A 51808-nucleotide genomic window follows, 5' to 3' on the forward strand; every position below is an offset into this window, starting at 1 on the left:
CTATCATTTTTTGCGAAAAAGTCATGGGATTTATTTGTCATTACTTCCTTTAACGGTCAAGCGGTTTTGGCTTGAGGGTTAAAGGAAATAATGACATACTCACCAATGACATTTTCACAAAAAATTCTACTAAAATGTGTCCAAGATATTGACTCAAATCCAAATAATAATTGCGCCAACCACATGAATTTCCTTTTTCAACATACTCGCCTCACTTTTGATTATCTCTTAAATAGGATCCCATAAAACAGATATGAGAGCAAGTGATGAGAAGACATTTTAAATTGAACATGATGAATTGTTTGATGAAAGCAATCTAAATTACTATAAAATTATATCATTTCACTTCATCTCTCCCCATAATACCCCATTAATCTCCCAGCTATATCTCTCGATATCAATCGTAAGGAAACCGCATCTTTCCCCTGACTTGGCAACAGCCAAACAACAGAATGATTGATAATGATACAGTTTTGATTGATTTGCTCTCTGATTATTACTTGATATCCTCTTCCGATTAGGTACTCGACTTGTTCTTTATATGTTTTCTGACTTTTCGAGTTAATTGATGTTAAGCTAGGTAAAATTAATTTAATTCTTGATGGTGATGGTAAATTACTTAACCGATTAAAGTAATCTAAATGAAGACGCGCTAAACAAATCAAGCCTTCCTGCGCTGATTCTAAATCGCTAAAAATAATCTCCTCACAGTTTTCTGTAAATAAATTGCTTTTAGATAAAGCCGTTTGCTGATCATCATGTACAATATAATTTAATTTCTTATAATTTCTTAATCGTTTTTGATAAATACGATAAACTAACGGAACTGCATAATCTACATAATCATAAATACGAAGTTCATCCTTTTCGTCAAGGTTTCTAAGCAATCGGCCTAAGTATTGTTGGACCGCTGTCTTACCCGAAGTTGGCATCACCAACATCAATGTATCAAGTTTTGCTAAATCGAATCCTTCGCCTGCATAACTTCCCGTTGTCAGCAAAACAAATGGTTCGCCCTCATTTCTCAAAGCCTGTAACTCTTCCCGTAGTTCTTTTGGCTTCATTTTACTATTCAATAAATTAAATTTTAAATTTCTTGAAAAAGGATGATTATGGATATAAATTGACAAAAACAAGACCAATTATGACCAAGATGATACTGACTATTATTTGATTACACCTTTTACTAAATCAGTTCATTCTACTGGTTTTTATTTTTTCCAATTAATTACCTAACATTTGAATATCTATTGTATACGTATTCTTACCATAATTTGGTGCGTCATAAACACTGTATGCATAAATATCTCCATTAATTGTAACAGGAGCTGTGTACTGCTGATTATTTTGATTAACTAGATTATTCATATTCGTCATTGGATTACCAAAAATATTATTAAACACTTGTAATTGTTCGGAAGATAAATTTTTAATAGTTATTGTATTATCGTTATTTGATTTGATTTCTACTGTCATATCATATCCATCCTATACATTTTAAATTATATTAATTTTTAATTTGAACAATCTCTTTCAATTGTTCCATCATTTGTTGCCCATCACCTTTAGTATAGAATTTTAATCCACTAATACGAATATTTTCTTCATCCGCTTCGAATTCTATTTCTGCTTGATGGTCTGTTATATATAAAAATAAATCTTGCTTCCACAATTCACTAATAAACCTATCCCCACTCATTCCTTTTGGTTCGATAAAGATTTGGAAATAAAATTCACTATCTTCAAGGAATAAAATAAAGTCAGGTTGAAAACCTTGTAAGCGTATTTCCGTTATTTCACCTTGTCGATTAAGACGTGAACCATATTGATATAGTTTTAGCTTTTCACTTTTTGCAGATTCACGATGCATATTCTCATCCATACGAAGAAGATAGACAGCTTTCTGATACTTCTCTTTTAATTCTTTCACATGAGCTTTTACACGTTCTATCAACTCATATTCTAACTTATTCACAATAGCTTTTTCGTATACATAGAAATCATCTTCTATTTCATAAACCGCAATTTTTTGCATGGCTTCATTAAATAGATTCACTGTATCATATTCTGGCACACGTTTATTATAATTCGTCAAATACTCATTAATTGGATAACCAATAAATTTATTCGTTCCTCTTCGTTTAACATAACCCGATTTAAATTTCACTTCATATTCTTTTAATAACTCGATGATAACATTTAATATATCATCTGGCGTCACATCAGTTGAGCGATATTCTTTTGGCACGGTTAAAAATAAATGCAGTTCATCCACATTCAACCAATTCTTTCCATAAATAAAATCTTTCATTGATGGCAGTAATGGAACATATTTCTTTAAGTTATCAAATTGGTAAAAGTCTAAACGTTGAATTGCTTTTTTTACATACTTTGCATCAATTTTTCCTACACTAATTGTTTTTGTTTCATTCATACCTACATTCGCTTGATATGAAACCTCCCGACTACCATAATTCAGACTCCTTGATATATCTGTTTGATGATTGATACCATACTTATCAATCGAATCAAACCATTCGTCTTCTACATCTACCACTTCATTGTAATAAATCTTTCCTTTTTTATAGGCTTCTGTTTTCTTGAAAGAGGACTTCACCTTGATTTCAATAGGTGGATTTTTTTTATCTTCTCCTGTAGGTAAATCCATTTGTTTTAAAGAACCCACTAATTGTTTTAAATATTGTGGTTCATTCATCGTATGATAATGAAGCGTTTCAAGAAAGAGTTGTTTATTAGATGGTTCGTTATCATACCTTCTTTGGTAGCTTTTCTGTCCTTCTAATTCAAATGGATAATATCTAGCACCACGACCAATTAGTTGAGCTTCAGCCATAGTTGCTCTTTTATTCGTCCCTGCTTCTTTTTCTATACGAACAATATCATACAGATTAAGAACATCCCATCCTTCTGTTAACTTGGCTACCGCAAAAACAACACGATAGAGATTATTCGGATTCTCTAATGTATTCAATGCTTGATACTGTCCTTTTTCAAGCATATTTCCACTTGTATCATTTGCATTTAAAACATTTCTACTATCAAAGTCATGTCTGATTTCTCTGACAATTTTCCCTAAATTATCTTCATTCTTCAAATAAAAATCATAGACTAAACTTAATGCTGAACTCTTATTACTATCCATCAGCTGTTGGCGCTTGATAAAAGTAATCAAATCTCTTACATTAAGATTTTCAATCATTTGATTGAATAATTTATTGGCTTCTAATGAGACAGCCACTTTGGGAGATTTAAACATTATCACTGGTTTGAATGTGCTCGTTACTCCTTCTGAATACGCTCGATACTTTCTAAACTGCGATAGGAGTACGACATTTAACATTTTATCTTCATCACTTGCAGATGTTTCAATTCGTTTGACCTGCTTAGAATAGCCATCAAACATAAATTTACTTAGTGGATAGCGATAAACAACTTTATCACGATATTTATCGTAAATAACTTCTTTATCAAAATCAACAGTTGCCGTAAATTCTAAAAGAAGATTTTTTTGTTCCTGTTCGTTTCTTACATTCAAAATTTTATTAATTGCAGATTCCCATGTGTTTTCGGCTTCTTTTTCAGACTTGGTACTTGCGGAATAATGATGAGCTTCATCTGCCAAAATTACAACGGGCTGACGTTCATAATCAGACAGTCCCATTGTGTTTTCTTTTAATACAAATAAGTCATCTGACACCTTTTGAACAGAAGATAATTTGATATAAATGGTATTTTCTTGTTGAATTCTAGGAAAGCGTTCTACTTCTACAATAGAGATCTGTTTTCCGTCAATTTCTATCTTGTTCTGATAAAGGTACTTATCGCTATTCTTATTAACCAAGTTATCTTTCGTTTTCATCAAAACAGAGTTCGTATTTACTATAAATAAGAAGTTATGATAATTATATTCTTGATAGAGGTATAAGATTAGTCCTGCCATCAAGTCTGTTTTTCCTGAACCTGTTGCCATATTAAACAAAACATGTTGTGGGCTTGGTTTAATTTGTGTCTGAGTATAATGATAATTTCGTACGGCTTCATCTTGATAATGTCGTAGTGTGTGAATTAGATTGGCATTAATATATTCAGGTATTGTATAACCTTGATGAGCATTAAATAAATCTTTTTCTGCTAACTCCGCTTGTTCTATCAGAGGGAAATGACGGATATTAGATGCATTCTTTTTCACCATTCTATTCACCGCCTTTATAAAATTGTTTGTTAAAGCGATAGTCATCATCCGAAATTAACTCTCGTACATTTGCATCGTCAATTTCTGAATAGTTATAATACAGTCCATTTTTATCTAATAACTTAATCAACAAGCGTTTATTTTTATTAAACCCTTCCAGCCAATCGATTTTATCTAGGTCAGCACGGAAAGAAATGTCAGCAGGTTCCCTAGTGTCTGTTCCTTCTAACATACGATTGTAGACCACTTTCAAGTCGTCTAACGTTTTAGCCTGAATGACATCTTGTAAATAACCCATATTTTTAGGAAACATCTCTGCATAGATAAATCCATCATTTCTCTTTTTATCATCATCTGCTAATAACCTTGGAACTAAAACGGTATCGATATAATCCATTTGCTCTGTCGTAATAAAAATTCTATTCCCGTTGTCATCTTTATTGAGCATTTGAACTGCATGCGCGGTAGTACCTGATCCTCCAAAGAAATCTAGAATCTTTGCATTCTTTCTATTTTTAACAACTGCATACAGGGCTTCTTTCACAGCATATACAGACTTTGGAAAAGAAAATGGAGCATTAGGAACCAACTTATTCAACAATTGTTTACCATGGACACTCGAATCATAGAGATTAGACTGCCATACAGTTTTGTACTGTCCAAAATTTTTCCCAAGCATAATTTCATAACTGCCATCACTTTTCCGTTTCGGAACCAACATATCTTTTATTTCTTCAATCGTATGTCTAGCATATCTCCACTTTCGTTCGATACCTTTAGGATCAATAAGATAAACATATGCAATGCCGTCAAGGATCTCTGTTTGTTTTGGATGGAAATCAAATTTGCTAACTTCACCAAAGCCAATAATTTCATCATCCTTAACTAAGATTGGGTAGAATGTGTTTTTCCCATCACCACGCAACGATTCTCCTCCCCAATTTCGTAAATTAGATAGTGTTATTTCATCCTCAGAAAGTCTACGATTTTCAATTATTTTTTTTCCTTTTGGAAAAACAAAATATAGAAATTCATTGTTATACGAAAAATTAGTTCCTTGGATTCCTCTAGGATTATGAATTACTGTAATTAAATGCTTTTCATATTCATCAAAAACTTCATCCAAAAGCACCCCTAGATAATTAACCTCATTTTCATCAATTGCAATAATAAGTACTCCATCATCTTTTTTCAAGAGCGTTTTAGAAACTTCCAAACGATTTTTCATGAAAGTCAGCCATGTTGAATGATTAAATTTATTATTATAAGTAAATGAATTATTTGAAGATGGTACATTATATGGAGGATCAATATAAATACAATCTAGAGATTCAAGATAAATTTCTTGAATCGTGTGCAAGGCTAACAAATTATTTCCTTTGATAACTATATTGTCTATATCTGCATTGAAATCTGTTACAGCTGATTCACCAGATTCATCAAAGCGCTTACTGTTTACAAATATTTTCTTATCAAATAATCGGTCAATCTCATCTTTTTCAATCACTTCATTTAAAAATGCATCGTCATAGCCAGCTTCATTATCTTCTTTTGTCATCGAAGCTGTTAAAACCCCATCTTTAAATGGAAAATCTAATACCACATCCTGACTATCTTCTAAGAATTTCCCATTAGAAGCTAAACCAATACGATTTTCGTATTTCGTATAACTTGTATCCCAATAATCATTATAAAGAATAACCTCTTCCAGTTGTTCAATCTGAAATAATTTTTGTCCTGCAACTTCTTTAATAAAATGCTGTTTAATAAAATCTGTTTGAAATAATTTCTCAAGCAAGGTTTCATCAAAATTTCTTAAATCTTCACTCAATTTGGATCGGTTTAACTCCTCGCCTACAAAATACCTCTCTCCAAAATCTGCTAAAACTTTTTTTAATTCATCAAATAGTCTTGGTTCAATTTTCACTATGTATTCTCCTCTATTACATTTAATTTCCATAACTTTCATTTTACACTAAGTCTTAATAAAAGCGGACAAAAAATCAAAATAAGAAAAATTGGCTATATACCACTTTTTCTTATTCTCTCTCTTCTACATAGCTCTCCCATTTATGGAAACGCTCGAAAGTCCGCATATCCTCTCTATCAAATGCTCCTTGTTTATTGCGAGTCGCATAAGACACTTTATTCGCATCTTCCACAAATTCTTCGACATTCAATAAAAAATACCTCGAAAATAGTGCTTCTAACATAATCTCCATTTTTTTCTCACGAATAAATATATCATTCTCACGAATTTTTTCTGTCTTTCCTTGATTTTCTAACAGGGCCTCTTGTTCTGGACGAGTCATATTTAAAATCGTGAGCGTTTCATCCTCCCACGCGCCATTATTATCTTCAGCGTGCTCATCATAATACTTTGGAGATTTCATTCTTTTGACCCGTTCATCATAGGTTCGTTGAATCATATAGTCAAAAAGAAAATTTTGAACAATTTCATTCTTAATTTCTTCCGAATATGCTCGTCCAGACTTCTTTGTCTGTGGTGTTGATTTTTTCATACCGATTGCTTCAAATTGTTGCACATTAATGATTTTTCTTATTTTTTTCACTACTGTATCCAACATGGTGTCTGTTTCTGTAATTCTATATCTAGCTAACGCTTCTTTTGCAATCTCTAATACTGTGTATTTTTGTCCCATTCTTTAATATCTCCTTTTTTTCCTTTTATAACTTCCATTACAACCTTTATAACACTATTATAACAAGGGTTTATACATAATTATATCAACTAATATTCTTTTTTATTCCTTTTATATGATGGTATTCTAATTATATCAAGAGAACAGCAATTCTCCTGATAGTTGTCAAATCAACGAGCGATATCACTCGTTGGTTCACTTGCCGATTATTTGCTGGTAGTCGGTTGTCAAAGAAAGGAATCATTATTATGACCAAAGAAATTTTTAACCAAACAAGAGTAAAAGATTTAATTGCAAGCCCAAAAATTCAAGAAGCAATCAAAGAACAGATTAGTGTTCCTAAAAACATTATAGTAAAACAAGTCCGCAACCCGTTTACCAACCAAGAAACAAACGAAACAACTCAAAAAATCCATGCTGTTGCAGGGACATCCTTAATGGATATGGTAGAGCTAGACCTGACATTAGTTGGCGGACAAACCATCGATGCAGTCGAAGCCATCAATAAAACCTATCAAATCGAATCATTCAATGTGTCTTTAGATGCAAATATGCGTGGCGGTACGTTCAATGGCTATTCACCAACAGGATTGAAACTTCTAGTTACAAAACTCACTGAAACAAAAGTTGAAGGTAAGTAATTATGAAAAAATTACAGGTCAAACTTAACAGGCAGTTAGTGGCACCGTTCAAATTATTTGGAACGGTGCTAGCACTCACTGTATTACCCATGTTTATCTATATCATTACATTTGATACATTTCTTCTTAATGGACACCTATTGTTATCAATTTCAATGATAGGAGCAATCCTATTCAGTATTGAGATGATTAGCTTGTTTTTATATTCACGATTCAGCCCTATCGATACATTGCAACTTCACAAGAAACTCATCTTATCCACTGAACAACTTACAAAACAAACCAAAGATGGTCAACTCATGCATTCTGTTAGATGGCACTATATTTGTACTGATGGAAAAATAATCATTGACTTATATGCACGAGGATTAGTTACAGACACGGAACGATTGGGCATACAATTGTCCGAATATTTAGAAGAAAACTTGTTGGCTTACAAAGAATTAAATCACTGCGTACGCGATATATTTGGAGAATTCCCAAAACGATTAAATGGAATGGAGATTTTAAAAAATGACAAATTATAACCCTATCCCTATATATGATGACATCTATTGGGATCTAACAACGGAATCATGTCATACGTTACTTATTGCCCCTTCTGGTGCTGGAAAAACCATGTTTCTTAGCTACTTAGCGGGAATGATATTAAAGCGTGGACACAATTTATTCATCATAGATGCTAAGAACACTAGTTTTAGGGCAACTTTTCAAAGTTCAGGCGTGCGAACAGCCTCAACTCCCGATGAGATTCTCTGTCTACTCACTGACTTGGTTGAGAGTATGACTCACGATTACGATACTATCTTTTCTTCCAATAGTGTCCAATTAGATGATAATTTTGCCACACATCAACTTCCAGCTCAAGTACTCATCTTTGATGAAGTCCTCTCTGCGCTTGATAGTGGAGATAAAAAACAAAAAGTTGAGATGGAACGATTACTCAAATTACTAGCCTTAAAAGGGCGGATGGCAGGCTATATCATTGTACTAACCTCTCAACGATTATTAGCCACAGACTTGCCTAAGACAGTGACTGAACAATGCCAAACACGTTATGTTATGGGTGCCAATGTATCGGAAGAATTATTCCACTTAGCTACTGGTAGTTATAAGAAAAATCTTGGTACTTCCTATAAAGGAGCAGTTGGAAAAGGCTACGTGGTTACACCAAAGAACGGATTAACCTATTTCTAGTCCCCATTCATGAATTTTAAAGTCAATGATTTTCGGGCGCTTATTCATGCCTTCTGTTATAGGAGGAATACGTAAATGGCACAAGTAGTTAAAACATTACAAGTGGTAGAATTTGATGACGGGCTGACACGAATCATCAGTACGGATAAAAAGCAAATGGCTCGCTCGTATGCACTGGATTATTTACAAGATAAAGCGCAAAAAACGAGTCAAGGCGCCTATGTAGCACTCTTATCTTCTGCATTTTACTTTAGTGCTGGCTTTAGAAAGCGAGACAAGTAGCTCCTGATGAACTTGTTAATTGACTATGTGAGAGTGTGAAAATCATCTTGTCACGCATCGAGTCGTGTGCTGTGTGGGCGACTATCCGATGGATTTTGCTTGCGAAAGCCATCGGATGGTAAACGGCTGATGCGCATCGCTCGAAGCGTGAGAAAGTGATGGTCGCTTCTCACAAAATTGATTATATGCGTTCATTTAGTTATTCGTCGCCTTACTTGACAAAAGGCGACGTTACGACGAAAAAAGTCAGTATGAGCAAGAATAAATAGAAAAAATGAGGGATTTTATGGAATTTAATAAAGATGATTACAAGGAACAGATATTAGAAGAATACAATCAGAAAATCGTCGATTTTGGTAATGGTATGGTTGAAATCACTGTCTATCACGATTATCAAATACGACAATTAGTTAGTATGAAACACAAGGGTGGTGCAACTGATAACTCAGAGATAAGTGATGAAGCACAAGAAGAACGCACAAAAAAGCAAAGCTACGCAATCAAACGGAAAATACGAGACTATGCACTGGCGAATGATTTCAAATGGTTCACAACCCTAACAATAGACCCTAAACTACACGACAGTCTCGATTACGACAGTTCAAAAGATCTGTTATTAAAATGGTATCGAAAAATACGTGATAGATATGGCAATTTTGATTACTTAATTGTTCCCGAGCTACACAAAAGTGGTGCTGTCCATTTCCATTTTTTACTGGGAAATATTCCAGCAAATTTTATAGAAGCAAAAAACCTAAAACAGGTGCGCCACTTTTACGAAACGAACGAAAAATATACAACTTAACTGACTGGACATATGGATTCACTGATTGTGAAGAAATTGAAGATAAAGAACGGACTTCTAGTTATTTAACAAAATACATTACAAAAGAGTTAATGACAAACAAAGAAATGTTTCGAAAAAAGAGATATTTCAATAACAAAGGCTTAAAGAAACCACAAATTGATTATATCAATTCAGAAACAGATAACTTAAAAGATTTTATACCAAATTTTAGAATAGTTGAAACAGATGAGAACGGAAATAATGTTCTCGAAAAAGTTATCTATAAATTGGAAAAAGATGCAACTGGTCAGTTAGTGCAAAAACAAATGATTATTTAATTAAAGCAAAAAAACATCAGCTCCCGACTCCTACACCTAAGACTGATGACAATCCTTAAATTGAAGCACTTTGTTTCAATTTAGCACAGGCTTCATTGTTGTTATAGCATATCAATTGAACCCTTTGTACCAATTATAAAATGATTGGAGGCACTATTATGAAAAATAATAAGAATATGCCTTATCTCTTAACAAGAGAAACCGCTTCTCAATACCTTGGTATTGATCCAAAATCATTTGATAAATACTTCCGTCAAAGAGATGACTTAAAGCGATTTATGATAGGAAAGTAAGAACGATATACCATTTCAGATTTAAAAGAATTCATTACTAAGAATTCTGTAAATTAATTACAAGTTAATAGTTTTCTGAAAAAATCTTATCATAAAGATGTAATCAAAATAGTCAGCTATCAACTTTGTTTATACAGAAAGGAAAGTTGATATATGCCAACAATAGAAAAAACGAGGAAAAAACTCCTTCCGTGCTCGTGTATCAGTCATGGAACATGGCAAACAAAAACAAATAACAAAAACTTTCGCTACCAAATCGGAAGCAAAAGTATGGGCGCACCAACAAGAAGTGTTAAAAGGAAAAAATATTGCGAAACGTGAAGATACGTTTGCTGATTTTTTTGAAACATGGGTCTATACCGTCAAACGCAATGATGTGCGCCCTTCAACATTTATCAATTATGAACGCACGGTTACCATTGTCCGTTCTCTCTTCAAAGATATCAAAATCAGTAATCTTGATGATTTAGTAGTACAGATGAAAATTGATGAGTACGGAGAAACTCATTCTCGAAAAACTACAACTGAAGTTCTGTTGAAAATAAGAACTGCTATACACTATGCCTATGCACGTGGATTATTAGATAATGATTTTGGTTCTCTTGTAAAGACTCGTGGAAAAGAATTAGAAAAACGAAACAAGGCGTTATCAATAAACGAGATGAAAACTCTTCGTAACTATCTTCTCTCTCATACAGAAGATGAATTTAATATCATTGCGTTGATTGCACTTGAAACTGGTGCTAGACGAGGAGAAATTCTTGGGTTAAAATCCGAAGATATTTCTTCAAATGGAATTCATATCCAGCGCTCTATAAGCCCTACGAACGATGATACTCGTTTAAAAACAACTAAATCAAAACGTACTGTTGCAATTACTGATGAAGTCTATACTATCGTTCGTTCAGTACAACCAAAATCAAACGGCTATTCGTTTGACCCTGATGGATTTAAACAATCTCAGCGATTGAAAAAGTTATTGGTAAAATTAGAACTACCCAGCACTACCTTTCATGGACTACGTGATACTATCGCATCCTTTCTATTTTCAAACGATATCCGACTGGACTATGTTTCAAAGATGTTAGGTCATTCAAATCTGCAAACAACAATGAATTACTATCTAGAATTAATGCCAGAAAAAAAGCACCAGCAAGAAGCCGATGCTTTAAATCTATTAATTTCTTTGTCTGATTGACCCTTAACAAGACCAGCCAAGACCAAAAAATATCTGCAAACGTTGATATAGAGATGTTTCTCTTAACGTTTTGAGAATTGTGATGCTTTACGAGCTTTTTTAAGACCTGGTTCTAACAACTTTTATTTTCATAAGTTTCAAAAAGCTTTAACATCAAGCTTTTCAAGCAAAGAAAACACTCATGATTTCATCTAATTTCAATCAATTTCATCTGAATGGTGTGAACTTTAGACTAAAAACTATAATTTTGAGCTAGAAATTATCAAAGTTCACACCATTATTTTCTTAGAAATTGAGTAAAAAACTATGTCTCAATTAAATTTAAGATCCAATTAATCCAACCTCTAATACTTGAAGCTCTTCTGTTCATTGTACTTTCATTGATATAGTCTTTTTTTATATATTTTTTTATAGCTTGTTTGGCTTCGTTATTAGAAATTACTTCACCTTCTTTTAAAGTAACTTGCATAGAGTAGTTAAATATTGGATCTGATAGAATATCTGAAACAATTTCTAATTTACCTACTTTTTTTTCTTTATTCTGTAAAATATATTTTCCTTTTTCAGTAATCGTTATCGGTGATCCTCTTTTTATTTTTTCTGCATACCCAAGATATCTTAAAGAGTTAAAATAATAATCTGATTGTCTTTCATCAAATCCATAGTTTAATGCTACTTCTTCTTTAGTTTTAGGCTCATTCTCTATAAATTTTAATAAATTAAGAACTCTTAAAAAATTATCTGCTTGAGGAAAAGGAACTATATTGTCATCAGATAAAGTCTTTTTCTGTACTGTTCTATTAATTTTTTGAATATCTTCTAAGTCTATATCAATATCATCTTCTAGTACAAAATCCATTTGTTTTACTCTTTTTATTGAAGAATAATTGTTAGGTTCTTCAAAATTATATATATGAAAACTAAAAACATTTTCGGCATAAGTAAAAAATATAGGCATTATTTTTTTATTTGTATTTAAATTATAGACAAATAAATACGGATAAAATAATTGTCTTATTAAAAAATCATCTGGAGTACCTAGCTTTGCTTCAAATATTCCAATATTATATAGATTTTCATATGTAGAATCTATTTCTATTTGACTATTTTTCACAATAATATTATGGCTATCTTGTTTTGAAATATTGGAATCAATTGAAAATCTAAGCTCCTTAGATCCTAATCTGTTTGTTAATGTCAGAAAAGAATATGTTTCGCTTAAAGTCTCAATTACTTCATCTATCATCCCTGATGCATAAGCTACATTCAATGCAATTGCTTCACTAGTTATACTTTTAGGATCAATTGTCAGAATTTCATTTGGAAACCTCTTTTTTATAGGTTTTAGAACTTTATCATATTCAACTTTCCCATGAGTTTTAAAGTTACCTATTAAATACGTTCCTCTTGAGTTAGGTAAAATTGACAAATTGTTTTCTCTAAATAATGACGGTAAGTTATTTTTATGATCAAATTTGGTCATCAAACGAGCTTCTCTTTGCCCAATTTGATTTATTTGTTTTGAACTTATTTGGAATACGCCCTTATTTTTAACTTCATTAACAATTCTTAATTTTTCAAATAAAACGCCCCACGCTTCATCATTTTTAGTTAAAAACTCTTTCTTCATTTACCCACCTCACAAATTCTATTCACTTTTATAATTCATTATCAAAACTTCATCAACTTTTCCTCTTTTATTAGCTACATTATTTATCATTCTATTTGCCCCTAATATTAAAGTGGTTGACTTATACTCTTTGTATAGTTCATGAATTAAAGGTACAGAAGAGTTTGAGAGCATTACAAAACATCCTTTTTTATCTAATTCTACAAAAGTATTTCTCAGCTCTTCTTGTTCTCTAACCCCAAAACCATTCAATGTGTATCCAACAAACGATTGGCTATCATCAGATAATGGTGCATAGGGAGGATCTAAGTAGATAAAATCTCCTTTTTTAGCAGATTTTACTGCTTCTTTATAGTCACCATTCAAAATAATAACTTTATTCTTATTTAAATATTTGGAAACTGCTTTTAAAGTTGTTTCATCTAAAATTTTGGGATTTTTATAATTTCCAAACGGAACATTAAATTGTCCACTTGAATTAACCCTGAATAACCCGTTATAACAAGTTTTATTTAAATATATAAGTCTAGCAGCTTTTTCAGTGCTACTCATTTTATCTAAAGTACCGTCTCTATCATATTCTCTAACAATATAATAATCTTCTTTATTATTTTTTTCTTGATAGCTCTTCAATTCATCAATCAATAATTCTAATTCATTTTGTATTACCTTATATGCATTTATCAACTCACTATTAAAATCATTAATAACGATATCGCTGTGTTGGATATCCATAAACACAGAGCCAGCTCCTACAAATGGTTCATAATACCTTTTAAACTCTTTTGGATAGTATTTTTTCATTTCAGGAATTAACTGCCTTTTTCCCCCAGCCCATTTTAAAAATGGCTTTACCATTGGATTTTTAAATTTACTCATTTTTACACTCTCCCACGTATAAACTATAATATCAAATTATTACTTATTTTACCACAAAACGAACGTAAGTTCTTGTGTGCATAAAAAAAGACTTGCTACTATTACAAGTCTACTTTTGAATTTAAATTATTTTCTATTTATCAAATTCTTCTCCCCAAGTCGAACTTCCTGCCCAAACCTTTTCATACTTCTTACCTTCTTTTGTACCACTTTCATAGAATTTTACTTCTCCTATTTCAATAACACCTTTTTTAAAAGAAAATTTCTCTTTCTCTAGTTCACTAATATCGATCCCATCAAGTACGTCACTTGGATTTAACTCATTAGAACTTTTGGACATCTTCATATCTAAGTAATTTTTATCAACGATTTCAAGTACGCCTTCACTTGCAGGAGGATTATACTGTGCTGATTCTGCTACTTTATATTTTTTCTTATCGTCACTAGATGAAACTATTTCCAACTTATGTACTTGTACATCTTCACTAGAATTTTTTGATGTTGTCATAGATTTAGTTTGCTCATAATAGTAAACTCCTGATAAATCTTTCTTTCCACAACCTGATAAAACTATCAAACTAACAATGGCTAATAAAATACTTACTTTTACTTTTTTCATAATCCCTACACCCCTTAATTTTCTATACATATATAAAAGACTGGGTTAAAACTAATCTAGTTTTTCCAGTCTCTATGTTTAACTTATTTTTTTGATGTGTTAAATGCTGATATCGTCGAAGATACAGCTGTGACTCTAGCACTTCTTTCTGTTGCTTGTACAGATACTAAATTTTGTTCAGCTAGATTGATTTGATATTCTGCATTTAGTTGATTCTCTAATAAATTAAATGCTTCTTGTAACGTTGTCGCTCTTTCCTCATTTATAAGTTGATACAATCTATTTATAGAATAAGAATCATAAAATTTAATAGGGAAATTTTGAATCTCAGCTTGATATTCTGGTTTACTCATTTCTAGTTCTAATTGTTTTTCCAAAATTTCAACTTTTTTAGAACTTTCTTTCATTTTTCTATATTTTAAAATGCCTAAAATTATAGCTATCCCTAAAAGAATCATGCCTACATCATACCCCTGTAATCCACCTGCATATATTCCAACTAGAGATAAAACTATAATTGGAACATTCCATGACTTCTTAGCTTGTTGCTTTACAGCTAATGATTTACTTAAACTTTTCTCTAGCTGAGTTGCTTCTTTTGTTACTTTATGTTTTCGTGCCAAACTATTCAATAGTTCTTCTTTATTCATAGTACTTCTCCCTACTATCACAATTAAAAAAACTAATTATTTTCCCATAAAGCAGTTCCATAGCTTTGAGCTGCGTAGCCTTCTAACAATAAGTTATCTGCATAATTATCAATAAACTGACGAGCTTCTTCTTTGGTTTCAAAGAGATTAGCACCTAAAGCAATATCAAACTCATTTGTATCTCTTCCTTCATACCAAACCGTATAATTTTTTTGAACTGGTGGTTTTGGGTCAACTGGATCAGTTGGTGTCGTTGGATCTACTGGTTTAACAGGATCAACAGGCTTCACAGGGTCTACTGGATTAGTTGGCTCGATTGGTTTAACTGGAGTAGTCGGCTCAACTGGTTTGACTTCTACTTCATTACCACCTTGTATTTGATCATCTGGAATATTATTTTCTATCACATCTCCAGTAACATCTGATCCAATTGGTTTACTTGGAATAATCTTGTTAGAGTCTTCAACTTTTACCCCTTGATTAACTTGGTTACCATTTGGTGTTTGAGCGATTAAATTGCCCGATTTATCCCATTTAATGATTGTTCCTACTGCTAAATGATATTCTTCACCATTTGATAAATTAATGTTGTTAATAGCTGATAATGTTTCAACATTCACATTAATTTTCATACCAATAGCCCACAGAGTATCTCCCTCTACCATAGTATAGCTATTTTGACCTTCAACTATTTTGATACTTTCAGGAGTATTTGCCTTCCATGTTGTAGATGCAAGTACTGTCGTTCCTGTTCCAATTGTTATAACTCCAAGTGCAATTAAAGCTAAACTTCTAACATTATTTTTGAATTTCAAATCCTTTTTTTTCATAAAATAATTCTCCACCTTTCATATAAAAGTACACGTATTAAATATACTTAATACAAATAATACTAGCATATTTACTAAAAAGTATCAATATTACATGTATAAAGTATATGCAAAAGCTATACAACTGTTTGATATTGTTATTCGAGAGGGTGATTAATAATGTCTTTAGAATTTTTTGGGGAAAGATTAAAAGCAGTTCGAAAAGCAAAGCGCTTAACACAACTAGACTTATCTAAAAGATTAGATGTAAGTAAAGGTACTATTTCATCTTACGAACAAGGTGTTTCTTTTCCTTCAATTGAAACATTAATAAAGATTTGTCATATATTAGATACATCATCAGATTATCTAATAGGAATTTCTGATAACTTACCTTTTAAAATGGGTGGTTTGACAGATGAGCAGATGGAGAGTGTTCTTCAATTTGTTTCCTTAATAGAAAAGGCAAATAGTATTATTGAAAATGAATAATAACAATCTAATAAAAAATAGCTAATGAAATCAAAGTTCTAAGACTTAGATTTCATTAGCTATTTTTTGATTTTAAACTCCATTTTTAATAAACTACCTTGCCACAATAGAATTAATACACAAAAGATATCCTGCAAAATCACCTAATCTCTTTCTACTTTCATTACCTGAAATTAGTTTTTCATGCCAAGAAACATCTTTCCCAACTTTTTGCATGTATCTAGAAAGAGGAGCTAAATTAGACATATAGGCATTATGTAGACTAGTTCTCGTTGAATCAATCACTTCTTTTTCCTCTTTAGATAGATATAACCATCTATTTCTTATCTCAACATATTTCACAGCAGACTTTATAAGACTTGAGTATAGCTCAATTGATGTCTCATCATTTAAATCTATTCCTTTTGACAAATCATTATAAATTTCTATCGCTTCCTCAAATGACATTGAATCTGTCTTTGATAGGTACTCCTCATGATTAAACATAAATTTATTCTCCTTTAAATTCAAACAAATTTTTCTAACAAAAAAGAACACAAAAATTAAATAGTTTGTGCCCTTCTCGCTTTATATGAAAACGTTTTCTCGTAAAAACAAAACCGTTGCCGTTGCATACGCAACGCCAACCTTCGGGTTTGTTACCCCGTACCCCACTTTAATTACGAATAATTTTTTTATTTTTTATTATTCACAAATAACAAATCTCTCTAAGTGCATTTTAAACAAAAAGTTCAATCTTGTCAAGAACTTTTTTAGAGAGATTGGGAAAGGAGATAAATAGCCAAATGAACAAAAAAAATACAATAAAACTAACTAGGAGAAATGAACATGAGAAAAAAATACAAAAAATCAGGATACTCAACAAAATTAGCTGAGGAATATATTGAAAAAAGTAACGCTATTCATAGCATTAGCACGGAATTAGAAGAACAATACAAATACGAAGACAATAAACGAACAGATGAAATCTCAGGATATAAAGCATGGTTTAGCCAAAAAGACCTTCCACCATTTGCTGTCAAATTTGAAAAAAAAATTGATTTACCTGAGTATTTATCAATTGTGACTATCGAAAATCTTCAAGCTATTGAAGTAAACTATAATGTCTACTTCAAAGCCGATGATATCAAGGTGATTAAATGATGACCAAAAAAGAGCTAGAAAAATACATATTACAAAGTCTTAATATGGCTCTGGGGTCAATCATGCAAGGTGAAACTAGTTATACAAATAGTTTCACCTGTGAAGTGACGGAAGAAGGATTAATCTTTCTTCCTCGGCTTCCAGCTGGATACATTATTGACGATAACCTATATCAAAAAATTTTTTTAATCGTCAATGCTTCATTGTATCCACGATTCACTTTATTAAAGCAAAGTTCAGCTTATTTTATCCCTATAAAATCTAAAGATATACACACGGAAAGAGCTTTATTCTTTCCGTGGAAATTGGGGATTTCTGAGAGATTAGTTATTCCTGATTTAGGGAAATTCAGTGCTACTCATAAGGGGAAAATTCCTCTTATGAAAAATCTTGAGATAGATTACAACAAAGTCACTTCTATTGCTATAGCAGGAAATAGTGGCTCTGGTAAATCATATGCTTTAACTTACTTTTTAACTATGTTGAAACAAATCTCAGACTTAATCATAGTCGATCCTAAATTTGACACACCAAGTAGATGGGCGAAAGTTAACAATATTGATGTAATTCATCCTCAGAAAAATCGTTCTAAATCAGATTTTGTATCTGAAGTTAATGAAAATTTGAGTCAAATATTAAATCTTATTTATCAAAGGCAAGAAGAACTCTATAATGATTCAAAAAAAATATTTAAGCACCAAACTATTGTTATAGATGAAGTTCTTGCCTTGACTGAGGGGATTAATAAAAATATAAAAGACTCATTTTTTTCATTACTATCACAGATAGCATTACTTGGAAGAGCAACTAAAGTTCATCTTCTGTTGGTTAGCCAAAGGTTCGACCACAATACTATTCCAGTATCGGTCAGAGAACAGATGAACGTTTTAATTCAAGTTGGAAATATAAATAAAAAAACAACACAATTTTTGTTTCCAGATCTTGACCCTGAAGGAATTGTAATTCCATCTGGAAAAGGAACAGGGCTAATCCAAATTATTGATAATGAGCAACCTTATCAAGTACTACCGTTGCTTTGCCCAACTTATTACTATGAAAGAGGTGTTTTAGTATGACAAAAACACATTTTATAAAGACGTTTAATACCCCATTAATAGCATTAGGAACAACCTTATGTACAACTACACTCTTTAATATAGCAAAACGATTTGTTGTAGAAATTTCAAGTAGTGATAACTTAATGTCGCAACTACCTTTCTCATTAATATTTGATTTATCTATGAAAGTTGCCGGCATATCTCTGTTTACATCATTAATAGCTATAATGATAGCAGTCATTGTTGTTATTTGCGAACTAGCTGACAGAAAATGGAACGATTCTTTAGATAACCTATACCCATCAATAATTGAAACTATAAAAACTAGAAAGTACTTATATCAACGAGTTCTTTTTGGGCAGAATCGCACTATAAATCAAAAGCTATTTAATAAATCATTAAAGTATCTTTATGTGGATATTAGAAATGATAGGTATATTCTATTTATGAAGTACCCTTCAACTGACCAAGCTAACGAATTATTGGAACAGAAGATTGAGTCCTTAACAAAACATATAAAAACCAAAAATACTAATTTATTTTCTTTCTCCGAAGCGTCTTATGAAAAAGATGGCGTTTGGTTAATTGGAAGTAGAAAAAATAGTTAATAGTTTATTGTCGCTTTTTTATCACAACGTGATAAAAAAAAGCGACAATTCTATCTCATCTTAGAAAACAACTTGTTCAAACAAATTCGGCAATTAACTAAGTTGAATTAACGAAGTCTATTCTACTTAGTTAGTTGTCTTTCATTTGATTTATCAATCAAATGAGTAATTTTTTAACTCTAACTATTCTCTACGGGTGTATCCGACAGGGCTTGTCAACATGTCGGATACTTAAAAACCAATAAAACCGATATTTATAAAGCTACTTCAACAATAAGCTACACAGAATAATTAAAAGAATGGATTTTAACTATGACTAATTATAAGAAATTATCCACTTTAACTTGTGTAATGGTTGTACAACAGTTAGAACCTGAACACTGGCAAGGTTGGAACAGTAAAATCATTGATGATGCTCGCAATAATTCAATCGAACCCTTAATAAAAGAAATCATCAAAAAAATTGAAGAAGAAGATTGCATCGTCTCAGAAGCCTATGGTATTAAGCATGATAAAGATGAAATAAGCGTTTGGGATACTCAAACAAAAACATATATTTCAAATACTAAAACAACACATATACATCTATTAATCAAATTTGAAAAAGGAGCTACATTAGAAAATTTAGCTAGTTACATAGGTTTAGAATCTCAATACTTAGAAAAAGCTAAATCTGGACGATATGGCTATGATAACTTACTCGCTTATCTTATCCATGCGAAAGACAGAGATAAGTATCCTTACTCCCCTGAAGAAGTAATAACCGTTCGAGGAGAAAACTACCTCACTATCTATAATCAAAAAAAAGAGTCATGGACTAAAGGACGTGCAACTAAAGAAGCTTCCGAAGCTAATTTAAGTGTAGATTACTTAATATCTGAAATTCTTGAGGGAAATATTTCTAAAAACGAAATCCTTCTTACTGATGATTACTATAAAACATATGCTCTTAATCAAAGAAAAATAGATGATGCTTTTTCTGTTTATACTGAAAAAAAAGGACTTAAAACAATTAATGCTCTGGAGAATGGGGAATTTAAAAAAACTATTCTTTTTATAACTGGTGATAGTGGAGCTGGAAAAACAGTCTTTTCAAAATTACTAATATCAAAAATTAAGCAATTGGCAAAAGAAAAAAATGAACGATGGGAACATTGTATGACTGCTTCAACTAACCCTTTTGATGAATACAATGGGCAAGAGATTCTTTTTATGGACGATGTCCGAGGAGATAGTTTGACTGCATCGGATTGGTTGAAATTACTTGATCCATATACCGTTAGTCCAATTTCTGCTCGTTATCGAAATAAAGTTGGATCAGCAAAAATTATTATTATTTCAAGCATTAAGGATTCTAACAGTTTTTTCTATGATTCAAAAAATAATGTAAATGAAGATATAAATCAATTTATTAGAAGGTTAGACATATTAGTAAATATTAATGATGTTTATCACCTGTCCTTCCCTGTAAAAGAGAAAAAAACAACTCAACCTTTTTCTGATTCAGTTGAAAAAGAAAAATATATCTATACATTTTCAAATGAATTAATGATTGATAAGAATAATGCTGTGAGAACAATACTTGAAACATTTATTAATAATATGAAATGGAGGTAAAAAATATGAACGTCATATTACTAGATGAACAAGTGAAAGAAATTCAACAGCTAATATCTAATTTAATAGAGCAAGAAATAAAGTTTCATCTCACCAATCTAAATTTATCTAGTCCCTACCTAAATAAAAAACAAACTTGTGAGTACCTAAATATTTCTAATAACACTCTAGATAATTGGATAACTAAAGGTTTACCAACTATAAGAATTGGAAAAACAATTAGATTTGATAAAAATGAAATTCATAAATGGATAAATGGGCTAGAAAAATAATCATAATTGATTTATGATTTTACTATGATAATTTTCTAGCTCAAACTAAAAGGAGAAATTTATCATGGCAATAACAAAAACAGAAAATGGAACATATAGACTTAGAATGTATATCCCTGAAGAAGTAAAATCATCTTTAGGGATTTCCTCTAAGGTAGTTGAAAAAAGATTCAAAAAAAGAAGTGATGCCAGAAAATTTGAAATAGAGTTATTAACTAAAATTTCAAATATATTTGATGGAGGTATAGACATACCTTTAGAGAGTGACGGTAACATTCTTTTTTCAGATTTTTATACAAACATATGGTGGGAAGCATACAAATCAGGACAAACAACTTCTACTGCTAAGCCACCAACCATTGTCACTATTGAAAATACTGAAATTATATTTAGAAAGCATATTTTACCACTCTTAGGTAATTATTCAATTGATTTTCTAAATAATAATAAACAAGTTATTCTCAATTTAATGACTCAAAAATCTAGAGAATATGCTAATTTCAAAACAATAAAAAGTTATGTTATTTCAATTTTTGATTGGGCAGAAGAACTGGATTATATTGAATATAATCGAATTGCAAAAACGATTAGAAGAATAAAAGCTATTAAGAAAATTCAACTACAAGAAGAAAAAAATGATTCTGATCTATACTTATCAAAAGAAGAATTACAAGCATGGTTTTCAGCATTTCAACAAGACTTAGAACAAGACAAACTGTCTTTAAAAGACTACGTTTTATTCTTTACTACATTCTTTCTTGGAAACAGAAAATCAGAATCTTATGCTCTACAATGGAAGCATATCAACTTAGAAAATAAAGAAATTAGTTTAGTACAAGCTTTAGACAGAAAAAAAGGTGTGAAAAATACTAAAGGAAATAAAAAAACTATTTTCTCAATACCTGCTGAGCTAACAGCTTTACTCCACTCTTGGAAAATTCAACAAAAACAAGAATTGGCTAAATTTAATATTCTTCAAGTTGATGAACAGTATGTATTTACTTATATTGATTCTAAAGGCAATGTAAATAGTCGCTTACACGCTGATTACTTAAATAATAAAATGAAAACAGTTAAACGTAGACACCCTGAACTTACACACGCTACACCACACAAATTACGCCATACAGGAGCAACTTTAGCTCGCTTGAGTGGTGTATCTATAGAAACTATCTCTGAGGCTCTAACACATAGTGATACAAATACAACAAAATACTATGTTAATACGTCAAATATAGTTCCTATGGCTGTCGGGGAAATCGCTTATCGAAATTTGAAAAATTGAATGGTGTGAAAATGGTGTGAATTTTGGTGTGAACTTTTTAAAAAAGCGTAAAAAAAACACCCTTTGGTGTGAACCAAAAGGTGTTTGAAACGTTGATATATAAGTAATATTAACGTTTTGAGAATTGTGATGCTTTACGAGCTTTTTTAAGACCTGGTTTTTTACGTTCAACCATACGAGCGTCACGTGTTAACAAGCCAGCACGTTTAAGAACTGGACGGAAGTCTGGGTCTACTGTTAGTAACGCGCGAGCGATACCGTGACGAGTTGCGCCAGATTGTCCTGCGTATCCACCACCGTTAACGTTAACTAATACATCATAAGATCCTTTAGTTTCAGTTGCTACTAGTGGTTGCATGATTACTTCACGTAAGTCAGCATGTGGAATATATTCTTCAATATCTTTGTTGTTCATAACTACTTTACCTGTACCTGGTACTAAGCGTACACGTGCTACAGATTTTTTACGACGGCCTGTGCCGATATATTGTACTTTAGCCAATGAAATTCCCTCCTTAAATTAGGTTAGTAATGTCTAATACTTCTGGTTTTTGTGCTTGTTGTTCATGTTCGCTTCCACCATAAACGAATAATTTAGAACCTTGTTTACGTCCTAAAGTATTTTTTGGTAACATACCTTTGATAGAAGTTTCGATTAAACGACGAGAATTTTTAGCACGTAATTCACCAGCAGTGACAGATTTTAATCCACCTGGGTGTTGGCTATGACGATAATAAACTTTATCAGTCGCTTTGTGTCCTGTTAATTTAATCTTGTCTGCATTAATTACAATTACATAATCACCAGTATCTACATGTGGTGTAAATGTTGGTTTATTTTTTCCGCGTAAGATTGACGCTACGACAGTAGATAGACGACCTAAAGGAACATCTGTTGCATCTACTACATACCATTTACGCTCTACTTCGCCTGGTTTGGCCATATATGTTGTACGCATGGGTTTCTTTCCTCCAATTTTCTTCTGTTGTTTGACAATACACAATAAGATTCCGGGGCTCATCGTGGGGCAAACAATACCATTTACCATATTAAAGGTAATTCGTTCATCTGTCAATCGTTTTCCGAAGTTTTTTTCAATCTTTTTTCTAATCTAAAGGCTTGTCATACTTGACTTCCATCAAATATAAACCTTGCGGATGAGCAGTCGGTCCTGTCATTTTCTTGTCTTGACTCTCTAGGGCGCGTTGTATGGCGTCCTGAGGTAAACGACCGCCACCAATCTTAAGTAAGGTCCCAACGAGCATACGCACCATTTTATAGAGGAATCCGTTGCCTCTAAAAATAAACAGTAACTCATGATCTGGTTGTTCTTCAATACGCACTTCATAAACAGTGCGCGTTTTATCCTCAACTGAACTACCTGTTGCACAAAAAATGCTAAAATCATGTGTCCCAACAATATCTTTTGCTGCTTCACGCATCACATCAAGATCTAAATCGTATTGGTAGTGTGACGTGTACAGACGTTTGAATGGACTTTTTGTTGGACTACGATCGACACGGTAGTGATACGTCTTCTCTGTCGACATATAGCGCGCGTGGAACATCTCATCAACTTCTTCGACACTGGTAATATTAATATCATGTGGCGTTTGCGTATCGAGCGCATAACGCAGCTTCTCAGCGTCTCGTGGATGCAGCATGTCAAAATGAATGACTTGACCTACAGCATGAACTCCTGCATCCGTACGTCCTGACGGATGAATCGTGACTCTTGTGCCACTGTTTAATTTTTTTAATGTTTTTTCAAGCTCTTCTTGAATCGTTCGTCCATTTTTTTGAATTTGGAACCCCGCATAATTGGTTCCATCATATTGAATAATCGCTTTAAAACGAGGCATTCTTTCACTTCCCTTTAAAATAATTAAGCAGTTATAACAGAAGCATTCGGCTGTTTTCTACCCAAATGCCTTCTATCACAACCTTTACTCGTAATTAAAGGAGTATGACTATTTTTGTCACACTCCCTTATTTATTTCATCTTTAATTTCTAACCCACATTAACAAGGCTGTTAAAACAACCATGCTCACAATGATCAGTGTATCTTTAAGTGTCCAACGTAAAACACGATACTTACTCCGCCCTTCACCGCCACGATAACCTCTTGCTTCCATTGCAAGTGCCAAGTCTTCAGCACGGTCAAATGCACTAACAAAAAGTGGAATTAACAGCGGTACAATAGCTTTCATCTTTTGCATTAAATTGCCTTCATTAAAATCAACACCACGCGCACGTTGCGCATTCATAATTTTTTCTGTTTCATCCATTAATGTTGGTACGAATCTAAGTGCAATCGAAAGCATCATTGATGTTTCATGAGCTGGGAACTTAACCGCCTTTAATGGTCTTAACAGATACTCAATCGCATCTGATAAAGATAATGGCGCTGTGGTTAGTGTTAATAGCGTCGACATCAGAATAATTAAGACAAAGCGGAAAAAGATATATGCACCGTTAACTAAACCAAATTCACTAACTGTTAAAAAGCCTAGTTTAAAATAGACTTCGCCACCTGTTGTAAAAAGTATTTGTAGAGAAACAGTAAACAGGATTAACCAAATTAATGGTTTCACCCCTTTGATGAAAAAGCCTAAATTTATTTTAGATGCTAGAATCGCTGCTAAAACAAATAAAAACATGACACCAAAAGAGACAAAGTTATTACAAAAGAAGATAATAATAATAAAGTAAAAACTCGTAAGTAATTTTGCACGTGGATCCAAACGATGAACGAATGAATCTCCCGGGATAAAACGACCTAATAAAAGTTTATTCATGCTTTTTTAGATCCCCCTTTATGTTTGCCGTCAACTCATCAGCAAGCTCTGCCACCGTCAAAGGCAATTGCGAAAACTGAACACCTTCGTCCATCAAGCGGAAGGCAAATTCAGTTGCACTCGGTACACCCAACTGTTTTTCTTTTAGCCACGCATAATCACTAAAAATCTCACGCGGATGGCCATCTTTTTGAATCTTACCTTTTTCTAAAACAATCATATAATCAGCATACTCTGCCACATCATCCATTAGATGCGTCACAAGAATAATACTCAAGCCCTTATCTTTATGCAGACGATAAAACATATCCATCATTTCTTTACGACCTTTAGGATCTAGACCTGCTGTTGGCTCGTCCAAGATAATAACTTCTGGTTCCATCGCTAAAACACCAGCAATTGCCACTCGACGCATTTGTCCTCCAGATAAATCAAAAGGTGAACGGTCTAAATAAGACGCATCTAAGCCTACTAATTCGATCATTTCAGCTGCTAAACGAGTTGCCTCTTCTTCTGAAACGCCGAAATTTTTTGGTCCAAAAGCAATATCCTTGGCAACTGTCTCTTCAAACAATTGTGACTCAGGAAATTGAAAAACAATCCCAACTTTTTTACGCAATGGTTTTAAATTTTTATTCGTTGTTTCAGGTGTAATTTCACGATTCCCCAATATCACACGACCACTCGTTGGTTTCAACAACGCATTTAAATGTTGTAAGAGCGTTGATTTCCCACTACCAGTATGCCCAACAATTGCTGTATAACTATGACTAGGAATTTCTAAATTAATATCAAATAAAACCCGTTGCTCAAATGGTGTTTTAGGTTGGTAAGTGAAATTTACTTCTTCAAACCGGATGTCCATAGCCATTCCACCAACCTTTCTTCCGTCAGATATTCTTGCGGTACTTCAATCTCACGATCTTCTAACGCCGCTTTTAATTTTTCTGGAAACGGAATATCTAAACCTTGCTCAACAAGCTCACGGTTACCCGAAAAAATTTCTTCTGGTGTCCCTTGAGCAACTAATTGTCCTGAATTCATCACTAAGACACGATTAGCAAAAGCCGCTTCATCGATGTCGTGCGTAATTGAAATCACCGTTAGATTCGATTCATCTTTAATTTTCTTAATCGTTTGAATCACTTCTGCTCGTCCTTCTGGATCAAGCATTGAAGTCGCTTCATCTAGGATAATGACATCAGGACGTAATGCTACCACGCCTGCTATCGCAACCCGTTGTTTTTGGCCTCCTGACAACATTGAAGGCTCTCTTAAAGTAAATTCTGACATGCGTACGCGTTCAAGAGCATCTTTCACACGCACTAACATTTCCTCGCGTGGAATACCTTGATTTTCTAAGCCAAAAGCCACGTCATCTTCAACAGTTGATCCCACAAATTGATTATCTGGATTCTGAAAGACCATGCCAATCATTTTTCGCATATCCCACAGATTCTCTTCTGTTAATTTTTCGCCATTAATCAAAATTTCGCCTGCTGTTGGACGAATTAGACCATTAATTGTTTTGGCTAACGTTGACTTCCCCGAACCATTATGACCAATTAAAGCGACCCATTCCCCAGGGTTGATCGATAATGATACATTGTCTAATGCTTTTTTATCATCTTCATGATAGTTAAATGTAATCTCTTTTAATTCAATTTGAGGATGACTCATCAGATATCTCCCTTTTCTATATAAATTAAAAAGCTTCTTTCTACCTTTTACTAACAGTACAGTAAAAAGCACAAAAAAACGAATAATTGTGTTTATGATCGTCAAAATACGTGAAACGGTTCCAATTTTGGGTAAAAAAAAGCACTTTATATGATGAGAGCGTACCCCCCGAAACGAATTTCGGAGGGCAAGCACCGAGCTAGACTCGGAGTAAGAATACTCCAACATCATAACACTCTAAAAGAATCATCTATAAAGTGATGCATAACAAATATATTATACTAATTCAATGATAACCATTGGTGCAGCGTCTCCACGGCGTTGTCCTTTTTTAAGGATGCGTGTATAACCACCTTGACGGTCTGCATAACGAGGTCCTAAATCATTAAATAATTTTTGTAAAGCTGTTTCTTGAACGATAGTTTCTTGGTCATCAGCTAAGTGTGCTTCTAAAACTTCGTCACGAACGAATGATGCCGCTTGACGACGAGCATGAAGATCTCCGCGTTTACCTAAAGTAATCATTTTTTCAGTTGTTGAACGAATTTCTTTAGCACGAGCTTCTGTAGTCTCAATGCGTTCATTAATAATTAAGTCAGTCGTTAAATCACGAAGTAAAGCTTTTCTTTGGCTACTTGTGCGACCTAATTTACGATAACTCACGTCGTATTTCCTCCTTTAATCGATGTTAATGACTAGTCGTCTTGGCGTAATCCTAAGCCTAAATCACCTAGTTTAGCTTTCACTTCTTCTAGAGATTTACGTCCTAAGTTACGGACTTTAATCATTTCCGCTTCAGATTTATTTGTTAATTCTTGTAACGTGTTGATACCAGCACGTTTCAAGCAGTTGTATGAACGTACAGATAAATCTAATTCTTCGATAGTTGTTTCCAACATTTTTTCTTTTTGTGTTTCTTCTTTTTCGATCATAATTTCAGCATTCTTAGCTTCGTCCGTAAGGTTAACGAAAATATCTAAGTGCTCAGTCAAGATTTTTGCTGCTAAACTAATAGCTTCTTGTGGAGCGATAGATCCATCTGTCCAAACATCTAAAGTTAATTTGTCAAAATCATCACGACGACCCACACGTGTGTTTTCTACTTGATAGTTCACACGACTCACTGGAGTGTAGATAGAATCTACCGGTAACACACCAATTGGCATATCTTCCGATTTGTTTTCGTCTGCTTGAACATACCCACGGCCAGGTTTAACCATAAGGCTTGCACGGAATGTTGCTCCTTCAGCTACACTACAAATGAATAAATCTTTATTCATAATTTCAACATCACTATCAGTCAATATGTCGCCTGCTGTTACTTCAGCTGGGCCAGTGATATCGATTTCTAATGTTTTCTCTTCTTCCGCGAAAAGTTTTAATGCTAAGCCTTTAATATTTAAAATGACTTGCGTTACATCTTCACGTACTCCAGGAATTGTTGAAAATTCATGTAAAACACCTTCAATTTGTAGATTAGTGATTGCAGCACCTGGAAGAGATGACAATAAGATACGGCGTAAAGAATTTCCTAAAGTTGTTCCGTAACCTCTTTCTAGAGGCTCGATTACGAACTTACCATAGTCTCTATCTTCATCAATTTTTGTGATTCTTGGTTTCTCAAATTCAATCATTCTTATCTATACCCCTTTCAAAACGAAAAGTGTCCTGTTCAATGTCGCTAAAAGTCCTAACAAAGGAATGATTCTCTCATTAAACACGACGGCGTTTTGGAGGGCGGCATCCATTGTGAGGAACTGGAGTAACGTCACGAATTGCTGTCACTTCTAATCCTGTTGCTTGTAATGAACGAATAGCTGCTTCACGACCTGAACCAGGTCCTTTAACAGTTACGTCAACAGTTTTTAAACCGTGTTCCATTGCTGCTTTAGCTGCAGTTTCTGCTGCCATTTGAGCCGCAAATGGTGTTGATTTTTTACTACCTCTGAATCCCAATGCACCTGCTGATGACCAAGAAATAGCATTTCCATGTACATCTGTTAGCATCACAATTGTATTATTGAATGTAGAGTGGATATGTGCCACACCTGCTTCAATATTTTTTTTCACTCGACGTTTTCTAGTAACTTTTTTTGCTACCATGAAGCTTTAAACCTCCTTCACTCTAATCTTATTTTTTCTTGCCAGCGATAGAACGAGCTGGTCCTTTTCTAGTACGTGCATTATTTTTCGTGTTTTGTCCACGAGTTGGTAATCCACGACGGTGACGCATACCTCTGTATGAACCAATTTCCATCAAACGTTTGATGTTTAAGTTCACTTCACGACGTAAGTCACCTTCAATTTTTAATGAGTCAACTGCTGCACGGATCGCGTCAGTTTGCTCATTTGTTAAATCGCGCACGCGAATTTCTTCAGAAACGCCTGCTTCTTTTAAAACTTTTTGTGCTGTGTTTTTTCCGATACCATAAATGTATGTAAGAGAAATTACAACACGTTTATCACGAGGGATATCTACACCTGCAATACGAGCCATTATTCGTTAACCTCCTTTTATCCTTGACGTTGTTTATGTTTTGGGTTTTCACAGATAACCATAACTCGACCTTTACGACGAATTATTTTACATTTTTCACAAATTGGTTTAACTGATGGTCTTACTTTCATGATTATACCTCCTTGATTTTACGGAGTACAATTATTTAAAGCGATAAGTAATACGGCCACGTGTTAAGTCATACGGAGATAACTCAACCGTTACCTTGTCGCCAGGTAAAATACGAATGTAATGCATTCTGATCTTTCCTGAAACGTGTGCCAAGATAACATGCCCATTTTCTAATTCAACTTTAAACATTGCATTCGGCAAAGTTTCGACGACTGTACCTTCGATTTCAATCATTTCTTCTTTCGCCACAACTAGTACCTCCTTAATAACATTGTTTTAAATTTGACATGCTGACAAACTGAACAATAGAATTCACACTTCTTTTTTTCAACTTGACTATTATACCATAATAAATCAAGAATCAAAAGTTGACTCATGGGATTTTAACATATATTAAAATTATAAGTCAAGCAAAAAGGTGACTCGCTGAATGTTAGATAGCTAAAATGTGGCTTATTTCGATTCATCCAATATTTTTTTAATATCTTCAAAAACGAGATTAATATCACGATTTCCATCAACTGCAGAAATCAGTTTTTGGTTTTCATAATAAGCTAAGATTGGTTCTGTGTTTTTGATGTTCACTGCTAAACGATTTTTAACCGTTTCTGGTTTGTCGTCTTCTCTTTGATAAAACTCATGACCACCACAACGATCACATGTACCTTCCACTTTTGGTGGGTTATACATTTTGTGATAAGTAGCGCCACATGTCTTACAAATGAAACGACCTGCTAATCGTTCGACAAGAACTTCAGGTTCCACATGAATGTTTAGGACAACGTCTATCTTTTTGCCTAATTCCTCTATAATTTTATCTAATTCTTCTGCTTGAGCTAACGTACGAGGAAATCCATCTAACAAAAATCCTTTTTCCGTATCAGCTTGTGCCAAGCGATCTTTAACAATCCCGTTTGTCACATCGTCCGGAACTAACTCTCCCTTTTCAATAAAAGCTTTTGCTTCTAATCCAAGTTTAGTTTCATTCTTCATTGCATCACGGAACATATCTCCAGTTGAGATATGTGGAATTCCATAAGTATCGATAATTTTTTCTGCTTGTGTTCCTTTTCCTGCTCCTGGCAACCCCATAATGATGAGATTCATTTGTCTTCCTCCTTAAGTTCGAGAAAAGTGCTGAGGCATAACCTCAACACGCACTCTTACTCTCTGATAAAACCAGTGTACTGACGTTTTAATAGTAGTCCTTCAAGCTGCTTGTTAGTTTCAAGAGCCACACTAATGACAATCAGCAAACTTGTACCACCTAAACCGATTGATTGTGGTAAATTCCACAAGTTTTGAGCTAAGATTGGTAAAATTGCCACTAATCCTAAGAAGACTGATCCAACTGTACTTAATCTCATTAATAATTTAGAGATGTAAGTTTCAGTCGGTTTACCAGGTCGTACACTTGGGATATAGCTTCCTTGCTTCTGCAAATTCTCAGCTACTTTTTCAGGGTTAACCTGAACAAATGCATAGAAGAATGTAAAAGCAACAATCAGAATCGTATAGACAATCCCACCTGGAATCGTTTGATAACTAAAAATAGTCATCAGAACTTCGTACCAGCCTTTACCACCTTGAGTAGCGGATAAAGCGCTTAGTATCATTTGAGGTGTTGCAATCAGTGAACTTGCAAAGATTACTGGGATAACCCCAGCAGCATTTACTTTTAATGGTAAATAACTACTTTGCGGTGCACCTGCAACACGTTTTGTATATTGAATTGGGATTTTTCTTTCTGCTTGTTGCACGTAAGTAACGAGTGTTACTACGGCAATAACTGCTACGACTAAGAGTAATAACAATGCGACAGATTTAAAAATATGTCCTGCTTCAACATTGACGAATAATTTTTCATAGATTTCTCTAACGCTTGTAGGGAAACGAGCAACGATACCTGCAAAGATAATCATTGAAACACCGTTACCAATTCCACGTTCCGAAATTTGTTCACCCATCCAGGTAACAAGCATCGTACCAGCTGTTAGTATTAATCCGATAGTAAAGTAAGTATATGCACTTGGCGATTTAACGAACCCTGCTTGGGTATATTGGTTAAATCCGGCTGTAATCCCTATAGATTGTGCAAACCCAATTACTAGTGCTAAATAGCGAGTCGCTTGGTTCAACTTACGTCGACCAACTTCTCCTTGTTTCGACCATTCTACAAATTTTGGAACGATGTCCATTTGTAATAACTGTATGATGATTGATGCGGTAATGTATGGAGAAACACCCATTGCGAACAGTGAGAAGTTTTCCATGGCGTTCCCACTAACTGTATTAAACATCGTTACAAGTGCAAGATCATTTAATCCAATTAATGCTTTTGCATCTACACCCGGTACAGTGATATGAGCCCCAACCCTAAACGCGAAGAGAATGAAAAGAGTAAAGAAGATCTTACTACGGATTTCCTTTACTTTAAACGAATCCTTCAACAGTTTAAACATTAGATCACCTCTATTGTACCACCAGCTGCTTCAATGGCAGATTGAGCGGATTTAGAGAATTTTGCTGCTTTAACAGTAAGTTTTTTAGATAATTCCCCGTTACCTAATACCTTGATTCCTGATTTAGCATCTTTAACGATTCCTGCTTCCATCAAGATTGTCGGTGTTACTTCTGCTCCGTCTTCGAAACGGTTTAATACGTCAAGATTAACAACAGCATAATCTTTACGGTTGATATTAGTAAATCCACGTTTTGGTAAACGTCGGAATAAAGGTGTTTGACCCCCTTCAAATCCTAAACGTACGCCACCACCTGAACGTGATTTTTGACCTTTTTGACCACGACCTGATGTTTTACCATTTCCAGATGATGATCCACGACCCACACGGTTACGTACTTGTCTTGATCCTTCTGCCGGCTTTAACTCATGAAGTTTCATTAACTCGGCACCTCCTTAAAGTAGTTTGTTGAAATTTAATTAAATTTCTTCTACGTCCACTAAATGTGACACAGTGTTAACCATACCTTTGATTGCTTCATTGTTTGGTTTAACAACAGTTGAATTAGTTTTTTTCAAACCTAATGCTTTGACTGTATCACGTTGGTTTTGGGGACGTCCAATGATACTACGTTTTAACGTAATTTTTAATTCGCTCATTTTTAGTCCTCCTATCCGATTAATTCTTCAACAGAAAGGCCTCTTAACGCGGCAACTTCTTCTGCTCTCTTCAATCTGCTTAATCCTTCAATCGTTGCGCGAACAACGTTTACAGGTGTATTTGAACCTAAAGATTTACTTGTGATATCTGAAATACCAGCTAACTCAAGGACGGCACGAACTGGTCCACCAGCTGCAACCCCAGAACCGGCAAGTGCAGGTTTCATTAAAATACGTCCACCACAGAATGAACCAATCACTTCGTGAGGAATAGTTGAACCTACCATTGGTACTTCAATTAAGTTTTTCTTAGCATCTTCTACTGCTTTACGAATAGCTTCTGGTACTTCTTGTGCTTTACCTGTACCAAATCCAACATGACCATTTCTGTCACCAACTACTACTAAAGCTGCGAAACGTAAACGACGTCCACCTTTAACAACTTTAGATACGCGGTTGATAGCAACGACGCGGTCTTCTAAGTCGAATTGTCTAGCATCAATATTAACCATGAATGGTGTTCCTCCTTCTATTAAAATTCTAGTCCATTTTCGCGTGCTGCTTGTGCTAATGCTTCAACACGGCCATGGTAAAGGTATCCACCACGGTCAAAGACTACTGCTTTAATACCTTTTTCGTTTGCTCTTTTTGCAACTGCTGCGCCTACGGCTTTAGCTGCTGCTGTTTTATCTTCTGCTGTAAATTCTTTCTCTACAGTAGAGGCACTTGCTAGCGTCACACCCGCTACGTCATCAATAATTTGAGCGTAGATGTTTTTGTTAGAACGAAAAACGTTCAAGCGTGGGCACTCAGCAGTACCAGAGATTTTGTTACGTACGCGACGATGTCTCTTTTGACGCGTTTTGTTTTTATCTGGTTTTGTAATCACAACGGTCACCTCTTATTTATTATTTACCTGTTTTACCTTCTTTACGTCTTACATATTCACCAACATAGCGAATACCTTTACCTTTATAAGGTTCTGGAGGACGTACGCCACGAATGTTAGCTGCTAATTCACCAACAACTTCTTTGTTAGCACCTTTAACAATAACAGATGTGTTAGAAGGAACTTCAACTGTAATACCTTCTGGAGCTTCGAATTCAACTGGATGAGAGTATCCAACGTTCAATACAAGTTTTTTGCCTTGTAATTGAGCACGGTATCCAACCCCGATTAATTCTAGAGCTTTTTCAAAACCTTCACTAACACCAACAACCATGTTGTTTAAGTTAGCACGCATTGTTCCATGCAAAGTTTTGTTTTCTTTACTATCGTCTGGACGAGTTAATGTCACTACGCCTTCTTCGATGTTTAATGTAATATTAGATGAAAACTCACGAGTTAATTCATCTTTAGGTCCTTTAACTGTAACTGTTGTTCCGTTTTGTGTTACTGTAACACCTGCAGGAATAACAACTGGTTTATTACCAATACGACTCACTCTAGGACACCTCCTTGATCTTTAATTTTTACCAAACGTATGCTAATACTTCTCCACCGATGTTACGTTCTCTAGCTTCTTTGTCAGTTAAGACACCTTCTGAAGTTGAGATAATAGCGATACCTAAACCGTTAAGTACTTTTGGTACTTCGTCAGCTTTAACATATGCACGTAAACCTGGTTTTGAGATACGTTTTAAGTTAGTAATAACACGTTCGTTATCTTTACCGTATTTTAAGAATACACGAATGATGCCTTGTTTGTCATCTTCGATGGTTTCTACTTCACGCACAAAACCTTCACGTTCTAAGATTTTAGCGATTTCTAGTTTAATTTTAGATGCAGGTACTTCTAATGAATCATGTCTCACGATATTCGCGTTACGGATACGAGTTAGAAAGTCTGCAATTGGATCTGTCATAACCATTGAAACATTTACCTCCTTTAGCGGTTTACTTTTTTACCAACTTGCTTTCTTCACGCCGGGAATTTGTCCTTTATAGGCAAGTTCACGGAAGCAAATACGACAAAGTTTAAATTTACGATAAACTGAATGTGGACGTCCACAGCGTTCACAACGTGTGTACTCTTGTACTGCAAATTTTGCAGGACGTTTGTTTTTAGCAATCATTGATTTTTTAGCCACGTAGTTCGCCTCCTTTAATTATTTTTGGAATGGCATTCCAAGTTGAGCTAATAATTCACGAGATTCTTCGTCAGTATTAGCAGTTGTTACGATTACAATATCCATACCTCGGACTTTATCAACTAAATCATAGTCAACTTCAGGGAAAATTAATTGTTCTTTAACACCTAAAGTATAATTTCCACGTCCGTCAAATGATTTTTTACTAATACCATGGAAGTCACGTACACGTGGTAATGAAACTGTTACTAATTTATCTAAAAATTCGTACATTCTTTCTCCACGTAGAGTAACTTTACATCCGATTGGCATACCTTCACGCAAACGGAAACCAGCGATTGATTTCTTAGCTTTAGTAATGATTGGTTTTTGACCAGTGATTAATGCTAATTCTTCAACAGCTTTGTCTAAGTTTTTAGTATTTGAAACTGCATCGCCCACACCCATGTTGACAACGATCTTTTCAACTTTTGGTGTTTGCATTACAGATGTGTAATTAAATTTTTCCATCATTGATGGTGTTACTTCTTTAAGATACTTTTCTTTTAGGCGGTTCATCTAAAAAGGGCCTCCTTCCTAATTTGCTTATTTATCTAAAACTTCTCCAGTTTTTTTGGAAATACGTACTTTCTTGCCATCTACTTCTTTGTATCCAACGCGTGTTGGTTCTCCATTAGATGGATCAATCACCATTACATTAGAAACGTGAATCGATGCTTCAGTTTCGATAATTCCTCCTTGAGGAGCTGTTGCGCTAGGTTTTTGGTGTTTTTTCATCATGTTAACACCTTCAACGATTACGCGGTCATTTTTCGGAAATACTTGTAAAATGATTCCCTCTTTGTTTTTATCTTTACCTGTGATAACTTTTACCTTATCGCCTGTTTTAACGAACATCTTGTTTCGCACCTCCTTTAAGCATGAGTATGTATTATAACACTTCTGGTGCTAGTGAGACTATCTTCATGAAGTTGCTATCACGTAATTCACGAGCAACTGGTCCAAAGATACGAGTTCCACGTGGACTCTTATCATCACGAATAATCACACATGCATTTTCATCAAATTTAATATATGAACCGTCGGCACGACGAGCGCCTGATTTAGTACGCACGATAACAGCTTTAACGATTTCACCTTTTTTGACAACACCACCTGGTGTTGCTTGTTTAACCGTACAAACTACGATGTCACCGATATTAGCAGTCTTTCTTCCAGAACCACCAAGTACTTTAATTGTTAATACTTCACGAGCACCTGAGTTGTCCGCAACTTTCATACGAGATTCTTGTTGGATCACTTGAGGTATCCTCCTTTCAAACTTTCAGCTTATTAACTTTATTGGAAAATTCGAATTAAATAATTACTGCTTCTTCAACAACTTCTAATAGACGGAAGCGTTTTGTCGCAGATAATGGACGAGTTTCCATGATTTTTACGATGTCTCCCGTTTTAGCAACGTTGTTTTCATCATGAGCTTTATATTTCTTAGAATATTTTACTCTTTTACCATAAATCTTGTGAGTTTTTTTAGTTTCTACAACAACTGTGATAGTTTTATCCATTTTGTCTGAAACCACACGTCCAGTGTACACTTTACGTTCATTTCTCTCTTGAGTCATCTATATATGGCCTCCTTCCACTATTACTTAGCAGTCTCTTGTTCACGCAAAACAGTTTTGATGCGTGCAATCGATTTGCGAACTTTTGAAACTCGAGCTGTGTTTTCTAATTGACCTGTAGCTAATTGGAAACGTAAGTTGAATAATTCTTCTCGATACTCTTTCTCTTTAGCGATCATTTCAGCAGTGGTTAACTCTCTGATGTCTTTAACCTTCATTCGATTCACCACCCATTTCTTCACGTTTTACAATTTTAGTTTTGATTGGTAATTTGTGAGAAGCAAGTCTTAATGCTTCACGAGCTACTTCTTCTGGCACGCCAGCGATTTCAAATAAAATTTTACCGCGTTTAACTGGTGCTACCCAACCTTCAGGTGCCCCTTTACCAGAACCCATACGAACACCAATAGCTTTTGATGTATATGATTTGTGAGGGAAGATTTTAATCCATACTTTCCCACCACGTTTCATGTAACGAGTCATAGCAATACGAGATGCTTCAATTTGGCGGTTAGTGATCCAGTGAGATTCAACAGCTTGTAAGCCGTATTCACCAAATGCTACTTCTTTACCACCTTTAGCTTCACCGCGCATTTTACCTCTAAATTCACGACGGTGTTTTACACGTTTAGGTACTAACATGATTAATTTCCTCCTTTCTCAGTGTTTTTCTTTTCAGGAAGAATTTCTCCACGACAAATCCACACTTTAACTCCTAGTTTTCCGTATGTTGTATCTGCTTCTTCCCATGCATAGTCGATGTCTGCTCTTAAAGTATGTAAAGGAACAGTTCCTTCAGAATAACCTTCAGAACGAGCCATATCTGCACCGTTTAAACGACCTGAAACTAAAGTTTTAATACCTTGAGCTCCAGCTCTCATTGTACGTTGGATTGCTTGTTTTTGAGCACGACGGAATGCTACACGGTTTTCTAATTGACGTGCAATTCCTTCACCAACTAATTTTGCATCTAAATCTGGTTTTTTGATTTCTACGATGTTGATGTGTACTCTCTTACCAGTAATATTGTTTAATTCTTTTCTTAATGCTTCAACTTCAGAACCACCTTTACCGATTACCATTCCTGGTTTAGCAGTGTGGATTGAAATATTAACGCGATTTGCTGCACGTTCGATTTCAACTGTAGAAACAGAAGCATCAGCTAGTCTAGTTGCGATAAACTTACGGATTCTTAAATCTTCGTGTAAGTAATCAGCATATTCTTTTTCAGCGTACCATTTCGCGTTCCAGTCACGGATAACGCCAACACGCATTCCAATTGGATTTACTTTTTGACCCACTGATTAATCCCTCCTTATTTTTCTGATACTACTACTGTAATATGACTTGTACGTTTGTTGATTGGTGATGCAGAACCTTTTGCACGTGGACGGTAACGTTTCATTGTTGGTCCTTCGTTTACAAATACTTCTGAAACTACTAAATCTTCAACATCTAAGTCAAAGTTGTTTTCTGCATTTGCAATTGCTGACATAAGCACTTTTTCAACAATACCTGCTGCTTTGTTAGGTGAGAATTTCAAGATTGAAACTGCTTCGCCTACTTGTTTACCTCTGATTAGGTCAACAACAAGTCTTGTTTTACGAGGTGAAGTGCGAACTGTTTTAGCAGTTGCCTTAGCTGAAGTAATTCTTTCTGACATGTTCGTTTCCTCCCCTCAATTAGCGTTTAGTTTTTTTGTCATCTGCTGCATGTCCGCGGTAAGTTCTAGTTGGTGCAAATTCACCTAATTTATGACCTACCATGTCTTCTTGAATATAAACAGGAACATGTTTTCTCCCGTCATATACTGCGATTGTGTATCCTACAAAGTTTGGAAAGATTGTAGAACGTCGTGACCATGTCTTGATAACTTGTTTTTTAGTTTGATCTTTTTGAGCTTCCACTTTATTCATTAAGTGTTCATCTACAAAAGGTCCTTTTTTTAAGCTGCGACCCATGGTGAACCTCCTCTCGATATTTCACCTTGGTTAATTAAATTAACCAGGTGATTATTTAGATTTACGACGACGTACGATAAATTTATCTGATTTAGCTTTCTTGCTACGAGTTTTGTATCCAAGTGTTGGTTTACCCCAAGGACTCATTGGAGATGGACGTCCGATTGGTGCTTTACCTTCACCACCACCGTGTGGGTGATCGTTAGGGTTCATTACGCTACCACGTACAGTTGGGCGTTTACCTAACCAGCGGCTACGGCCTGCTTTACCAATATTAACTAATTCATGTTGTTCATTACCTACAGTACCGATAGTAGCACGGCAAGTACCTAAGATCATACGAACTTCGCCTGAGTTCAAACGAACTAATACGTATTTTCCTTCTTTACCTAATACTTGTGCACTTGTACCAGCAGAACGGTTTAGTTGACCGCCTTTACCTGGTTTTAATTCGATATTGTGAATAACAGTACCTACTGGAATGTTATTTAATGGTAACGCGTTACCAACTTTAATATCTGCATTTTCACCAGAACTAATTTGAGTACCAACTGTTAGACCTTTTGGTGCTAAGATATAAGCTTTTACTCCATCAGTATAATGAACTAAAGCGATATTTGCTGATCTATTTGGATCGTATTCGATTGTTTTAACAACTGCAACAACATTGTCTTTGTTACGTTTGAAATCGATCACACGATATTGGCGTTTGTGTCCACCAGCTTGGTGACGGACAGTGATTTTACCTTGGTTATTACGGCCAGCATTTTTGCTCAACGGGCGTAACAATGTTTTTTCTGGTGTTGCTGTAGTAATCTCAGCAAAATCTAAACCAGTCATGTTACGACGGCCATTTGTGGTAGGTTTATACTTTTTAATCGCCACGAAATTTCCCTCCTACTTTAAATGATGTCTTTATTATTCTGCATCAAAAATTTGAATTTCTTTTGAATCTGCTGTTAACTTAACAATCGCTTTACGACGTTTTTTTGTATATCCAGCATATTTACCCATTCTTTTGAATTTAGGTTTAACGTTCATGATGTTTACTTTTTCAACTTTAACATCGAAAATTGCTTCTACAGCTTGCTTAACTAATGTTTTGTTGGCTCTAGTGTCCACTTCAAACGTGTATTTTTTATCGTCCATAGCTTCTACAGACATTTCTGTAATGACAGGGCGTTTGATTACATCGATTAATTCCATTATGCAAGCACCTCCTCTACCTGAGTAAGAGCAGTTTTAGTAACTAATAATTTATCAGCTGCAACCACATCAAGTACGCTTACGTTGTCAGCTTCTACAATAGAAACGTTTGGTAAGTTACGTCCTGATAATGCCGCAAAATCATTTCCACCTTCTAAAACAACTAGTACTTTAGAATCGATAGAAAGGTTAGCTAAAACTTGTTTAAATTCTTTTGTTTTTGGTGCGTCGAATGCTAAGCCTTCAACAACAACCATTTTATTTTCTGCAACTTTTTCTGATAATACAGATTTAATTGCTAAGCGACGTACTTTTTTAGGAAGTTTGTAGCTGTATGAACGTGGTGTTGGTCCGAAGACGATACCACCTCCACGCCATTGTGGTGAGCGGATTGAGCCTTGACGAGCACGGCCAGTTCCTTTTTGACGCCATGGTTTGCGTCCACCACCGCGAACTGCGCTACGGTTTTTAACAGCATGTGTTCCTTGTCTTAAAGAAGCACGTTGCATAATGATTGCGTCAAATACGACACTTTCATTTGGTTCAATGCCGAAAATCCCTTCGTTTAAAGTAATTTCGCCATTTTGAGTTCCATCTTGTTTAAATAATGCTACAGATGTCATTCTTTAGTTCCTCCTCTCCCACAATTATTTAGCAGCCTTAACTGCTGTTTTAATTTCAATTAATGATTTTTTAGCTCCAGGTACATTACCTTTAACTAAAATAACATTTTTATCTGCATCTACTTTAACGATCTCAAGGTTTTGAATTGTAACACGATCTCCACCCATACGACCAGCAAGTTTTTTACCTTTGAATACTCTAGAAGGATCTGATGCTGCACCCATTGATCCAGGTCCACGGTGATAACGAGAACCGTGTGTCATAGGTCCACGAGATTGTCCGTGACGTTTAATAGCGCCTTGGAAGCCGTGTCCTTTAGTTGTACCTGTAACATCAACAATGTCTCCAGCTTGGAATACATCTACCTTGATTTCTTGTCCTACTTCGTATTCTCCCAGCTCAACATTATTGAATTCTTTAATGAAGCGCTTAGGAGCAGTATTTGCTTTTGCAACATGACCTTTAGCAGGTTTGTTTGATAAAACTTCACGTTTGTCTTGGTATCCAACTTGAATAGCTTCGTAGCCATCAGATTCAACTGTTTTTACTTGTAAAACAACGTTTGGAGTTGCTTCGATTACAGTTACTGGAATTAATTCACCATTTTCAGTGAAGATTTGAGTCATTCCTACTTTTTTTCCTAAGATTCCTTTAGTCATGAGTACACCTCCATGATCTTATTTTTTATAATTTAATTTCGATATTTACACCACTTGGTAAGTCAAGCTTCATTAAAGCATCAACTGTTTTTGGTGTAGGGCTCACGATGTCGATTAGACGTTTGTGAGTTCGCATTTCGAATTGCTCACGTGAATCTTTGTATTTGTGTGTCGCACGAATAACTGTATAAACTGAACGATCTGTTGGTAATGGAATTGGTCCAGAAACCTCAGCACCTGTTCTTTTTGCTGTTTCTACAATCTTTTCAGCTGACTGATCTAATACTCGGTGTTCATATGCTTTTAAACGGATACGAATTTTTTGTTTAGCCATCTTTTTTCCCTCCTTCGCCTATTTTAAAAGTAGACATAGCTCCACGAAAATCTCCAACACGCCTCCATGGCAATGCTCCCTGGCGTGTCGCAACCTCTCGCTTCAACGCCTTCGCATTTTCATACGAGATACTGACTTACTCTTTTATTCAGCACCTTATGAAGTATACTAAAATTTTACGTTATTTTCAAGTCTTTTATGAAAATTAATTATAATTAATCCCCATATTTGTCATTGCCGTTTCAATCAACTCGATATCTTTCAAAAAGCTTGTCTTCACTGCACCTTCTGCCAAGTTATCAACTTGATTTTTTACTTCTTTATATTGATCTAATGTAAAGTCCGAAGTTACTGTTCCTTCTATTATAATTAGATCTAATTTCTTTTGAATCTCATCCTGCTTTTCTTTTGAAACATTCGATACTGCTTTTTCTTTCTTAACAGTACTTGTTTGAGAAGTTTCTTGTTTCTTAGACTCTGTCGCTTCAACTTTCGTTTGCTGCGAACTATTTAATGTCTTTAGTTCAACTGGTTGCAAATTTTCTTTTGCATAAGTATTTTGAATTTTGTGATGATACATATTCCCAGCAATCACTGTTGTTGACGAAAATACTAACGCAACGATAAAAAAAACTATATTCATTTTCCCCTTCATAAATATAATCCCCCATAATTTAAATTTCAAAGTGCAGTCTGTTTGTGGTGACAAACTGAATAAGAAAAAAAGAAGTAGTTACAATGTGTAACTACTTCTTATGTCCGAGTACATGAAGCTTTAATATATTGCAAAGTTTGAATTATTTAATGATTTCAGTTACAACGCCTGAACCAACAGTACGTCCACCTTCACGAATAGAGAAACGAGTTCCGTCTTCGATCGCGATTGGGTGAATTAATTCAACTTCCATAGCTACGTTATCGCCAGGCATTACCATTTCAGTTCCTTCTGGTAATTCTACAACACCAGTAACGTCTGTTGTACGGAAGTAGAATTGAGGACGGTAGTTAGTGAAGAATGGAGTATGACGTCCACCTTCTTCTTTTGATAATACGTAAACTTCAGCTTTGAAGTTAGTATGTGGTGTAATAGTTCCAGGAGCAGCTAATACTTGTCCACGTTCGATATCTTCACGAGAAACCCCACGTAGTAAAGCACCAATGTTGTCTCCAGCTTCAGCGTAATCTAATAATTTACGGAACATTTCTACACCAGTAACTGTTGTTTTGTTAATTTTTTCAGCAATACCAACGATTTCTACTTCGTCACCAACGCGAACTTGTCCACGTTCAACACGACCAGTAGCAACAGTACCACGACCAGTAATTGAGAATACGTCCTCAACTGGCATCATGAATGGTTTATCTGTATCACGTTCTGGAGTTGGGATGTAAGCATCAACTTCAGCCATTAAGTCCATAATTTTATCTTCGTATTCTTCAACGCCTTCTAAAGCTTTTAATGCAGAACCTGCAACGATTGGAGTATCATCGCCAGGGAAGTCGTATTCAGTTAATAGGTCACGAACTTCCATTTCTACTAATTCTAATAATTCTTCGTCGTCAACCATATCCATTTTGTTTAAGAAAACAACAATGTAAGGTACACCAACATTACGTGATAAAAGAATATGTTCACGAGTTTGTGGCATTGGGCCGTCAGCTGCAGATACTACTAAAATCGCGCCGTCCATTTGAGCAGCACCAGTGATCATGTTTTTAACGTAGTCCGCGTGTCCTGGGCAGTCCACGTGAGCGTAGTGACGAGTTGCAGTTTCATATTCGATATGAGAAGTGTTAATTGTGATTCCACGTTCTTTTTCTTCTGGAGCGTTATCGATTTCAGCATAGTCACGAGCTTCCCCGAAACCTTTTTTAGCTAAAACTGTAGCGATTGCTGCAGATAATGTAGTTTTACCGTGGTCAACGTGTCCGATTGTACCAATGTTTACATGGGATTTCGAACGATCAAATTTTTCTTTTGCCATTTTGTATAATTCCTCCTAAATTTAAAAGTCAATTATTATAATATATTGGGAAAGGAATAAAAGCAAGCTTCTATTCCTTACACCATCATTTTACATGATAGCTCTTACTTTTCATAGTGAAAACTAATTAAGCTTCGCCACCATTTTTCTTAATGATTTCTTCTTGGATAGATTTTGGAACATCTTCATAGTGGTCAAATACCATCATGAATGTACCGCGACCTTGTGTTGCAGAACGTAATGTAGTTGCGTATCCAAACATTTCAGCTAATGGCACAAGCGCGTTAACGATTTGTGAATTTCCATGAGCTTCCATACCTTCAACACGTCCACGACGAGCTGTAACGTGTCCCATGATATCGCCTAGATATTCTTCTGGAACAGTAACTGTAACTTTCATCATTGGTTCTAAGATAGCTGGACTTGCTTTTTTAGCAGCAGCTTTAAGAGCCATAGATGCAGCCACACGGAATGCTGTCTCATTCGAGTCAACATCATGGTATGAACCATCATAAAGTTTCGCTTTAATATCAACTAATGGATAACCAGCTAAGACACCGTTATTCATTGAGTCAGCTAAACCTTTTTCAACCGCTGGGATGTATTCACGAGGAACCACACCACCGACGATAGCATTTTCAAATTCAAACCCTTTTCCTTCTTCATTAGGAGTAAATTCAACCCATACGTGACCGTATTGTCCTTTACCACCTGATTGACGAACGAATTTACCTTCTGCTTGAGTTAATGGAGCTCTAAATGTTTCACGATATGAAACTTGTGGAGCACCCACGTTAGCATCAACTTTGAACTCGCGACGCATACGGTCAACAAGAACGTCTAAGTGAAGCTCACCCATACCAGAGATAACTGTTTCACCAGTTTCAACGTTTGTTTCAACGCGGAATGATGGATCTTCTTCAGCAAGTTTTTGAAGAGCCACACCCATTTTATCTTGGTCAGCTTTTGATTTAGGTTCAACAGCGACTTGGATAACTGGATCAGGGAATTCAATTGATTCAAGAATAACTGGAGCATCTAATGCACAAAGTGTATCTCCTGTTGTTGTATCTTTAAGACCAACAGCAGCAGCGATATCTCCTGAATAAACTGTATCAATTTCTTTACGTGTATTGGCATGCATTTGTAAAATACGTCCAATACGTTCTTTTTTATTCTTAGATGCATTTAGAATGTAAGAACCACTTTCTAAGACACCAGAATAAACACGGAAGAATGTTAGACGACCTACGAATGGGTCAGTCATAACTTTAAATGCTAATGATGCAAATGGTGCGTTGTCATCTGAAGGACGAGTTACTTCTTCGTCTGTCTTCATATCAATACCATTGATTGCAGCAACATCAGTTGGAGCTGGTAAGTAATCTAAAACAGCGTCAAGCATAAGTTGAACACCTTTGTTTTTAAATGCTGAACCAGCCATAACTGGGAAGAATTCAACGTTAATTGTTGCGCGGCGGATACCGGCTTTCAATTCATCGATTGTAATTTCTTCACCATCTAAATATTTCATCATTAATTCTTCATCAGTTTCAGCTACTGCTTCAACTAATTTTTCACGCCATTCAACAGCTAAGTCCATATATTCTTCAGGAATTTCAGTTTCTTGAATATCTGTTCCTAAATCATTTGTATAGATTTCTGCTTTCATCGTGATTAAATCAATGATACCTTTAAAGTTCTCTTCAGAACCGATTGGTAATTGAATTGGGTGAGCGTTCGCTTGTAAACGGTCATGAATTGTTTTTACTGAATATAAGAAGTCAGCGCCAACTTTATCCATTTTGTTACAGAATACAATACGAGGTACACCATAGTCAGTTGCTTGACGCCAAACAGTTTCTGTTTGAGGTTCAACACCTGATTGTGAGTCTAAAACTGTTACCGCACCATCTAATACACGTAGTGAACGTTGAACTTCGATTGTGAAGTCCACGTGTCCTGGTGTATCGATAATGTTTACACGATAACCTTTCCACTGTGCAGTAGTTGCAGCAGATGTGATTGTAATACCACGTTCTTGTTCTTGTTCCATCCAGTCCATTTGTGATGCACCTTCATGCGTTTCACCAATTTTGTGAATTTTACCAGTATAATACAAGATACGTTCAGTTGTCGTTGTTTTACCAGCGTCAACGTGGGCCATGATACCAATATTACGAGTATTTTCGAGTGAAAACTCTCTTGCCATTCTTTGTTACTCCTCTCTTTACTTACTTCTTTATTTATACTTTTTCTAGTGATTGACCACTAAAAAAGAGGATTCTACCAACGGTAATGTGCGAATGCACGGTTAGCTTCGGCCATTTTATGTACGTCTTCACGTTTTTTAACAGATGAACCAGTGTTATTGGCAGCATCCATAATTTCTTTAGCTAAACGTTGTTCCATTGTATGTTCACCGCGTAAGCGAGAATAATTAACAACCCAACGTAAAGCTAATGTAGAACGACGGTCAGGACGAACTTCAACCGGTACTTGATAGTTAGAACCACCAACACGGCGAGCTTTAACTTCTAAAACAGGCATAACATTTTCCATAGCTTGTTCGAAAACTTCTAATGGATCATTCCCTGTAGATTCTTTAATAATATCAAACGCATCATAAATGATACTTGAAGCAACACCACGCTTGCCATCAATCATCACGCGGTTAATTAAACGAGTCACTAATTTAGAATTATAAATCGGATCTGGTAATACATCACGTTTTGCAACAGGACCTTTTCGAGGCATGTGTAACTCCTCCTTCCAAAAATTTTATTTTTATCTATTTGTTTTTAATCGAATTATTTTTTAGGTTTTTTAGTACCATATTTAGAACGGCTTTGTTTACGATCGTTAACACCAGCTGTATCTAAAGCACCACGAACGATGTGGTAACGTACCCCTGGTAAATCTTTAACACGTCCTCCACGGATTAAAACAACACTATGTTCTTGTAAGTTATGTCCAATTCCGGGAATATATGCAGTTACTTCGATTAAGTTTGATAAACGAACACGGGCATATTTACGTAACGCAGAGTTAGGTTTTTTAGGTGTCATTGTTCCGACACGTGTACATACACCACGTTTTTGTGGAGAGTTCACATCTGTTTGAGATTTTTTGAAACTATTATAAGTCTTTCCTAAAGCAGGAGAGTTAGACTTACTCATTTTTGATTTACGAGATTTACGCACTAATTGGTTAATTGTAGGCATGATAGTTCCTCCTTCCTGAAATCTTTCTAGAGCCACACATCCAGGTGGTTCTTTTTTGTAGTAAAAAAATTGATGCAAGAGATCTTGCATGGTATATATGCTTTGCACAGTCAGCATGTCTCAATTAAAGAAACCTGTCTTAAAGCACCTCCGTTACTATAGCATATCTTTTCTGAATTCGTCAACACATTCTCTGAAAAATCATTTAACTTTTTTAGGCTATCTTTTTTTAGAAGATATGCTTACAATAAATTCAGAAGATATTTTAACAATAATAGGAGGCAACACTATGAATTTAAAACAAATGGTAGGTATTGAAGCTGCAAAATATGTCAAAGATGGAATGACTGTCGGTTTAGGTACAGGATCTACAGCCTACTTCATGGTTGAAGAAATTGGTCGTCGTGTTAAAGAAGAAAATTTGAATATCGTCGGTGTGACAACTTCAAAAGCAACAGAAAAACAAGCACTTTCATTAGGTATTCCTTTAAAAAGTATTGATGAAGTTGATTTTGTTGATTTAACAATTGATGGTGCCGATGAAATTTCTGAAGATTATCAAGGAACTAAAGGTGGCGGTGCAGCTCTTTTATTTGAAAAAATCGTTGCTACTTATTCCAAAGAAGTCATTTGGATTGTAGACGAATCAAAAATGGTTAAGCATTTAGGAGCATTCCCTCTTCCAGTTGAAGTTATCCCTTATGGTAGCGATCAATTATTACGAAAATTCACAGCTAAAGAACTAAATCCTAAAATTCGTTTAACAGAAGATGGTAATCCGTTGCTAACTGACAGTAAAAATTATATTATTGACTTATATCTAGAAGATATTTCTGCTCCTCAAGAATTAGCTGTATGGTTAGACCATCAAGTCGGTGTTGTTGAGCATGGTTTATTCTTAGATATGGTGACACGTGTCATTATCGGCACTTCAACTGAGGGTGTCAAAACAATCAACGTGCCACGCTAACCAAGAAAGGGATGGTACAGATGAAAAAATTAGTTTTTGTACGACATGGTTTAAGCGAATGGAATGCATTAAATCTTTTTACCGGTTGGGAAGACGTGGATTTAAGCGAAACTGGTATTAAAGAAGCAAAAGAAGCTGGTCAAAAAATTAAAGATGCAAATATCGAGTTTGACATTGCATATACATCATACTTAAAACGTGCAATTAAAACTTGTCATTATATTTTGGAAGGTTCCAATCAACTTTGGGTTCCTGAAGTAAAATCTTGGCGTTTAAATGAGCGTCATTACGGAGCATTACAAGGACTGAACAAGCAAGAAACTGCTGATAAATATGGAGCTGATCAAGTACAACTATGGCGCCGTTCTTACGACACTCTTCCTCCTTTATTAAGTCCTGACGACCCAAAATCTTCAATTCATGATCGTCGTTATCAATTACTAGACAAACAATCCGTGCCAGGTGGCGAAAATCTAAAAGTTACTTTAGAACGTGCACTGCCATTTTGGCAGGATCACATTGCTCCATCACTATTAAATAATAAAACTGTACTTGTTGCAGCCCACGGAAATTCTTTACGCGCCTTATGCAAACATATCGAAAATATTTCGGATGATGATATCATGGGACTTGAAATTCCAACTGGACAACCGTTAGTTTATGAACTTGATGATGAACTAAAAGTACTCAATAAATACTATTTATAAAAAAAAGCTTCCACACACTTATACAAGTGAATGGAAGCTTTTTTATTACGAATTTACTCGATTGCGTTGATAGATTGACAGCAAAATCCCCACTAGAATACCAATTGTGGCAAACAGGAGCCAACTAAAACCATATTCATACAAGGGTAAGTACTTATTTGCGCCATCCAATAATTTAGCAATCCAGTGTTGTTGTTTTACAAAAACTGGCATTGCATTTAATCCCTCAAAAAAGGCCGAAATCATCGTTAAATAAATGGAGCAGCGATAAACTGCTTTAAAATTTTCAAAAAACTGACTAAACAAAGAAAGAAAGATAAGTAGCATAGCCAGCGGATAGATAAACATTAATACCGGAGTTGAAATAGCAATTATACTAGTCAAGCCAATATTTGAAACAACTCCAGCCAAAACAGTGGCCCCTACACAAAACCATTTATAGTTTACTCTTGGATATAATTTTGTAAATGTTTGCGAAAAGGCGGAAACTAAGCCAATCGCTGTTTTAAGACAAGCTATCAAAACAATAACTGACATAATAATATAACCAAAATTACCCAAATAGTAAACTGAAATTTGAGATAACGTAATCCCACCATTTTTATTTAGTGGAAATTCTCCTAGACTCATTGTTCCCATATACGAGAGCAGCGTATAAATAATTCCCATCAAGACAATACCGATCAAACCAGAAAATCCAATTTTAATTGCTGCTTCTTTTTTGGTAAAATTGCCTAATCTTTGAACGCTTGTCACAATAACTGTTCCAAAAGCTAGTGCTGCAAGAGCATCTAACGTATTGTAACCATTTAAAAATCCCTGTAAAAATGGATGTAACATATATTTTGATTGCGTTGGCGCCGTACTAATTTTCCCCATCGGCATCGCAAAAGCTAGAAACATTAAAATTGCTAATAATATTAAGAATAAGGGTGTTAGATATTTTCCAATATAATCCAAAAGTTTCGTAGGATTTAGCGATAAATACCAGGTAACAGCAAAGAATAAACAAGTAAAAAGTAATAACGCAGGCACTTGGTATTCCGCTTGCACAAATGTTGAAATACCAACTTCATAAGAAGTCGTCGCAAGCCTAGGTAACGCAAATAATGGTCCTATGATCATAAACAATATCGTTGTAAATACATATGAAAAACGATGACTTACTTTTTTTGATAAATCAATTAGACTATCACTTCCAGAAAAACCAAACGCTAAAATCCCTAAAAATGGTAAACCTATTCCCGTTATTAAAAAGCCTAAATTTGCAGCACCCACAGCTTTACCTGCTTCTTGGCCCATTTGAATCGGGAAAATCAAATTTCCAGCACCAAAAAACAAACCAAAAATCATCATTCCGATTGATAAATAATTGGAAAATTTTAATTTAACCGGTTTCTCCATAAAACTAACTCCCTTTTAAAATACATTTTTGCAAAAAAAAAGACTTAAAATTGATTTACAATTTTAAGTCTATGACCCGTACGGGACTCGAACCCGTGTTACCGCCGTGAAAGGGCGGTGTCTTAACCGCTTGACCAACGGGCCAATATTATTAGTGTTAAAACACTATGGAGAAGGAGGGATTTGAACCCTCGCGCCAGTTTCCCGACCTACACCCTTAGCAGGGGCGCCTCTTCAGCCACTTGAGTACTTCTCCTATCTTAAAATAATGGGCCTAAATGGACTCGAACCATCGACCTCACGCTTATCAGGCGTGCGCTCTAACCAGCTGAGCTATAGGCCCTAATTTAAAGAAAAAGCGGGTGACGAGAATCGAACTCGCGACAACAGCTTGGAAGGCTGTGGTTTTACCACTAAACTACACCCGCATAAAAATATATGGCGCAAGACAGAATCGAACTGCCGACACACGGAGCTTCAATCCGTTGCTCTACCAACTGAGCTACTGCGCCAATATAACGGTCCCGACGGGATTTGAACCCGCGATCTCCTGCGTGACAGGCAGGCATGTTAACCCCTACACCACGGAACCTAATTGCGGAGGCAGGATTTGAACCTACGACCTTCGGGTTATGAGCCCGACGAGCTACCAGACTGCTCCACTCCGCGATATTAATAAAAGGAGGATAAGGGATTCGAACCCTTGCGTGCTTTTACACACCTGACGGTTTTCAAGACCGTTCCCTTCAGCCGGACTTGGGTAATCCTCCAAAATAAAACAAATGACCCGTACGGGACTCGAACCCGTGTTACCGCCGTGAAAGGGCGGTGTCTTAACCGCTTGACCAACGGGCCAGTTAAGAACTATTAAAATAAAATATCTTTAAAAGATAATGGGCCTAAATGGACTCGAACCATCGACCTCACGCTTATCAGGCGTGCGCTCTAACCAGCTGAGCTATAGGCCCTAATTTTCAAGAAAAGCGGGTGACGAGAATCGAACTCGCGACAACAGCTTGGAAGGCTGTGGTTTTACCACTAAACTACACCCGCATTTTTCTTTTAGACGGTCCCGACGGGATTTGAACCCGCGATCTCCTGCGTGACAGGCAGGCATGTTAACCCCTACACCACGGAACCTAATTGCGGAGGCAGGATTTGAACCTACGACCTTCGGGTTATGAGCCCGACGAGCTACCAGACTGCTCCACTCCGCGATATCAATAAAAGGAGGATAAGGGATTCGAACCCTTGCGTGCTTTTACACACCTGACGGTTTTCAAGACCGTTCCCTTCAGCCGGACTTGGGTAATCCTCCATAGCTAGTATAACAATGGACCTTGTAGGACTCGAACCTACGACCGCCCGGTTATGAGCCGGGAGCTCTAACCAACTGAGCTAAAGGTCCAAGTTACAAAATTATCGCGGCGGAGGGGATCGAACCCCCGACCTCCCGGGTATGAACCGGACGCTCTAGCCAGCTGAGCTACACCGCGAAATAAAATAAAAATCGGGAAGACAGGATTCGAACCTGCGACCCCTTGGTCCCAAACCAAGTGCTCTACCAAGCTGAGCTACTTCCCGTAGCAATTAAAAAAACGCGCCCAAGAGGAGTCGAACCCCTAACCTTCTGATCCGTAGTCAGACACTCTATCCAGTTGAGCTATGGGCGCTAATATAAAACAATGCCGAGGACCGGAATCGAACCGGTACGGTGATCACTCACCGCAGGATTTTAAGTCCTGTGCGTCTGCCAGTTCCGCCACCCCGGCTGGAACTTAAAGCGGAAGACGGGGTTCGAACCCGCGACCCCCACCTTGGCAAGGTGGTGTTCTACCACTGAACTACTTCCGCAAAATGCCGGCTAAAGGACTTGAACCCTCGACCCTCTGATTACAAATCAGATGCTCTACCAACTGAGCTAAGCCGGCTAAAAAAATGACCCGTACTGGGCTCGAACCAGTGACCCTCTGATTAAAAGTCAGATGCTCTACCAACTGAGCTAACGAGTCTTAAAAAATGGGGGTTAACGGGTTCGAACCGCTGACCCCCTGCTTGTAAGGCAGGTGCTCTCCCAGCTGAGCTAAACCCCCAACATTAAAAATACAAAGCGTGGC

68 protein-coding genes, 23 tRNA genes and 1 pseudogene are annotated in these 51808 nt (G+C 35.4%); 17 read left to right on the forward strand and 75 right to left on the reverse strand.

Features of this window, described 5'->3' with window-relative positions; translation table 11 throughout:
• Nucleotides 1–347: 347 nt before the first annotated feature.
• The 5 genes from ESZ54_RS04990 to ESZ54_RS05010 form a co-directional block, all read right to left on the reverse strand.
• Nucleotides 348–1142, reverse strand: coding sequence for a helicase-related protein (locus ESZ54_RS04990; RefSeq protein WP_338065519.1), 795 nt, complete (start codon nucleotides 1140–1142; stop codon nucleotides 348–350).
• Between the two features lie 82 nt (nucleotides 1143–1224).
• Nucleotides 1225–1476 carry a hypothetical protein gene (locus tag ESZ54_RS04995; protein WP_204249512.1) on the reverse strand — a complete coding sequence of 84 codons (252 nt, stop codon included), beginning with the start codon at nucleotides 1474–1476 and terminating at the stop codon, nucleotides 1225–1227.
• A gap of 31 nt (nucleotides 1477–1507) precedes the next feature.
• Nucleotides 1508–4213, reverse strand: a complete 2706-nt coding sequence (locus ESZ54_RS05000; protein WP_136136590.1) for a DEAD/DEAH box helicase family protein — start codon at nucleotides 4211–4213, stop codon at nucleotides 1508–1510.
• A 1-nt stretch (nucleotide 4214) separates the two neighbouring features.
• Nucleotides 4215–6143: a site-specific DNA-methyltransferase gene (locus ESZ54_RS05005; RefSeq protein ID WP_204249513.1), complete on the reverse strand. Its 1929-nt coding sequence runs from the start codon at nucleotides 6141–6143 to the stop codon at nucleotides 4215–4217.
• Nucleotides 6144–6252: 109 nt separating this feature from the next.
• Nucleotides 6253–6876, reverse strand: a complete 624-nt coding sequence (locus ESZ54_RS05010) for a hypothetical protein (RefSeq protein WP_136136591.1) — start codon at nucleotides 6874–6876, stop codon at nucleotides 6253–6255.
• 248 nt (nucleotides 6877–7124) lie between these two features.
• On the opposite strand from ESZ54_RS05010, the gene ESZ54_RS05015 reads away from it, so the two are divergent.
• The 8 genes and pseudogenes from ESZ54_RS05015 to ESZ54_RS05045 all read left to right on the forward strand — a co-directional run bounded on the left by ESZ54_RS05015 (nucleotide 7125) and on the right by ESZ54_RS05045 (nucleotide 11612).
• The gene (locus ESZ54_RS05015; protein ID WP_136136592.1) at nucleotides 7125–7517 is read left to right on the forward strand and encodes a hypothetical protein; all 393 of its coding nucleotides are present in this window, start codon (nucleotides 7125–7127) and stop codon (nucleotides 7515–7517) included.
• Between the two features lie 2 nt (nucleotides 7518–7519).
• Nucleotides 7520–8044 carry a hypothetical protein gene (locus tag ESZ54_RS05020; RefSeq protein WP_136136593.1) on the forward strand — a complete coding sequence of 175 codons (525 nt, stop codon included), beginning with the start codon at nucleotides 7520–7522 and terminating at the stop codon, nucleotides 8042–8044.
• Nucleotides 8031–8714, forward strand: coding sequence for an ATP-binding protein (locus ESZ54_RS05025; RefSeq protein WP_239433749.1), 684 nt, complete (start codon nucleotides 8031–8033; stop codon nucleotides 8712–8714). The genes ESZ54_RS05020 and ESZ54_RS05025 overlap by 14 nt, the downstream gene beginning before the upstream one ends.
• Nucleotides 8715–8789: 75 nt before the next feature.
• Nucleotides 8790–8996 carry a hypothetical protein gene (locus ESZ54_RS05030; protein ID WP_136136594.1) on the forward strand — a complete coding sequence of 69 codons (207 nt, stop codon included), beginning with the start codon at nucleotides 8790–8792 and terminating at the stop codon, nucleotides 8994–8996.
• Between the two features lie 286 nt (nucleotides 8997–9282).
• The gene (locus tag ESZ54_RS12645) at nucleotides 9283–9801 is read left to right on the forward strand and encodes a rolling circle replication-associated protein (protein WP_239433750.1); all 519 of its coding nucleotides are present in this window, start codon (nucleotides 9283–9285) and stop codon (nucleotides 9799–9801) included.
• A 107-nt stretch (nucleotides 9802–9908) separates the two neighbouring features.
• A complete protein-coding gene (locus tag ESZ54_RS12650; RefSeq protein ID WP_239433751.1) occupies nucleotides 9909–10121 on the forward strand; it encodes a hypothetical protein in 213 nt (70 codons plus the stop codon).
• Nucleotides 10122–10279: 158 nt separating this feature from the next.
• Nucleotides 10280–10411 (forward strand): annotated as a pseudogene (locus ESZ54_RS05040) (DNA-binding protein); the annotation flags it as partial.
• A gap of 211 nt (nucleotides 10412–10622) precedes the next feature.
• On the forward strand, nucleotides 10623–11612 hold the full coding sequence (locus ESZ54_RS05045; RefSeq protein ID WP_136136596.1) for a tyrosine-type recombinase/integrase: 990 nt from the start codon (nucleotides 10623–10625) through the stop codon (nucleotides 11610–11612).
• A 304-nt stretch (nucleotides 11613–11916) separates the two neighbouring features.
• On the opposite strand, the gene ESZ54_RS05050 is transcribed toward ESZ54_RS05045, so the two are convergent.
• The 5 genes from ESZ54_RS05050 to ESZ54_RS05070 all read right to left on the reverse strand — a co-directional run bounded on the left by ESZ54_RS05050 (nucleotide 11917) and on the right by ESZ54_RS05070 (nucleotide 16220).
• Nucleotides 11917–13242 (reverse strand): type II restriction enzyme, encoded by a 1326-nt coding sequence (locus ESZ54_RS05050; RefSeq protein WP_136136597.1) that lies wholly within the window; start codon nucleotides 13240–13242, stop codon nucleotides 11917–11919.
• A gap of 18 nt (nucleotides 13243–13260) precedes the next feature.
• Entirely contained in the window at nucleotides 13261–14121 is an 861-nt protein-coding gene (locus ESZ54_RS05055; protein ID WP_136136598.1) for a DNA adenine methylase, read from the reverse strand.
• A 133-nt stretch (nucleotides 14122–14254) separates the two neighbouring features.
• Nucleotides 14255–14740: a hypothetical protein gene (locus tag ESZ54_RS05060; RefSeq protein ID WP_136136599.1), complete on the reverse strand. Its 486-nt coding sequence runs from the start codon at nucleotides 14738–14740 to the stop codon at nucleotides 14255–14257.
• 83 nt (nucleotides 14741–14823) lie between these two features.
• Nucleotides 14824–15390, reverse strand: coding sequence for a hypothetical protein (locus tag ESZ54_RS05065; RefSeq protein WP_136136600.1), 567 nt, complete (start codon nucleotides 15388–15390; stop codon nucleotides 14824–14826).
• A 32-nt stretch (nucleotides 15391–15422) separates the two neighbouring features.
• Nucleotides 15423–16220 carry a LysM peptidoglycan-binding domain-containing protein gene (locus ESZ54_RS05070; protein ID WP_136136601.1) on the reverse strand — a complete coding sequence of 266 codons (798 nt, stop codon included), beginning with the start codon at nucleotides 16218–16220 and terminating at the stop codon, nucleotides 15423–15425.
• Nucleotides 16221–16379: 159 nt separating this feature from the next.
• On the opposite strand from ESZ54_RS05070, the gene ESZ54_RS05075 reads away from it, so the two are divergent.
• Nucleotides 16380–16691: a helix-turn-helix domain-containing protein gene (locus ESZ54_RS05075; RefSeq protein ID WP_136136602.1), complete on the forward strand. Its 312-nt coding sequence runs from the start codon at nucleotides 16380–16382 to the stop codon at nucleotides 16689–16691.
• 93 nt (nucleotides 16692–16784) lie between these two features.
• Here ESZ54_RS05075 and ESZ54_RS05080 read toward each other — a convergent pair whose 3' ends face one another.
• Nucleotides 16785–17177 carry a hypothetical protein gene (locus ESZ54_RS05080; RefSeq protein WP_136136603.1) on the reverse strand — a complete coding sequence of 131 codons (393 nt, stop codon included), beginning with the start codon at nucleotides 17175–17177 and terminating at the stop codon, nucleotides 16785–16787.
• 342 nt (nucleotides 17178–17519) lie between these two features.
• On the opposite strand from ESZ54_RS05080, the gene ESZ54_RS05085 reads away from it, so the two are divergent.
• The 6 genes from ESZ54_RS05085 (at nucleotide 17520) to ESZ54_RS05110 (ending at nucleotide 22674) form a co-directional block, all read left to right on the forward strand.
• Nucleotides 17520–17834, forward strand: a complete 315-nt coding sequence (locus ESZ54_RS05085; RefSeq protein ID WP_136136604.1) for a hypothetical protein — start codon at nucleotides 17520–17522, stop codon at nucleotides 17832–17834.
• Nucleotides 17834–18910 carry an ATP-binding protein gene (locus ESZ54_RS05090; RefSeq protein ID WP_136136605.1) on the forward strand — a complete coding sequence of 359 codons (1077 nt, stop codon included), beginning with the start codon at nucleotides 17834–17836 and terminating at the stop codon, nucleotides 18908–18910. Before ESZ54_RS05085 ends, ESZ54_RS05090 begins: the two co-directional genes overlap by 1 nt.
• A complete protein-coding gene (locus ESZ54_RS05095) occupies nucleotides 18907–19500 on the forward strand; it encodes a hypothetical protein (RefSeq protein ID WP_136136606.1) in 594 nt (197 codons plus the stop codon). The genes ESZ54_RS05090 and ESZ54_RS05095 overlap by 4 nt, the downstream gene beginning before the upstream one ends.
• Before the next feature lie 312 nt (nucleotides 19501–19812).
• Nucleotides 19813–21117, forward strand: coding sequence for a Rep family protein (locus ESZ54_RS05100; protein WP_136136607.1), 1305 nt, complete (start codon nucleotides 19813–19815; stop codon nucleotides 21115–21117).
• Between the two features lie 5 nt (nucleotides 21118–21122).
• The gene (locus ESZ54_RS05105; RefSeq protein ID WP_136136608.1) at nucleotides 21123–21389 is read left to right on the forward strand and encodes a helix-turn-helix domain-containing protein; all 267 of its coding nucleotides are present in this window, start codon (nucleotides 21123–21125) and stop codon (nucleotides 21387–21389) included.
• A 64-nt stretch (nucleotides 21390–21453) separates the two neighbouring features.
• Nucleotides 21454–22674 carry a site-specific integrase gene (locus ESZ54_RS05110; protein ID WP_136136609.1) on the forward strand — a complete coding sequence of 407 codons (1221 nt, stop codon included), beginning with the start codon at nucleotides 21454–21456 and terminating at the stop codon, nucleotides 22672–22674.
• 109 nt (nucleotides 22675–22783) lie between these two features.
• Here ESZ54_RS05110 and rpsI read toward each other — a convergent pair whose 3' ends face one another.
• The 40 genes from rpsI to rpsL form a co-directional block, all read right to left on the reverse strand.
• Nucleotides 22784–23176: a 30S ribosomal protein S9 gene (gene rpsI / locus ESZ54_RS05115; RefSeq protein ID WP_136136610.1), complete on the reverse strand. Its 393-nt coding sequence runs from the start codon at nucleotides 23174–23176 to the stop codon at nucleotides 22784–22786.
• A 13-nt stretch (nucleotides 23177–23189) separates the two neighbouring features.
• The gene (gene rplM / locus ESZ54_RS05120; RefSeq protein WP_136136611.1) at nucleotides 23190–23633 is read right to left on the reverse strand and encodes a 50S ribosomal protein L13; all 444 of its coding nucleotides are present in this window, start codon (nucleotides 23631–23633) and stop codon (nucleotides 23190–23192) included.
• Between the two features lie 148 nt (nucleotides 23634–23781).
• Nucleotides 23782–24537, reverse strand: a complete 756-nt coding sequence (truA, locus tag ESZ54_RS05125) for a tRNA pseudouridine(38-40) synthase TruA (protein ID WP_136136612.1) — start codon at nucleotides 24535–24537, stop codon at nucleotides 23782–23784.
• Nucleotides 24538–24679: 142 nt separating this feature from the next.
• Nucleotides 24680–25474: an energy-coupling factor transporter transmembrane component T family protein gene (locus ESZ54_RS05130; RefSeq protein ID WP_136136613.1), complete on the reverse strand. Its 795-nt coding sequence runs from the start codon at nucleotides 25472–25474 to the stop codon at nucleotides 24680–24682.
• On the reverse strand, nucleotides 25467–26339 hold the full coding sequence (locus ESZ54_RS05135; protein ID WP_136136614.1) for an energy-coupling factor ABC transporter ATP-binding protein: 873 nt from the start codon (nucleotides 26337–26339) through the stop codon (nucleotides 25467–25469). The genes ESZ54_RS05130 and ESZ54_RS05135 overlap by 8 nt, the downstream gene beginning before the upstream one ends.
• Nucleotides 26315–27154 (reverse strand): energy-coupling factor ABC transporter ATP-binding protein, encoded by an 840-nt coding sequence (locus ESZ54_RS05140; protein WP_136136615.1) that lies wholly within the window; start codon nucleotides 27152–27154, stop codon nucleotides 26315–26317. Before ESZ54_RS05140 ends, ESZ54_RS05135 begins: the two co-directional genes overlap by 25 nt.
• 276 nt (nucleotides 27155–27430) lie before the next feature.
• Nucleotides 27431–27817, reverse strand: a complete 387-nt coding sequence (gene rplQ / locus ESZ54_RS05145) for a 50S ribosomal protein L17 (RefSeq protein ID WP_136136616.1) — start codon at nucleotides 27815–27817, stop codon at nucleotides 27431–27433.
• Nucleotides 27818–27849: 32 nt separating this feature from the next.
• Nucleotides 27850–28788 (reverse strand): DNA-directed RNA polymerase subunit alpha, encoded by a 939-nt coding sequence (locus tag ESZ54_RS05150; RefSeq protein WP_136136617.1) that lies wholly within the window; start codon nucleotides 28786–28788, stop codon nucleotides 27850–27852.
• A gap of 79 nt (nucleotides 28789–28867) precedes the next feature.
• Complete coding sequence (gene rpsK, locus ESZ54_RS05155; protein ID WP_136136618.1) at nucleotides 28868–29257, reverse strand: 30S ribosomal protein S11; 390 nt, start codon at nucleotides 29255–29257, stop codon at nucleotides 28868–28870.
• A 28-nt stretch (nucleotides 29258–29285) separates the two neighbouring features.
• Nucleotides 29286–29651 (reverse strand): 30S ribosomal protein S13, encoded by a 366-nt coding sequence (rpsM, locus tag ESZ54_RS05160; RefSeq protein ID WP_136136619.1) that lies wholly within the window; start codon nucleotides 29649–29651, stop codon nucleotides 29286–29288.
• Nucleotides 29652–29668: 17 nt separating this feature from the next.
• Nucleotides 29669–29782 carry a 50S ribosomal protein L36 gene (gene rpmJ, locus ESZ54_RS05165; RefSeq protein ID WP_071457744.1) on the reverse strand — a complete coding sequence of 38 codons (114 nt, stop codon included), beginning with the start codon at nucleotides 29780–29782 and terminating at the stop codon, nucleotides 29669–29671.
• Nucleotides 29783–29813: 31 nt separating this feature from the next.
• On the reverse strand, nucleotides 29814–30032 hold the full coding sequence (gene infA, locus ESZ54_RS05170; protein ID WP_077275915.1) for a translation initiation factor IF-1: 219 nt from the start codon (nucleotides 30030–30032) through the stop codon (nucleotides 29814–29816).
• A 204-nt stretch (nucleotides 30033–30236) separates the two neighbouring features.
• Nucleotides 30237–30890, reverse strand: coding sequence for an adenylate kinase (locus ESZ54_RS05175; RefSeq protein ID WP_136136620.1), 654 nt, complete (start codon nucleotides 30888–30890; stop codon nucleotides 30237–30239).
• A 56-nt stretch (nucleotides 30891–30946) separates the two neighbouring features.
• Nucleotides 30947–32245, reverse strand: a complete 1299-nt coding sequence (gene secY, locus ESZ54_RS05180) for a preprotein translocase subunit SecY (protein ID WP_136136621.1) — start codon at nucleotides 32243–32245, stop codon at nucleotides 30947–30949.
• Nucleotides 32245–32685, reverse strand: coding sequence for a 50S ribosomal protein L15 (rplO, locus tag ESZ54_RS05185; protein ID WP_136136622.1), 441 nt, complete (start codon nucleotides 32683–32685; stop codon nucleotides 32245–32247). The genes secY and rplO overlap by 1 nt, the downstream gene beginning before the upstream one ends.
• A gap of 39 nt (nucleotides 32686–32724) precedes the next feature.
• Complete coding sequence (gene rpmD, locus ESZ54_RS05190; RefSeq protein ID WP_136136623.1) at nucleotides 32725–32904, reverse strand: 50S ribosomal protein L30; 180 nt, start codon at nucleotides 32902–32904, stop codon at nucleotides 32725–32727.
• An 11-nt stretch (nucleotides 32905–32915) separates the two neighbouring features.
• Nucleotides 32916–33416: a 30S ribosomal protein S5 gene (rpsE, locus tag ESZ54_RS05195; RefSeq protein WP_136136624.1), complete on the reverse strand. Its 501-nt coding sequence runs from the start codon at nucleotides 33414–33416 to the stop codon at nucleotides 32916–32918.
• Nucleotides 33417–33436: 20 nt separating this feature from the next.
• Entirely contained in the window at nucleotides 33437–33793 is a 357-nt protein-coding gene (gene rplR, locus ESZ54_RS05200; protein ID WP_136136625.1) for a 50S ribosomal protein L18, read from the reverse strand.
• 19 nt (nucleotides 33794–33812) lie between these two features.
• Nucleotides 33813–34349, reverse strand: a complete 537-nt coding sequence (gene rplF / locus ESZ54_RS05205) for a 50S ribosomal protein L6 (protein WP_136136626.1) — start codon at nucleotides 34347–34349, stop codon at nucleotides 33813–33815.
• Between the two features lie 28 nt (nucleotides 34350–34377).
• Nucleotides 34378–34776 (reverse strand): 30S ribosomal protein S8, encoded by a 399-nt coding sequence (gene rpsH, locus ESZ54_RS05210; RefSeq protein ID WP_136136627.1) that lies wholly within the window; start codon nucleotides 34774–34776, stop codon nucleotides 34378–34380.
• A gap of 33 nt (nucleotides 34777–34809) precedes the next feature.
• Nucleotides 34810–34995 carry a type Z 30S ribosomal protein S14 gene (locus tag ESZ54_RS05215; protein WP_077275924.1) on the reverse strand — a complete coding sequence of 62 codons (186 nt, stop codon included), beginning with the start codon at nucleotides 34993–34995 and terminating at the stop codon, nucleotides 34810–34812.
• An 18-nt stretch (nucleotides 34996–35013) separates the two neighbouring features.
• Nucleotides 35014–35553 (reverse strand): 50S ribosomal protein L5, encoded by a 540-nt coding sequence (rplE, locus tag ESZ54_RS05220; protein WP_136136628.1) that lies wholly within the window; start codon nucleotides 35551–35553, stop codon nucleotides 35014–35016.
• A gap of 27 nt (nucleotides 35554–35580) precedes the next feature.
• Nucleotides 35581–35892 (reverse strand): 50S ribosomal protein L24, encoded by a 312-nt coding sequence (gene rplX, locus ESZ54_RS05225; RefSeq protein ID WP_136136629.1) that lies wholly within the window; start codon nucleotides 35890–35892, stop codon nucleotides 35581–35583.
• Between the two features lie 34 nt (nucleotides 35893–35926).
• Nucleotides 35927–36295 (reverse strand): 50S ribosomal protein L14, encoded by a 369-nt coding sequence (gene rplN / locus ESZ54_RS05230; RefSeq protein ID WP_136136630.1) that lies wholly within the window; start codon nucleotides 36293–36295, stop codon nucleotides 35927–35929.
• Between the two features lie 55 nt (nucleotides 36296–36350).
• Nucleotides 36351–36617 carry a 30S ribosomal protein S17 gene (rpsQ, locus tag ESZ54_RS05235; protein ID WP_136136631.1) on the reverse strand — a complete coding sequence of 89 codons (267 nt, stop codon included), beginning with the start codon at nucleotides 36615–36617 and terminating at the stop codon, nucleotides 36351–36353.
• A gap of 23 nt (nucleotides 36618–36640) precedes the next feature.
• On the reverse strand, nucleotides 36641–36835 hold the full coding sequence (gene rpmC / locus ESZ54_RS05240; RefSeq protein ID WP_136136632.1) for a 50S ribosomal protein L29: 195 nt from the start codon (nucleotides 36833–36835) through the stop codon (nucleotides 36641–36643).
• Nucleotides 36825–37259 (reverse strand): 50S ribosomal protein L16, encoded by a 435-nt coding sequence (rplP, locus tag ESZ54_RS05245; RefSeq protein WP_136136633.1) that lies wholly within the window; start codon nucleotides 37257–37259, stop codon nucleotides 36825–36827. Before rplP ends, rpmC begins: the two co-directional genes overlap by 11 nt.
• Before the next feature lie 2 nt (nucleotides 37260–37261).
• On the reverse strand, nucleotides 37262–37918 hold the full coding sequence (rpsC, locus tag ESZ54_RS05250; protein WP_136136634.1) for a 30S ribosomal protein S3: 657 nt from the start codon (nucleotides 37916–37918) through the stop codon (nucleotides 37262–37264).
• Nucleotides 37919–37932: 14 nt separating this feature from the next.
• On the reverse strand, nucleotides 37933–38280 hold the full coding sequence (gene rplV, locus ESZ54_RS05255; RefSeq protein ID WP_136136635.1) for a 50S ribosomal protein L22: 348 nt from the start codon (nucleotides 38278–38280) through the stop codon (nucleotides 37933–37935).
• 19 nt (nucleotides 38281–38299) lie between these two features.
• Nucleotides 38300–38578 carry a 30S ribosomal protein S19 gene (gene rpsS, locus ESZ54_RS05260; RefSeq protein ID WP_136136636.1) on the reverse strand — a complete coding sequence of 93 codons (279 nt, stop codon included), beginning with the start codon at nucleotides 38576–38578 and terminating at the stop codon, nucleotides 38300–38302.
• Nucleotides 38579–38629: 51 nt separating this feature from the next.
• Nucleotides 38630–39463, reverse strand: coding sequence for a 50S ribosomal protein L2 (rplB, locus tag ESZ54_RS05265; protein WP_136136637.1), 834 nt, complete (start codon nucleotides 39461–39463; stop codon nucleotides 38630–38632).
• Between the two features lie 33 nt (nucleotides 39464–39496).
• Complete coding sequence (gene rplW / locus ESZ54_RS05270; RefSeq protein WP_136136638.1) at nucleotides 39497–39784, reverse strand: 50S ribosomal protein L23; 288 nt, start codon at nucleotides 39782–39784, stop codon at nucleotides 39497–39499.
• On the reverse strand, nucleotides 39784–40407 hold the full coding sequence (rplD, locus tag ESZ54_RS05275) for a 50S ribosomal protein L4 (protein ID WP_136136639.1): 624 nt from the start codon (nucleotides 40405–40407) through the stop codon (nucleotides 39784–39786). Before rplD ends, rplW begins: the two co-directional genes overlap by 1 nt.
• Before the next feature lie 24 nt (nucleotides 40408–40431).
• Complete coding sequence (gene rplC / locus ESZ54_RS05280; protein ID WP_136136640.1) at nucleotides 40432–41067, reverse strand: 50S ribosomal protein L3; 636 nt, start codon at nucleotides 41065–41067, stop codon at nucleotides 40432–40434.
• Between the two features lie 25 nt (nucleotides 41068–41092).
• Complete coding sequence (gene rpsJ / locus ESZ54_RS05285) at nucleotides 41093–41401, reverse strand: 30S ribosomal protein S10 (protein WP_071457767.1); 309 nt, start codon at nucleotides 41399–41401, stop codon at nucleotides 41093–41095.
• Nucleotides 41402–41606: 205 nt separating this feature from the next.
• Entirely contained in the window at nucleotides 41607–42044 is a 438-nt protein-coding gene (locus ESZ54_RS05290) for a hypothetical protein (protein ID WP_136136641.1), read from the reverse strand.
• 154 nt (nucleotides 42045–42198) lie between these two features.
• Complete coding sequence (tuf, locus tag ESZ54_RS05295) at nucleotides 42199–43386, reverse strand: elongation factor Tu (RefSeq protein WP_136136642.1); 1188 nt, start codon at nucleotides 43384–43386, stop codon at nucleotides 42199–42201.
• A gap of 127 nt (nucleotides 43387–43513) precedes the next feature.
• Nucleotides 43514–45598 carry an elongation factor G gene (gene fusA, locus ESZ54_RS05300; protein ID WP_136136643.1) on the reverse strand — a complete coding sequence of 695 codons (2085 nt, stop codon included), beginning with the start codon at nucleotides 45596–45598 and terminating at the stop codon, nucleotides 43514–43516.
• A gap of 74 nt (nucleotides 45599–45672) precedes the next feature.
• A complete protein-coding gene (gene rpsG, locus ESZ54_RS05305; RefSeq protein ID WP_136136644.1) occupies nucleotides 45673–46143 on the reverse strand; it encodes a 30S ribosomal protein S7 in 471 nt (156 codons plus the stop codon).
• 53 nt (nucleotides 46144–46196) lie between these two features.
• A complete protein-coding gene (gene rpsL, locus ESZ54_RS05310) occupies nucleotides 46197–46610 on the reverse strand; it encodes a 30S ribosomal protein S12 (RefSeq protein ID WP_136136645.1) in 414 nt (137 codons plus the stop codon).
• Between the two features lie 289 nt (nucleotides 46611–46899).
• On the opposite strand from rpsL, the gene rpiA reads away from it, so the two are divergent.
• Together rpiA and gpmA are read left to right on the forward strand one after the other, a co-directional pair.
• Nucleotides 46900–47580, forward strand: coding sequence for a ribose-5-phosphate isomerase RpiA (gene rpiA / locus ESZ54_RS05315; RefSeq protein ID WP_136136646.1), 681 nt, complete (start codon nucleotides 46900–46902; stop codon nucleotides 47578–47580).
• Nucleotides 47581–47600: 20 nt separating this feature from the next.
• A complete protein-coding gene (gene gpmA, locus ESZ54_RS05320; RefSeq protein ID WP_136136647.1) occupies nucleotides 47601–48287 on the forward strand; it encodes a 2,3-diphosphoglycerate-dependent phosphoglycerate mutase in 687 nt (228 codons plus the stop codon).
• A gap of 45 nt (nucleotides 48288–48332) precedes the next feature.
• Here gpmA and brnQ read toward each other — a convergent pair whose 3' ends face one another.
• The 24 genes from brnQ to ESZ54_RS05440 all read right to left on the reverse strand — a co-directional run bounded on the left by brnQ (nucleotide 48333) and on the right by ESZ54_RS05440 (nucleotide 51784).
• Nucleotides 48333–49691, reverse strand: a complete 1359-nt coding sequence (gene brnQ, locus ESZ54_RS05325) for a branched-chain amino acid transport system II carrier protein (protein WP_136136648.1) — start codon at nucleotides 49689–49691, stop codon at nucleotides 48333–48335.
• A gap of 72 nt (nucleotides 49692–49763) precedes the next feature.
• Nucleotides 49764–49835, reverse strand: a tRNA-Glu gene (locus ESZ54_RS05330).
• Between the two features lie 24 nt (nucleotides 49836–49859).
• Nucleotides 49860–49947, reverse strand: a tRNA-Ser gene (locus tag ESZ54_RS05335).
• 13 nt (nucleotides 49948–49960) lie between these two features.
• A tRNA-Ile gene (locus ESZ54_RS05340) sits at nucleotides 49961–50034 on the reverse strand.
• A 14-nt stretch (nucleotides 50035–50048) separates the two neighbouring features.
• Nucleotides 50049–50119, reverse strand: a tRNA-Gly gene (locus ESZ54_RS05345).
• An 11-nt stretch (nucleotides 50120–50130) separates the two neighbouring features.
• Nucleotides 50131–50203, reverse strand: a tRNA-Phe gene (locus tag ESZ54_RS05350).
• A gap of 7 nt (nucleotides 50204–50210) precedes the next feature.
• Nucleotides 50211–50283: transfer RNA gene (locus ESZ54_RS05355), tRNA-Asp, on the reverse strand.
• Between the two features lie 3 nt (nucleotides 50284–50286).
• Nucleotides 50287–50360 (reverse strand) — tRNA-Met (locus tag ESZ54_RS05360).
• An 11-nt stretch (nucleotides 50361–50371) separates the two neighbouring features.
• A tRNA-Ser gene (locus ESZ54_RS05365) sits at nucleotides 50372–50461 on the reverse strand.
• 13 nt (nucleotides 50462–50474) lie between these two features.
• Nucleotides 50475–50546 (reverse strand) — tRNA-Glu (locus ESZ54_RS05370).
• 39 nt (nucleotides 50547–50585) lie between these two features.
• Nucleotides 50586–50659 (reverse strand) — tRNA-Ile (locus tag ESZ54_RS05375).
• A gap of 14 nt (nucleotides 50660–50673) precedes the next feature.
• Nucleotides 50674–50744 (reverse strand) — tRNA-Gly (locus ESZ54_RS05380).
• Nucleotides 50745–50758: 14 nt separating this feature from the next.
• Nucleotides 50759–50831, reverse strand: a tRNA-Asp gene (locus ESZ54_RS05385).
• A 3-nt stretch (nucleotides 50832–50834) separates the two neighbouring features.
• Nucleotides 50835–50908: transfer RNA gene (locus ESZ54_RS05390), tRNA-Met, on the reverse strand.
• Between the two features lie 11 nt (nucleotides 50909–50919).
• Nucleotides 50920–51009 (reverse strand) — tRNA-Ser (locus ESZ54_RS05395).
• Between the two features lie 16 nt (nucleotides 51010–51025).
• Nucleotides 51026–51099 (reverse strand) — tRNA-Ile (locus ESZ54_RS05400).
• Between the two features lie 14 nt (nucleotides 51100–51113).
• Nucleotides 51114–51187: transfer RNA gene (locus ESZ54_RS05405), tRNA-Met, on the reverse strand.
• 14 nt (nucleotides 51188–51201) lie between these two features.
• Nucleotides 51202–51275 (reverse strand) — tRNA-Pro (locus tag ESZ54_RS05410).
• Between the two features lie 15 nt (nucleotides 51276–51290).
• Nucleotides 51291–51364: transfer RNA gene (locus tag ESZ54_RS05415), tRNA-Arg, on the reverse strand.
• A 13-nt stretch (nucleotides 51365–51377) separates the two neighbouring features.
• Nucleotides 51378–51463, reverse strand: a tRNA-Leu gene (locus tag ESZ54_RS05420).
• 10 nt (nucleotides 51464–51473) lie between these two features.
• Nucleotides 51474–51545: transfer RNA gene (locus ESZ54_RS05425), tRNA-Gly, on the reverse strand.
• A gap of 4 nt (nucleotides 51546–51549) precedes the next feature.
• Nucleotides 51550–51622 (reverse strand) — tRNA-Thr (locus ESZ54_RS05430).
• Nucleotides 51623–51630: 8 nt separating this feature from the next.
• Nucleotides 51631–51703: transfer RNA gene (locus ESZ54_RS05435), tRNA-Lys, on the reverse strand.
• A gap of 8 nt (nucleotides 51704–51711) precedes the next feature.
• A tRNA-Val gene (locus ESZ54_RS05440) sits at nucleotides 51712–51784 on the reverse strand.
• Nucleotides 51785–51808 lie beyond the last annotated feature (24 nt).

The organism is Vagococcus silagei (genome assembly GCF_004795745.1).
Lineage (GTDB): Bacteria > Bacillota > Bacilli > Lactobacillales > Vagococcaceae > Vagococcus > Vagococcus silagei.

Excerpts from the sequence above, each read along its gene's own strand:
- ESZ54_RS04995 (WP_204249512.1), bottom strand. The coding sequence starts at position 1,476 with ATGACAGTAGAAATCAAATCAAATAACGATAATACAATAACTATTAAA.
- ESZ54_RS05000 (WP_136136590.1), bottom strand. The coding sequence starts at position 4,213 with ATGGTGAAAAAGAATGCATCTAATATCCGTCATTTCCCTCTGATAGAA.
- ESZ54_RS05010 (WP_136136591.1), bottom strand. The coding sequence starts at position 6,876 with ATGGGACAAAAATACACAGTATTAGAGATTGCAAAAGAAGCGTTAGCT.
- ESZ54_RS05015 (WP_136136592.1), top strand. The coding sequence starts at position 7,125 with ATGACCAAAGAAATTTTTAACCAAACAAGAGTAAAAGATTTAATTGCA.
- ESZ54_RS05020 (WP_136136593.1), top strand. The coding sequence starts at position 7,520 with ATGAAAAAATTACAGGTCAAACTTAACAGGCAGTTAGTGGCACCGTTC.
- ESZ54_RS05025 (WP_239433749.1), top strand. The coding sequence starts at position 8,031 with ATGACAAATTATAACCCTATCCCTATATATGATGACATCTATTGGGAT.
- ESZ54_RS05030 (WP_136136594.1), top strand. The coding sequence starts at position 8,790 with ATGGCACAAGTAGTTAAAACATTACAAGTGGTAGAATTTGATGACGGG.
- ESZ54_RS12645 (WP_239433750.1), top strand. The coding sequence starts at position 9,283 with ATGGAATTTAATAAAGATGATTACAAGGAACAGATATTAGAAGAATAC.
- ESZ54_RS12650 (WP_239433751.1), top strand. The coding sequence starts at position 9,909 with ATGTTTCGAAAAAAGAGATATTTCAATAACAAAGGCTTAAAGAAACCA.
- ESZ54_RS05045 (WP_136136596.1), top strand. The coding sequence starts at position 10,623 with ATGGAACATGGCAAACAAAAACAAATAACAAAAACTTTCGCTACCAAA.
- ESZ54_RS05050 (WP_136136597.1), bottom strand. The coding sequence starts at position 13,242 with ATGAAGAAAGAGTTTTTAACTAAAAATGATGAAGCGTGGGGCGTTTTA.
- ESZ54_RS05055 (WP_136136598.1), bottom strand. The coding sequence starts at position 14,121 with ATGAGTAAATTTAAAAATCCAATGGTAAAGCCATTTTTAAAATGGGCT.
- ESZ54_RS05060 (WP_136136599.1), bottom strand. The coding sequence starts at position 14,740 with ATGAAAAAAGTAAAAGTAAGTATTTTATTAGCCATTGTTAGTTTGATA.
- ESZ54_RS05065 (WP_136136600.1), bottom strand. The coding sequence starts at position 15,390 with ATGAATAAAGAAGAACTATTGAATAGTTTGGCACGAAAACATAAAGTA.
- ESZ54_RS05070 (WP_136136601.1), bottom strand. The coding sequence starts at position 16,220 with ATGAAAAAAAAGGATTTGAAATTCAAAAATAATGTTAGAAGTTTAGCT.
- ESZ54_RS05075 (WP_136136602.1), top strand. The coding sequence starts at position 16,380 with ATGTCTTTAGAATTTTTTGGGGAAAGATTAAAAGCAGTTCGAAAAGCA.
- ESZ54_RS05080 (WP_136136603.1), bottom strand. The coding sequence starts at position 17,177 with ATGTTTAATCATGAGGAGTACCTATCAAAGACAGATTCAATGTCATTT.
- ESZ54_RS05085 (WP_136136604.1), top strand. The coding sequence starts at position 17,520 with ATGAGAAAAAAATACAAAAAATCAGGATACTCAACAAAATTAGCTGAG.
- ESZ54_RS05090 (WP_136136605.1), top strand. The coding sequence starts at position 17,834 with ATGACCAAAAAAGAGCTAGAAAAATACATATTACAAAGTCTTAATATG.
- ESZ54_RS05095 (WP_136136606.1), top strand. The coding sequence starts at position 18,907 with ATGACAAAAACACATTTTATAAAGACGTTTAATACCCCATTAATAGCA.
- ESZ54_RS05100 (WP_136136607.1), top strand. The coding sequence starts at position 19,813 with ATGACTAATTATAAGAAATTATCCACTTTAACTTGTGTAATGGTTGTA.
- ESZ54_RS05105 (WP_136136608.1), top strand. The coding sequence starts at position 21,123 with ATGAACGTCATATTACTAGATGAACAAGTGAAAGAAATTCAACAGCTA.
- ESZ54_RS05110 (WP_136136609.1), top strand. The coding sequence starts at position 21,454 with ATGGCAATAACAAAAACAGAAAATGGAACATATAGACTTAGAATGTAT.
- rplM (WP_136136611.1), bottom strand. The coding sequence starts at position 23,633 with ATGCGTACAACATATATGGCCAAACCAGGCGAAGTAGAGCGTAAATGG.
- truA (WP_136136612.1), bottom strand. The coding sequence starts at position 24,537 with ATGCCTCGTTTTAAAGCGATTATTCAATATGATGGAACCAATTATGCG.
- ESZ54_RS05130 (WP_136136613.1), bottom strand. The coding sequence starts at position 25,474 with ATGAATAAACTTTTATTAGGTCGTTTTATCCCGGGAGATTCATTCGTT.
- ESZ54_RS05135 (WP_136136614.1), bottom strand. The coding sequence starts at position 26,339 with ATGGACATCCGGTTTGAAGAAGTAAATTTCACTTACCAACCTAAAACA.
- ESZ54_RS05140 (WP_136136615.1), bottom strand. The coding sequence starts at position 27,154 with ATGAGTCATCCTCAAATTGAATTAAAAGAGATTACATTTAACTATCAT.
- ESZ54_RS05150 (WP_136136617.1), bottom strand. The coding sequence starts at position 28,788 with ATGATTGAATTTGAGAAACCAAGAATCACAAAAATTGATGAAGATAGA.
- rpsK (WP_136136618.1), bottom strand. The coding sequence starts at position 29,257 with ATGGTAGCAAAAAAAGTTACTAGAAAACGTCGAGTGAAAAAAAATATT.
- rpsM (WP_136136619.1), bottom strand. The coding sequence starts at position 29,651 with ATGGCTCGTATTGCAGGTGTAGATATCCCTCGTGATAAACGTGTTGTA.
- rpmJ (WP_071457744.1), bottom strand. The coding sequence starts at position 29,782 with ATGAAAGTAAGACCATCAGTTAAACCAATTTGTGAAAAATGTAAAATA.
- ESZ54_RS05175 (WP_136136620.1), bottom strand. The coding sequence starts at position 30,890 with ATGAATCTCATCATTATGGGGTTGCCAGGAGCAGGAAAAGGAACACAA.
- secY (WP_136136621.1), bottom strand. The coding sequence starts at position 32,245 with ATGTTTAAACTGTTGAAGGATTCGTTTAAAGTAAAGGAAATCCGTAGT.
- rplO (WP_136136622.1), bottom strand. The coding sequence starts at position 32,685 with ATGAAACTTCATGAGTTAAAGCCGGCAGAAGGATCAAGACAAGTACGT.
- rpmD (WP_136136623.1), bottom strand. The coding sequence starts at position 32,904 with ATGAGCGAATTAAAAATTACGTTAAAACGTAGTATCATTGGACGTCCC.
- rpsE (WP_136136624.1), bottom strand. The coding sequence starts at position 33,416 with ATGGTTAATATTGATGCTAGACAATTCGACTTAGAAGACCGCGTCGTT.
- rpsH (WP_136136627.1), bottom strand. The coding sequence starts at position 34,776 with ATGGTTATGACAGATCCAATTGCAGACTTTCTAACTCGTATCCGTAAC.
- rplE (WP_136136628.1), bottom strand. The coding sequence starts at position 35,553 with ATGAACCGCCTAAAAGAAAAGTATCTTAAAGAAGTAACACCATCAATG.
- rplX (WP_136136629.1), bottom strand. The coding sequence starts at position 35,892 with ATGTTCGTTAAAACAGGCGATAAGGTAAAAGTTATCACAGGTAAAGAT.
- rpsQ (WP_136136631.1), bottom strand. The coding sequence starts at position 36,617 with ATGACTCAAGAGAGAAATGAACGTAAAGTGTACACTGGACGTGTGGTT.
- rpmC (WP_136136632.1), bottom strand. The coding sequence starts at position 36,835 with ATGAAGGTTAAAGACATCAGAGAGTTAACCACTGCTGAAATGATCGCT.
- rplP (WP_136136633.1), bottom strand. The coding sequence starts at position 37,259 with ATGTTAGTACCTAAACGTGTAAAACACCGTCGTGAATTTAGAGGTAAA.
- rplV (WP_136136635.1), bottom strand. The coding sequence starts at position 38,280 with ATGTCAGAAAGAATTACTTCAGCTAAGGCAACTGCTAAAACAGTTCGC.
- rpsS (WP_136136636.1), bottom strand. The coding sequence starts at position 38,578 with ATGGGTCGCAGCTTAAAAAAAGGACCTTTTGTAGATGAACACTTAATG.
- rplW (WP_136136638.1), bottom strand. The coding sequence starts at position 39,784 with ATGGAATTAATCGATGTAATCAAACGCCCTGTCATTACAGAAATGTCT.
- rplD (WP_136136639.1), bottom strand. The coding sequence starts at position 40,407 with ATGACATCTGTAGCATTATTTAAACAAGATGGAACTCAAAATGGCGAA.
- rplC (WP_136136640.1), bottom strand. The coding sequence starts at position 41,067 with ATGACTAAAGGAATCTTAGGAAAAAAAGTAGGAATGACTCAAATCTTC.
- rpsJ (WP_071457767.1), bottom strand. The coding sequence starts at position 41,401 with ATGGCTAAACAAAAAATTCGTATCCGTTTAAAAGCATATGAACACCGA.
- ESZ54_RS05290 (WP_136136641.1), bottom strand. The coding sequence starts at position 42,044 with ATGAATATAGTTTTTTTTATCGTTGCGTTAGTATTTTCGTCAACAACA.
- tuf (WP_136136642.1), bottom strand. The coding sequence starts at position 43,386 with ATGGCAAAAGAAAAATTTGATCGTTCGAAATCCCATGTAAACATTGGT.
- fusA (WP_136136643.1), bottom strand. The coding sequence starts at position 45,598 with ATGGCAAGAGAGTTTTCACTCGAAAATACTCGTAATATTGGTATCATG.
- rpsG (WP_136136644.1), bottom strand. The coding sequence starts at position 46,143 with ATGCCTCGAAAAGGTCCTGTTGCAAAACGTGATGTATTACCAGATCCG.
- rpsL (WP_136136645.1), bottom strand. The coding sequence starts at position 46,610 with ATGCCTACAATTAACCAATTAGTGCGTAAATCTCGTAAATCAAAAATG.
- rpiA (WP_136136646.1), top strand. The coding sequence starts at position 46,900 with ATGAATTTAAAACAAATGGTAGGTATTGAAGCTGCAAAATATGTCAAA.
- gpmA (WP_136136647.1), top strand. The coding sequence starts at position 47,601 with ATGAAAAAATTAGTTTTTGTACGACATGGTTTAAGCGAATGGAATGCA.
- brnQ (WP_136136648.1), bottom strand. The coding sequence starts at position 49,691 with ATGGAGAAACCGGTTAAATTAAAATTTTCCAATTATTTATCAATCGGA.